Origin of the sequence: Microbulbifer agarilyticus, assembly GCF_019800665.1 — a bacterium.
In the GTDB taxonomy this organism is placed as follows: Bacteria; Pseudomonadota; Gammaproteobacteria; order Pseudomonadales; family Cellvibrionaceae; genus Microbulbifer; species Microbulbifer agarilyticus_C.
In genome coordinates, this window is the sequence record NZ_JAHVKO010000003.1 from 115,343 (window position 1) to 173,013 (window position 57,671).

Annotated in this window: 44 protein-coding genes and 1 tRNA gene (2 of these 45 running past the window's edge); 32 read left to right on the forward strand and 13 right to left on the reverse strand. The window is 58.0% G+C overall.

Annotated features, from left to right (window positions below; all coding sequences use genetic code 11):
* On the forward strand, positions 1–640 hold the end of the coding sequence (gene ppc / locus KUV22_RS06190; protein WP_222229422.1) for a phosphoenolpyruvate carboxylase. It extends 2,018 nt beyond the left edge of the window; 640 of the gene's 2,658 nt are visible here — the last part of the coding sequence; its start codon lies off the left edge, out of view; the stop codon is at positions 638–640.
* A gap of 131 nt (positions 641–771) precedes the next feature.
* Here ppc and KUV22_RS06195 read toward each other — a convergent pair.
* Positions 772–858: transfer RNA gene (locus KUV22_RS06195), tRNA-Leu, on the reverse strand.
* Positions 859–1,251: 393 nt separating this feature from the next.
* Here KUV22_RS06195 and rnr point away from each other — a divergent pair.
* The 4 genes from rnr to KUV22_RS06215 all read left to right on the forward strand — a co-directional run bounded on the left by rnr (position 1,252) and on the right by KUV22_RS06215 (position 7,239).
* Positions 1,252–4,176 carry a ribonuclease R gene (rnr, locus tag KUV22_RS06200; protein WP_261319236.1) on the forward strand — a complete coding sequence of 975 codons (2,925 nt, stop codon included), beginning with the start codon at positions 1,252–1,254 and terminating at the stop codon, positions 4,174–4,176.
* Positions 4,177–4,179: 3 nt separating this feature from the next.
* The gene (gene rlmB / locus KUV22_RS06205) at positions 4,180–4,938 is read left to right on the forward strand and encodes a 23S rRNA (guanosine(2251)-2'-O)-methyltransferase RlmB (RefSeq protein WP_222229424.1); all 759 of its coding nucleotides are present in this window, start codon (positions 4,180–4,182) and stop codon (positions 4,936–4,938) included.
* A gap of 247 nt (positions 4,939–5,185) precedes the next feature.
* Positions 5,186–5,878: a hypothetical protein gene (locus tag KUV22_RS06210; RefSeq protein ID WP_222229426.1), complete on the forward strand. Its 693-nt coding sequence runs from the start codon at positions 5,186–5,188 to the stop codon at positions 5,876–5,878.
* Positions 5,879–5,925: 47 nt separating this feature from the next.
* Complete coding sequence (locus tag KUV22_RS06215) at positions 5,926–7,239, forward strand: tetratricopeptide repeat protein (protein WP_222229428.1); 1,314 nt, start codon at positions 5,926–5,928, stop codon at positions 7,237–7,239.
* Positions 7,240–7,355: 116 nt separating this feature from the next.
* On the opposite strand, the gene KUV22_RS06220 is transcribed toward KUV22_RS06215, so the two are convergent.
* Positions 7,356–8,213, reverse strand: a complete 858-nt coding sequence (locus KUV22_RS06220; RefSeq protein ID WP_222229430.1) for an alpha/beta fold hydrolase — start codon at positions 8,211–8,213, stop codon at positions 7,356–7,358.
* Between the two features lie 364 nt (positions 8,214–8,577).
* Between KUV22_RS06220 and rpsF the strand changes: the two genes are divergently transcribed.
* From rpsF to dnaB, 5 genes are all read left to right on the forward strand, one after another.
* On the forward strand, positions 8,578–9,027 hold the full coding sequence (gene rpsF, locus KUV22_RS06225) for a 30S ribosomal protein S6 (protein ID WP_222229432.1): 450 nt from the start codon (positions 8,578–8,580) through the stop codon (positions 9,025–9,027).
* 12 nt (positions 9,028–9,039) lie between these two features.
* Complete coding sequence (gene rpsR, locus KUV22_RS06230) at positions 9,040–9,270, forward strand: 30S ribosomal protein S18 (protein ID WP_010133305.1); 231 nt, start codon at positions 9,040–9,042, stop codon at positions 9,268–9,270.
* A 67-nt stretch (positions 9,271–9,337) separates the two neighbouring features.
* Complete coding sequence (locus tag KUV22_RS06235) at positions 9,338–10,162, forward strand: hypothetical protein (RefSeq protein ID WP_261319238.1); 825 nt, start codon at positions 9,338–9,340, stop codon at positions 10,160–10,162.
* Between the two features lie 34 nt (positions 10,163–10,196).
* A complete protein-coding gene (gene rplI, locus KUV22_RS06240) occupies positions 10,197–10,643 on the forward strand; it encodes a 50S ribosomal protein L9 (RefSeq protein WP_222229435.1) in 447 nt (148 codons plus the stop codon).
* Between the two features lie 264 nt (positions 10,644–10,907).
* Positions 10,908–12,353: a replicative DNA helicase gene (gene dnaB, locus KUV22_RS06245; RefSeq protein ID WP_222229436.1), complete on the forward strand. Its 1,446-nt coding sequence runs from the start codon at positions 10,908–10,910 to the stop codon at positions 12,351–12,353.
* Between the two features lie 194 nt (positions 12,354–12,547).
* Here the strand turns inward: dnaB and KUV22_RS06250 are convergent, their stop codons facing one another.
* Positions 12,548–13,039 (reverse strand): L,D-transpeptidase family protein, encoded by a 492-nt coding sequence (locus KUV22_RS06250; protein WP_222229437.1) that lies wholly within the window; start codon positions 13,037–13,039, stop codon positions 12,548–12,550.
* Positions 13,040–13,403: 364 nt separating this feature from the next.
* Here KUV22_RS06250 and bioD point away from each other — a divergent pair, with 364 nt between their 5' ends.
* The 4 genes from bioD to KUV22_RS06270 all read left to right on the forward strand — a co-directional run bounded on the left by bioD (position 13,404) and on the right by KUV22_RS06270 (position 17,115).
* Positions 13,404–14,105 carry a dethiobiotin synthase gene (gene bioD, locus KUV22_RS06255; protein WP_077399907.1) on the forward strand — a complete coding sequence of 234 codons (702 nt, stop codon included), beginning with the start codon at positions 13,404–13,406 and terminating at the stop codon, positions 14,103–14,105.
* Positions 14,106–14,274: 169 nt separating this feature from the next.
* On the forward strand, positions 14,275–16,050 hold the full coding sequence (locus KUV22_RS06260) for an acyl-CoA dehydrogenase C-terminal domain-containing protein (protein ID WP_222229438.1): 1,776 nt from the start codon (positions 14,275–14,277) through the stop codon (positions 16,048–16,050).
* 104 nt (positions 16,051–16,154) lie between these two features.
* The gene (locus tag KUV22_RS06265) at positions 16,155–16,382 is read left to right on the forward strand and encodes a DUF3094 family protein (protein ID WP_222229439.1); all 228 of its coding nucleotides are present in this window, start codon (positions 16,155–16,157) and stop codon (positions 16,380–16,382) included.
* Positions 16,383–16,446: 64 nt separating this feature from the next.
* A complete protein-coding gene (locus tag KUV22_RS06270; RefSeq protein WP_222229440.1) occupies positions 16,447–17,115 on the forward strand; it encodes a nitroreductase family protein in 669 nt (222 codons plus the stop codon).
* A gap of 38 nt (positions 17,116–17,153) precedes the next feature.
* Here the strand turns inward: KUV22_RS06270 and KUV22_RS06275 are convergent, their stop codons facing one another.
* Complete coding sequence (locus tag KUV22_RS06275) at positions 17,154–17,618, reverse strand: EVE domain-containing protein (RefSeq protein WP_222229441.1); 465 nt, start codon at positions 17,616–17,618, stop codon at positions 17,154–17,156.
* Positions 17,619–17,752: 134 nt separating this feature from the next.
* Here KUV22_RS06275 and KUV22_RS06280 point away from each other — a divergent pair, with 134 nt between their 5' ends.
* From KUV22_RS06280 to KUV22_RS06305, 6 genes are all read left to right on the forward strand, one after another.
* Positions 17,753–18,841 (forward strand): sensor histidine kinase, encoded by a 1,089-nt coding sequence (locus KUV22_RS06280; RefSeq protein ID WP_222229442.1) that lies wholly within the window; start codon positions 17,753–17,755, stop codon positions 18,839–18,841.
* 26 nt (positions 18,842–18,867) lie between these two features.
* Complete coding sequence (locus KUV22_RS06285; protein ID WP_222229444.1) at positions 18,868–19,680, forward strand: LytR/AlgR family response regulator transcription factor; 813 nt, start codon at positions 18,868–18,870, stop codon at positions 19,678–19,680.
* A gap of 223 nt (positions 19,681–19,903) precedes the next feature.
* Positions 19,904–23,008: an efflux RND transporter permease subunit gene (locus KUV22_RS06290; RefSeq protein ID WP_222229446.1), complete on the forward strand. Its 3,105-nt coding sequence runs from the start codon at positions 19,904–19,906 to the stop codon at positions 23,006–23,008.
* Positions 23,005–24,165, forward strand: a complete 1,161-nt coding sequence (locus KUV22_RS06295; RefSeq protein ID WP_222229447.1) for an efflux RND transporter periplasmic adaptor subunit — start codon at positions 23,005–23,007, stop codon at positions 24,163–24,165. Before KUV22_RS06290 ends, KUV22_RS06295 begins: the two co-directional genes overlap by 4 nt.
* 274 nt (positions 24,166–24,439) lie before the next feature.
* Positions 24,440–25,057, forward strand: a complete 618-nt coding sequence (locus tag KUV22_RS06300) for an HdeD family acid-resistance protein (RefSeq protein WP_224867642.1) — start codon at positions 24,440–24,442, stop codon at positions 25,055–25,057.
* 163 nt (positions 25,058–25,220) lie between these two features.
* Positions 25,221–27,020 (forward strand): aminotransferase-like domain-containing protein, encoded by a 1,800-nt coding sequence (locus tag KUV22_RS06305; protein ID WP_222229448.1) that lies wholly within the window; start codon positions 25,221–25,223, stop codon positions 27,018–27,020.
* Between the two features lie 48 nt (positions 27,021–27,068).
* Here KUV22_RS06305 and KUV22_RS06310 read toward each other — a convergent pair whose 3' ends face one another.
* A complete protein-coding gene (locus KUV22_RS06310) occupies positions 27,069–28,349 on the reverse strand; it encodes an MFS transporter (protein WP_222229450.1) in 1,281 nt (426 codons plus the stop codon).
* Between the two features lie 269 nt (positions 28,350–28,618).
* Between KUV22_RS06310 and KUV22_RS06315 the strand changes: the two genes are divergently transcribed.
* The 3 genes from KUV22_RS06315 (at position 28,619) to KUV22_RS06325 (ending at position 33,872) form a co-directional block, all read left to right on the forward strand.
* Positions 28,619–29,473: a carbon-nitrogen hydrolase family protein gene (locus KUV22_RS06315; protein WP_222229452.1), complete on the forward strand. Its 855-nt coding sequence runs from the start codon at positions 28,619–28,621 to the stop codon at positions 29,471–29,473.
* A gap of 206 nt (positions 29,474–29,679) precedes the next feature.
* Complete coding sequence (locus KUV22_RS06320; RefSeq protein WP_222229454.1) at positions 29,680–32,130, forward strand: TonB-dependent receptor; 2,451 nt, start codon at positions 29,680–29,682, stop codon at positions 32,128–32,130.
* A gap of 110 nt (positions 32,131–32,240) precedes the next feature.
* Positions 32,241–33,872 (forward strand): tetratricopeptide repeat-containing sulfotransferase family protein, encoded by a 1,632-nt coding sequence (locus KUV22_RS06325; protein WP_222229456.1) that lies wholly within the window; start codon positions 32,241–32,243, stop codon positions 33,870–33,872.
* A 46-nt stretch (positions 33,873–33,918) separates the two neighbouring features.
* On the opposite strand, the gene KUV22_RS06330 is transcribed toward KUV22_RS06325, so the two are convergent.
* Together KUV22_RS06330 and KUV22_RS06335 are read right to left on the reverse strand one after the other, a co-directional pair.
* Complete coding sequence (locus tag KUV22_RS06330; protein WP_222229458.1) at positions 33,919–36,714, reverse strand: M1 family metallopeptidase; 2,796 nt, start codon at positions 36,712–36,714, stop codon at positions 33,919–33,921.
* A 267-nt stretch (positions 36,715–36,981) separates the two neighbouring features.
* On the reverse strand, positions 36,982–38,541 hold the full coding sequence (locus KUV22_RS06335) for an alpha/beta fold hydrolase (RefSeq protein ID WP_222229460.1): 1,560 nt from the start codon (positions 38,539–38,541) through the stop codon (positions 36,982–36,984).
* A gap of 422 nt (positions 38,542–38,963) precedes the next feature.
* Between KUV22_RS06335 and KUV22_RS06340 the strand changes: the two genes are divergently transcribed.
* Positions 38,964–40,505 (forward strand): hypothetical protein, encoded by a 1,542-nt coding sequence (locus KUV22_RS06340; protein ID WP_261319239.1) that lies wholly within the window; start codon positions 38,964–38,966, stop codon positions 40,503–40,505.
* Positions 40,506–40,656: 151 nt separating this feature from the next.
* Positions 40,657–41,580 (forward strand): glycosyltransferase family 2 protein, encoded by a 924-nt coding sequence (locus KUV22_RS06345; RefSeq protein WP_222229462.1) that lies wholly within the window; start codon positions 40,657–40,659, stop codon positions 41,578–41,580.
* A 14-nt stretch (positions 41,581–41,594) separates the two neighbouring features.
* On the opposite strand, the gene gloA2 is transcribed toward KUV22_RS06345, so the two are convergent.
* The 5 genes from gloA2 to KUV22_RS06370 all read right to left on the reverse strand — a co-directional run bounded on the left by gloA2 (position 41,595) and on the right by KUV22_RS06370 (position 44,678).
* A complete protein-coding gene (gloA2, locus tag KUV22_RS06350) occupies positions 41,595–41,978 on the reverse strand; it encodes an SMU1112c/YaeR family gloxylase I-like metalloprotein (RefSeq protein WP_222229464.1) in 384 nt (127 codons plus the stop codon).
* 24 nt (positions 41,979–42,002) lie between these two features.
* The gene (locus KUV22_RS06355) at positions 42,003–42,494 is read right to left on the reverse strand and encodes a GNAT family N-acetyltransferase (protein WP_315856882.1); all 492 of its coding nucleotides are present in this window, start codon (positions 42,492–42,494) and stop codon (positions 42,003–42,005) included.
* 41 nt (positions 42,495–42,535) lie between these two features.
* Positions 42,536–42,835 (reverse strand): hypothetical protein, encoded by a 300-nt coding sequence (locus KUV22_RS06360; protein ID WP_222229466.1) that lies wholly within the window; start codon positions 42,833–42,835, stop codon positions 42,536–42,538.
* Position 42,836: 1 nt separating this feature from the next.
* A complete protein-coding gene (locus tag KUV22_RS06365; RefSeq protein ID WP_222229468.1) occupies positions 42,837–43,652 on the reverse strand; it encodes a class I SAM-dependent methyltransferase in 816 nt (271 codons plus the stop codon).
* A gap of 78 nt (positions 43,653–43,730) precedes the next feature.
* Complete coding sequence (locus KUV22_RS06370; protein WP_222229470.1) at positions 43,731–44,678, reverse strand: LysR family transcriptional regulator; 948 nt, start codon at positions 44,676–44,678, stop codon at positions 43,731–43,733.
* 176 nt (positions 44,679–44,854) lie between these two features.
* Here KUV22_RS06370 and KUV22_RS06375 point away from each other — a divergent pair, with 176 nt between their 5' ends.
* The 6 genes from KUV22_RS06375 (at position 44,855) to KUV22_RS06400 (ending at position 55,289) form a co-directional block, all read left to right on the forward strand.
* Positions 44,855–46,300 carry an NAD-dependent succinate-semialdehyde dehydrogenase gene (locus KUV22_RS06375; protein ID WP_222229472.1) on the forward strand — a complete coding sequence of 482 codons (1,446 nt, stop codon included), beginning with the start codon at positions 44,855–44,857 and terminating at the stop codon, positions 46,298–46,300.
* A 215-nt stretch (positions 46,301–46,515) separates the two neighbouring features.
* Positions 46,516–47,829 carry an aspartate aminotransferase family protein gene (locus tag KUV22_RS06380; RefSeq protein ID WP_222229474.1) on the forward strand — a complete coding sequence of 438 codons (1,314 nt, stop codon included), beginning with the start codon at positions 46,516–46,518 and terminating at the stop codon, positions 47,827–47,829.
* 297 nt (positions 47,830–48,126) lie between these two features.
* The gene (locus tag KUV22_RS06385; protein ID WP_222229476.1) at positions 48,127–50,130 is read left to right on the forward strand and encodes a DUF4382 domain-containing protein; all 2,004 of its coding nucleotides are present in this window, start codon (positions 48,127–48,129) and stop codon (positions 50,128–50,130) included.
* Between the two features lie 302 nt (positions 50,131–50,432).
* Entirely contained in the window at positions 50,433–51,263 is an 831-nt protein-coding gene (locus KUV22_RS06390; protein ID WP_222229478.1) for a DUF6515 family protein, read from the forward strand.
* A gap of 247 nt (positions 51,264–51,510) precedes the next feature.
* Positions 51,511–53,703, forward strand: coding sequence for a mechanosensitive ion channel domain-containing protein (locus KUV22_RS06395; protein ID WP_224917273.1), 2,193 nt, complete (start codon positions 51,511–51,513; stop codon positions 53,701–53,703).
* A 173-nt stretch (positions 53,704–53,876) separates the two neighbouring features.
* The gene (locus KUV22_RS06400) at positions 53,877–55,289 is read left to right on the forward strand and encodes a rhomboid family intramembrane serine protease (RefSeq protein WP_222229482.1); all 1,413 of its coding nucleotides are present in this window, start codon (positions 53,877–53,879) and stop codon (positions 55,287–55,289) included.
* On the opposite strand, the gene KUV22_RS06405 is transcribed toward KUV22_RS06400, so the two are convergent.
* Positions 55,286–56,731: a hypothetical protein gene (locus tag KUV22_RS06405; protein ID WP_222229484.1), complete on the reverse strand. Its 1,446-nt coding sequence runs from the start codon at positions 56,729–56,731 to the stop codon at positions 55,286–55,288. The two genes, KUV22_RS06400 and KUV22_RS06405, sit on opposite strands and share 4 nt — an antisense overlap.
* A gap of 192 nt (positions 56,732–56,923) precedes the next feature.
* On the opposite strand from KUV22_RS06405, the gene pepB reads away from it, so the two are divergent.
* Positions 56,924–57,671, forward strand: the 5' portion of a protein-coding gene (gene pepB, locus KUV22_RS06410; RefSeq protein WP_222229486.1) for an aminopeptidase PepB. It continues 542 nt past the right edge of the window; only the first 748 of its 1,290 coding nucleotides appear in the window; the start codon lies at positions 56,924–56,926; its stop codon lies off the right edge, out of view.

Genomic DNA, 57,671 nt, shown 5'->3' on the forward strand with positions numbered 1-57,671 from the left:
GGCGTATCGCGAAGTGGTGCGCGACGATCCGGCACTGGTGTCCTATCTGCGTACCGTTACTCCGGAAACCGAGCTCAGCCGTCTGGCGCTGGGCAGTCGCCCGGCGCGCCGCAAGCCCGGGGGTGGGGTGGAAACCCTGCGCGCAATTCCGTGGGTATTTGCCTGGACCCAGATGCGCCTGATGCTGCCGGCCTGGCTGGGTACTGGCGCGGCACTGGAAACCGGCCTGGAAAATGCACCGGATACGCTGCGTACCATGAGCGAGCAGTGGCCCTTCTTCCAGACCGTGGTGGATATGCTGGAAATGGTACTGGCCAAGTCCGACACCCGCGTGGCCCTGTGGTACGAAGAGCGCCTTACCGACGACCCTGAGCTGCAGCGCCTCGGTGTCGAGCTGCGCAGCCGTCTGGCGCGCACCGTCGCGGCCCTGAGTGAATTAACTGGCCGCGAAAGTTTGCTGGATAACAACCCGGTGATGCGCTGGTCCATCCGCGTGCGCGACCCTTATACCGATCCGCTGCACTTGCTGCAGGCAGAATTGATGGCGCGTCTGCGTACCCGTGAGGAAGATCCGGTGTTGGAAAGCGCACTGATGGTGACGATTGCGGGTATTGCGGCAGGTATGCGTAATACCGGTTAATTGTGTGGCTGTTGTGGAGTTGCTGCCGCTAGCGGCAACTCCACTGGTCTTCGAGTCGACAGTGATGTGATTTCGAAGTGGCGGAAAACAAAAAGGGGCCAACTCTTGCGAGTTGGCCCCTTTTTTAAAGATGGTGCCCAGGAGAAGACTTGAACTTCCACGACCTTGCGGTCACTAGCACCTGAAGCTAGCGCGTCTACCAATTCCGCCACCTGGGCAATTCAACGGTGTGCTCCGTTGAGGACGCGCACTATAGTGATTTGCCTTGGGGGTGTCAACGCTTTTTGCGGCGCGGTTTGTGCCCTTTTTTGTCCACTCAGTCTCTCTCGGTACACACATCCGGACGGATATTCCAAATCAACGGGGGAATTGGTCCGCAAATCGCTTATAATCGCGGCAATGTGCAACGATTTCAGTGGCCCTGTGCCGCTTCCGGCATTCGCCACTCCAAATGCTCACCTTGGACTCTTGCCCGTGAACCTCATGCCTGGGAGTAAATCCCCGGCAGGCCTCCACCGAGACCTGGCAGTTGCACCCACTTACCTTCCTGCGCCGGACGATTCCGGGGCCGCGCAGAGCGCGTGCTTAAATGCAGAACATTGGAAGCAGATTTGAATCAAGACAAAACCAACCCCTCTGCCATCTCGGATGATCCTTATGCCGAGCGCGAGGCGGAGAAATACGAAAAACCCGTTCCCAGCCGCGAGTTTCTTCTCGATGTGCTGGAGCAGCAGCCGGGCCCGGTAGCCTGGGAAACGGTAGCGGACCTGCTCTCGATCGACGATGAAGATCGCCGCGAGGGTGTGCGTCGTCGTTTGATTGCCATGAGTCGCGACGGACAGATCGCCAGCAACCGCGCTGGGGACTTCGGCGTGCTCGATAAAATGAGCTTGGTGCGCGGTCGCGTAATCGGTCACCGCGACGGTTTCGGCTTTGTGTCCGCGGGCGACGGCAGCGACGACCTGTTCCTGTCCCACCGTCAGATGCGCAAAGTTTTTGATGGCGACGAAGTGCTGGCACGAGAAACCCCCGGAGGTTTCCGTGGCAAGCGCGAAGGCGCGGTGGTGCGGGTAATCAAGCACAACACCCAGCAGCTGGCCGGACGCCTGTACCGCGAAGACGGCGTTTGCTTTGTGCGCCCGGATAACCCGCGCATGACCCTCGACGTACTTGTAGCGGAAGGCAAGTGTGCCGATGCGCAAAGTGGTCAGTATGTGGTGGTGAATATCACCACCCAGCCGGGCCGCAATAATTTGCCGCAGGGTGAGGTTGCGGAAATCCTCGGCGACCATCTTGCCCCGGGGATGGAAATCGACGTTGCCATTCGTAACTACGGTATTCCCCATAGCTGGCCCGCGGCGGTGCTGACGCAAACCGACACCATCGCCGACGAGGTACGGGAAGAAGACAAGGCGGCGCGCATCGATCTGCGCCAGCTGCCGCTGGTCACCATCGACGGTGAAGACGCGCGGGATTTTGACGATGCCGTCTACTGTGAATTGTTGCCAGATGGCAATTGGAAACTGCTGGTTGCCATTGCCGATGTATCCCATTACGTGCAGATCAATACTGCGCTGGACCAGGAAGCCCATCAGCGCGGCAACTCGGTGTATTTCCCCGACTTTGTTGTGCCGATGTTGCCGGAGAAACTCTCCAACGGTTTGTGCTCACTGAATCCGCATGTGGATCGCCTGTGTATGGTGTGCGAAATGCACATCGATCCGTCGGGCAATATCCTCAACTTCCAGTTCTTCGAAGGCCTGATGCGCAGCCACGCGCGCTTTACCTATACCCAGGTTGGAGAAATGGTTGAGGAGCGGGATAACCGCGACAGTGGTATTCGCAAGCAGTTTGCCGCGCTTACGCCACACATCGACAACCTGCACGACCTGTACGGCGCGCTGCGCGGTGCGCGCGATCGCCGCGGTGCCATCGATTTCGAAACCACAGAAACGCGGATTATTTTCGACCCAGCGCGCAAGATCGAGCGCATTGTGCCGGTGCAGCGCAACGACGCACACAAGATGATCGAAGAGTGCATGCTCGCCGCCAACGTGTGTGCGGCCGAGCTGATGGAGCTGGCGGAGTTGCCCGCGCTGTACCGCGTGCACGACATTCCCAAACAGGAGCGGCTGGAAAACCTGCGCGAATACCTGGGCGAGCTGGGCTTGCGTCTTGAAGGAGGGAGCGAGCCCCAGCCAAGCCACTATCAGGAATTGCTTTCGCAGGCAGATGGTCGCCCGGATTTCCACATTATCCAGACCATGTTGCTGCGCTCGATGAACCAGGCGGTGTATCAGCCGGAGAATCGCGGTCACTTCGGGCTCGATTATCGCGCTTACGCACATTTCACCTCGCCGATTCGTCGTTACCCGGATCTGCTGCTGCACCGCGGGCTGCGCTGGCTGGTGCGCAATGGCAGCGCCAATCCGGCAGCGGTGGCAAAGAAAGTGCGCCAGGCACCCGGTGCCCAGGTAATGGAGCGCGAGCAGATTTTGCCGTATACCGCCGTTGCCATGGTGGAATTGGGTGAGCACTGCTCGATGACCGAGCGCCGTGCCGACGACGCAACTCGCGACGTGGTCAGCTGGCTCAAGTGTGAATATTTACAGGATCATGTGGGTGAGGTGTATCGCGGTGTAATCAGTGCGGTAACCGGCTTTGGCCTGTTCGTGGAACTGGAAGACCTGTATGTGGAAGGTCTGATCCATGTCACCGCACTGCCAAAGGACTACTACCACTTCGAACAAGCGCAACAGCGCCTTGTTGGTGAGCGTAGCGGAACCCGTTTCCACCTGGGTGATGGGGTCACGGTGCAGGTGGCGCGTGTGGATCTTGAGGAGCGCAAGGTCGATTTTACCTTTGTCGAATTGCACCCGCGTCCCAGCTACCAGACCCCCAAGTATCGCAAGCCTAAAGCCGATAAAAAGGCCGATAAGAAGGCGGGCAAAATGTCCGACAAAAAATCCCGCAAGCAAGATGACAGTAAGGTTGATAAGCAGTCCGTGAAGTACAGTGTTACCGATGAGCCGACATCGGCGCCAAGTGTGAAAAGCAAGGCGAAGAAAGCGGTGAAAAAGTCCCGTTTCGGAGAGGAGTCCACCCAGGTCAGTGGCCGCGCCATGGAAATGGCCGTGGAGTTTCAGGCCGAGCGCCAACGTCGTGGTAAACACGACTTCAGCAAAGAGGCGGAAAAGGCGAGCCCCTGGGGCGGTGGGCTGAAATCCAAGCGTACCGAAAACGTTGAAGATGAGCCGCGCCCGATTCGCAAGCGCAAGGTGGGCAGCGACGACGCCGAGGTAGTGCCGCCATCAAAAGAAATCGCTACCGAAACGGAAGCCGGCGAAGAGGCTGCGCCGAAGAAGCGTCGCCCGAAGAAAACACCACCCCGTAAAGGTGGCAAGCGTCCGGCGGTAGCGGCGCGTAAAGCCGCGCAGAAGGCGGAAAAGGCCGAGTCGGCACAGCGTGCGGCCAAGAAGGCAGCGAAAAAGAAGCTGAAGAAAAAACTGGCGAAGAAATCAGGCGGGAAGAAATAAGTCGTGGCTCAGCAATTGGTTTATGGCCTGCACGCGGTGCAGGCTCTGTTAAAAAGCTCGCCCCAGCAGGTGCAGGAGCTACTGCTGTTGCGCGGCCGTCGCGATCAAAAACTGCAGAAAATTATTCGTCAGGCGGAACAGAACGAAATCGTAATTCGCTTCGTGGATCGCCGTGCGCTGGATGAAAAAGTTGCCGATGAAGGTAATCACCAGGGCGCGGTGGCCATCTGTGTGGGTGATACCAAGATTTATGATGAGCAGTTCCTGAAGTCTTTGCTGAAAGACCTGGACACCAATGGCGAAGCGCCTTTCCTGTTGATCCTCGATGGGGTTACCGACCCGCACAATCTGGGCGCCTGCCTGCGCTCCGCGGATGCGGCCGGCGTGCATGCCGTCATTGCGCCCAAGGATAAAGCCGCGGGACTCACGCCGACGGCGCGCAAGGTGGCCTGCGGTGCCGCCGAAGTGTTGCCGTTTGTTACCGTTACCAACCTGGCGCGCACACTGCAAATGTTGCAGCAAGCCGGTGTGTGGATCTACGGCGCTGCCGGTGAGGCAGAGCAGGATGTGTACCAGTCTTCTCTGACCGGGCCGTTAGCGCTGGTGATGGGTGCCGAAGGCCCTGGCTTGCGTCGTTTGACGCGGGAAAACTGCGATCACCTGATCAAAATCCCCATGGCGGGTGAGGTCAGCAGCCTGAACGTTTCCGTTGCCACAGGTGTTTGCCTGTTTGAGGCCGTTCGACAGCGTCGGGCAAATTAAGGTTGTCACCGATATTTTCATTGGCGGGGAGGTTGTTGCTTTGGTCTCCTCGCTATTCCCTGCTTCTGATCACTTCTGATGCGTACTCTCGCGCCTGTGGGTAGAAACCTGTCGCTTCTTCGCGCATCGCCCTGAGGTTTTGAGACCTGCTTTGCGCAGTTTTTCCGCTCTTTGCGCAAATAGCCTGCTTTAATTTCCTTGTCTTTCCGCTCCATTGATTGCTTTTGATGACGCGAGGTAAAGGATTATGTCAGCAAAACAAACACGCCGTTTTTCTCAAAGCAGCCCCTCTGTATTTACACGTCATGTCGTTTCTGCCGGCTTGGCTGGCTTGGCGATAGCCGCTCTGTCTGTGTCTAATTTTGCCATTGCGCAGCAAGAGGTGGCCGTACCTGATGATGGTCCAATGCTCGATGTGCAGACTGATGTGATTGACCCGGATGTGACCCTGCAGGTGGTCGAAGAGGCGCAAAGCGTCGAAGACCTGCTCAACAGCATTGAATTGCCCGAAGAGGTGCGAGAGCTCGCGGAGCAGCGGCTCGCTGCGGCGCTTGCGGCGATTAAGGCTGCGCGCGAAGCATCCCCATCTAATTCGGACGAGATGCCCAGCGATGTTGCCGAGCGCAGGGAAGCCATGCTGGCCGAGATGGCCGAACGGCGCGGTGAAATGATGGCAGATGCGCAGAATGCTGCGCTCGCCGCAAATGAACAGGCGCAGCAGGCGGTGGAGTCTGCCCGTGAGGCGGTCGAAGAAGCATTGAAAAATGGCCTCACCAGCGACGAGATGCAGGGCATGATCGAGCAGATGGTGCAGGACATTCTCGGCAGTCTGCCCGCCGGCGCGGGTGTAGACATGAGTGAAGTGGATGCACTGCTGGAATCCTTGCGAGGGGATGTGGCGACTGAGCCGGTTGATGTGAGCGACGCTACCGGTAGCTGAGTCCTTAGTTCCTTCGAATAAAACCCCGCAGGTTCACGAGGCAAGGAATGCGCGAGTTTATTAAGTTGTTTGTGCTGATCACTATGTTGGTGCTGGTGTCGGTGTTTGGTCCCGCGCGGCTGGCCGCGGCGGAGTCATCCAGCGCTGCAGGTGCGTTTAAACGTGGTGACTACCCTCGTGCGCTGGCCCTGTTCCAGCAAATGGAGCAGACCGGCGATAAAAGTGCACGGCTGAAGTTCAATCTCGGGGTCACCCTCTACAAACTGGGTCGCTACGCTGAGGCCTCCGAATATTTTTGGTTATTGGTGTCTGAGCCCAAGTGGCGTGATCTGGCGGAATATAATCTTGGCCTGGTGGCGAGCAGGCAGGGCGATCCAGCGCTTGCTGCACGCTACTTTCGCCGGGTGAGTGAACACGCGGATTCGCCCAAGCTGCAACGCCTTGCGGCGCTCCAGCTGGGGGCAAGTACGGAGCGCACATCAGTGCCGCGTCCCTGGCTTGCCATGGCCAGTGCCAACGGCGGCTTCGACAACAACCCTTACGCGGTGAAGACCGAATTACTGGGCGAAGACGCGGTCGGGGATGATAACTTTCTCGAGCTGTTTGCCTGGGGGCAGTACCGCCTTGCCGGAAATGACATCGATGGCTGGCGATTACAGGGTTACGGTTTTACCCGGCGCTACAGTGAGCTGGATAGCCTGAACCTGGGAAGTCTAAGTGCTTCGTTGATTCGCGACAGCCGTTGGCGAGGATGGCAGCTGGAGACCGGCGGTGGCGCCGAGCAGGTTTCCCTCGGCGGTGAGCAGGTGAGCCGGCAGTTGCAGCTGACCGCGCGGGCAGCGCGGGAATTCGGCGCAGTGCGGGTACAGTTGTCTTATATTCCTGCCTACTACTCAGGTGGCGAGAGTTACGCCTATCTCGATGGCTGGCGGCAGCGCTTCTCGGCGCGCGCGCGTCGCAATACGTTCGGCGCGGACCTCGGTATCTACTACCTGTATGACACCAATGATCGCGAGGATTTACAGCAGACGGCCGGGGACTATTACAGTTACTCGCCCGCGCGCCACGCTTTTGGCAGCGATGTACGCTGGCGCTTTCTCAGCCGCTGGGAGTTGCGCGCTGGCCTGGAGTATCGCTACAGCGTGTATGGCGGAACCAATCGGGTCAGTGACAGCAGCGGTGAGTTGCTCGAATACGAACGCGAGTCGGATCGTGTGAAATCCTGGGTGTCGACCCGCTATCGGCTGACGCCGCGTTTGAGCCTCGATGGCAAGCTACTGCGCATCGACAATCGGGAGAATCGTGAGATTTACGACTACGACAAGACGGAACTGAGCCTTGGTGTCAGTTACGTGTTCTGAGGGGGCATAAAGGGGTAAAAAATGAAGGGGCACAAGTGCCCCCCTACGGTGTTGTCCCGCTTGTTATTCTTCGGTCCTTGCTCGTTATTGTTATTGTTTAGAATTATTTTCGCGACCTATGCCTGTATGACGTCTGGCGCGCCAACCCCCTCAATCCATTGTTCAATTATTTCTACCACCGGCTCCGGGTTCTTGATCCAGCTCAGGTGCGGGTTGCCGTGCGGGAAGGTGGGGGCGACTTCGCGGACTTCCCCTTGAACCAGGGCCGCTAGCCGGCGAGTGGCGCCAACCGGGGCGAAGGGATCTCCTTTTATGCACAGGTGCAGCGGCTGGTGGGTTAGCGCAGCCTGCTTGGGGATACGTGCCTCCGGGGCAAAGCGGCCCCGCAGGATGCCGCTGCCCCAGTCGCGCATCAGTGTTGCCGCCTCACGGCCGCCAAAGCGCATCTGTCGCCCAGGAAAATAGCCGAGCAGGCGAGTGCTGGTGTGTGCTGCCAGTGCCGCGCCCATAATCGCCAGACGGGTAGGGCCGCGCCAGCTGCGACAGTCCAGATGACCCGCCGCCACGCTCACCACCCGCGCATCCCCGGTCAACCCGGCCCGGGCGGCCAGGGTCATGGTCTGCCCGCCGATGCTGTGGCCCAGCATCAGTGCCGGCCCGTGGCCGAGCGTGCTCTTCAGTGCCTGCAAAACCTCGGGGATCAGCTCGAAAACCAGATCGCTGTAGCCGTAATCGTTGCCCCGTCTGGGGTGCGGGGTACTTTTGCCGGTGCCCGGCATCTCGTAGATCGCGGTCTGGTACCCGCGCTCACCCAGAGTGGCGAGCAGTTGCTGGTACTTGATCGCCGGCACGCCGAGTGCCGGGGCCACCAGTACCAGTGGCCGGGCGTATGACTGGTCGGGCGGACTACTTAGTGTCAGCGGCACATTGAACCCGTGGAAGGGCAGGTTGATGGTATGGGGCTGCACCGACACAAATACCTCCGGTATAGACATGGAAAGCTGGGACCAGGAGTCAAACTATAGTCACGTTTTCTCCCGTTCCCCTTGACCGAACCACCCCACTTGCTGGGCTATTTTTCTGTCGCTAGTGACGCTTGCAGGGTGGTTGCCGCGCAGTAAGTGAGTGCTCGCAAATACCTGACTCCCGATTTGCGGCGGCCGCCGCATTGTTCAACTTGCAACCACTCCGGCAGGGGCATAGAATACGCCGCCCGCAATAGCCCCATCCCGGTGCTGTTGCGTACTCCTTGCCTCACTGGGCGGTTGCTGCACTTTTCTACTTATTAGACAGGGCGGCGGCAAGCCGGGAGGCTGTGTTAACCCGTAAGGAGCGAAAATGCGTCATTACGAAATTGTATTCCTGGTTCACCCGGACCAGAGCGAGCAGGTACCCGGCATGGTCGAGCGTTACACTGCGACCATCAAAGAAAGCGGTGGCGACGTTCACCGTCTGGAAGACTGGGGCCGCCGTCGTCTGGCTTACCCGATCAACAAGATCCACAAGGCTCACTACATTCTGATGAATGTTGAGTGTACTGAAGAAGCGCTGGCCGAACTGACCACCAACTTCAAGTACAACGACGCCGTGCTGCGCAACCTGGTAATCCGCGAAGATGAAGCGGTTACCGAAGAAAGCCCGATCATGAAGGCTGAAAAAGAGTCCCGCGAGCGCAAAGCTGCGCGCGCAGAACGCTCTGAGCGTCGCGAGCGCGCCGAACGTGAAGAATCTTCTTCCGAAGGCGCCCAGGAAGCTAAGTCTTCCGACACCACTGAAGACGAAGAGTAAGGGGATAGTCAGATGGCACGTTTTTTCCGTCGTCGTAAGTTCTGCCGTTTCACCGCTGAAGGCGTAAAGCGTATCGACTACAAAGATCTCGATACCCTGAAAGCCTACGTTTCTGAAACTGGCAAAATCGTACCGAGCCGTATCACTGGCACCAAAGCCAAGTATCAGCGTCAGCTGGCCACCGCGGTCAAGCGCGCGCGTTACATTGCGCTGCTGCCGTACACGGACAGCCACGAAGCCTAAGCATCGCTTTGCTTCGTATTGATTGTTATAGAGAAGCTATCTAGTGCGCGCTATCGCTGAATTTGCCATGCGATCGCGCGTGCGCGCGGTGATCCTCACCATGGTGGGCATCCCGCTGATCAGCCCCGCAGTGCTTGCACTGGCGGGGTTACGCCGCGGCAGTGGCGACGGCCTGTTTGTACTGGCCTGGGGTCTACTGCCGATTGTTGCCGCAGCCGGCGCGGGCTATATGTCCCCGCTGATGGCTGGCATGGCGATCACGCACTTTGTGGCTGTGTTGGCGAGTGCCCTGGTCCTGCGCGAAACCCGCGCCTGGAGCTGGACACTGGTGACGCTGACCGCAGTGACCGCCGCGGGCATCTTGGTGACCTCGCAGGTGACTGGCGGTGTACTGGGCAACCTGCTCGAGGCGGTCAATGAGGCCGCGGGCGGTGCCAGCACACCAGAAGCGCAACAGCTGGGTAAGGCATTTACCAGCGAAGCGCAGGCTACCGGTTACCTGACCTGGGTCTCGGTAATTAGCGCCATGTTGGCTCTGTTACTGGGGCGCTGGTGGCAGGCCCTGTTGTACAACCCAGGTGGTTTACAGCAGGAAATGCACAACCTGCGTATGCCGTTGCCGCTCGCAGCTGCCGGCATGCTGTTGTGGATTTACTGCCTGGTCAGTGAACACTTTGTGTTCTGGGGTGCGGTTGCCGCTTTCCCGATCATGGTGGCAGGTATCTGCTTGATCCACTGGCTGGTAGCCCAGAGGGGCTGGGGACGCGGTCCGCTGGTTGCCCTGTATGTGATGCTGGTAATTGCGGCACTGCCGCTGGCTGGTTTCCTGTGCGGACTGGCACTGATCGATAGCTGGATTGATATTCGCGCACGCGCAAGCGACAAACGCTGAGCGGCGCACAAGAACTGAAACTGAGGGTTCCGAGATGGAAGTTATTCTGCTCGACAAAGTAGGCAAACTGGGCAACGTGGGCGACCGCGTTGAAGTAAAAGCCGGTTACGGCCGCAACTTCCTGCTGCCTACCGGTAAAGCCGTACTGGCCAACGCAGCAAACGTTGCTGAGTTCGAAGCCAAGCGCGCTGAACTGGAAGCAGCTGCTGCTGCGAAAGTAGGCGAAGCTGAAGGCCGCGCTGCCCAGCTGGTTGAACTGGTTGTTACCATCGCCGCTAACGCTGGCGACGAAGGCAAGCTGTTCGGCTCCATCGGCACTCGCGATATCGCGGAAGCGATTACCGCTGCCGGTGTTGCAGTAAGCAAGGCTGAAGTGAAGCTGCCGGAAGGCGCTCTGCGTGAACTGGGCGAGTACGACGTAGACGTACAGCTGCACGCCGACGTAATCAGCAGCGTGAAGGTTGTTGTAGAAGCCGAATAAGGCTCTGCAGTTACCGAATCGCCATAGCGAGGCCTGTGGGGAACGGAATTGCCCGTTCTCCGTCTAGCCGCGCTACAATCAGGCGCTGGATTCTCCCAGCCGGTTTTCTGCCGGTGATGGAGGGTGCAGCGCCTGACTTGTTTGTGAGTCCGGCAAATGGTTTCAGCCCCCGGCGCACTTGGCTTGTGAGCCCGTGGTGGGGTAGGCCTGAAACCAATGGCCGCAACGACCGGTAGTAACACAGAGCAGCGAACAGCAGCGAACATGAACGAATACGCTCCGCAAGAAGAAGAGGCCCAGGAAGCCACCGCCAGCTCCCCGCTGCCACACTCGGTCGAGGCCGAGCAGTCGGTACTGGGTGGACTGATGCTCGACGCCAGCCGCCTGGATGCGGTTGCCGAGCAGCTGAGTGCGGAAGATTTCTTCGTCGCCAGCCACCGGGTTATTTTCGGTGTCATGCTCGAGTTGTCCGGTGGCGAGCAGCCGCTGGATATCGTTACCCTCGCGGAAGGGTTGGCCAATCGCGACCTGCTGGCCGACATTGGCGGCCCGGCGTACCTGGCCGAACTCGCGGAAAACACCCCGTCTGCCGCCAACATCGTCGCCTACGCGAAAATCGTGCGCGAGCGCTCCATGTTGCGTCAGCTGATTGCCGCCGCCGGCGAAATCAGCCGTACCAGTTTCAATCCCGGCGGACTCGGCTCCATCGATCTGCTACAGATGGCCGAGCGCCGCGTGGCCGAGATTGCCGAAGGCCGCGCCAAAGAGGGCGGCTTTGTCGGTGTCGACTCGCTGCTCAAGAAAACCGTCGAGCGTATCGACGAACTATTCAAGTCCGAGGGTGACCTCACCGGCCTCAGTACCGGCCTCACCGAACTCGATGAGCGCACCTCCGGCTGGCAGCCCGGTGAACTCATCATCCTTGCCGCCCGTCCTTCCATGGGTAAGACCGCACTGGCGCTGAACTTCGTCGAAGCCGCCATGCTCAGCCAGGAAAAGCCGACCCTGGTGTTCAGTATGGAGATGCCGTCGGACAGCCTGGTCATGCGTATGCTGTCTTCCATCGGCAAGATCGACCAGGGGCGTATCCGTAACGGCAAGCTGCAGGAAGAGGATTGGCCCAAGCTCTCCAGTGCCGTGCAGAAGATGAAGGGCAAGGGGCTCTATATCGATGATACCCCGGGCCTGTCGCCGTCAGAGGTGCGCGCGCGCGTGAAGCGCACGGTGCGCGACCACACCAACAAGCTGATGCAGGCAGACCCCAAGCTGAGCCGTGAAGATGCGGAACAGCGCGCGCTGCCGGCGATGGTGATGGTGGACTACCTGCAGCTGATGCAGGTTAAGGGCAGCACCGAAGGGCGTACTCAGGAGATCTCGGAAATCTCCCGCTCCTTGAAGGCGCTGGCCAAAGAATACGAATGCCCGGTGATTGCGCTGTCGCAGTTGAACCGGGGAGTGGAACAGCGCCCGAACAAGCGCCCGATGAACTCGGACCTGCGGGAATCCGGTGCGATCGAGCAGGATGCGGACGTGATCCTGTTTATCTACCGCGATGAGTATTACAACGAGGACAGCCCGGACAAGGGGTTGGCGGAGTTGATCATCGGTAAGCAACGTAACGGTGAGATCGGTACCTGCCGCGCGGCGTTTGTGGGTAAATTCACCCGCTTTGATGATCTGGCGCCAGAGTACTACCAAGAAGAGCACTAAAGGTTTTCGCGATCTTTATTGGTTCTTAGCACAGAAGCACAAATTGAAGGCGAAGTGCTGGGGGCGGGTTTTCAGGATCGTCGCAAACAGGATGTTTGCGCCGAAGCGCCCAGGGATGGGTTCACAGCGGTCCTGAAAACCCGCCCCCAGTGCTTTGCCGCCACGGCCCTCAATTCGGGCCTGGCGTACGGGTCTTAGGGGAAAATCTCAATCGGCGTACCGGTATCCACCATCGCCCAGATCTCGTCCATCTCCGGGTTGGTTACCGCAATACAGCCGTCGGTCCAGTTCATGCGGGTCAGGTACTGTTCAATACCTTTCCAGTGCGGTTTCTGACCGTGGATCATGATGGCGCCACCTGGGCTGCGGCCCATTTTTTTCGCCCGTGCACGGTCCGTCGCATTGGGGTAGGAAACCTGGATAGCGCGATAGTAGGTGCTGTTTTTCTTTTTCCAGTTCAGGGTATAGCGGCCTTCCGGCGTACGGGAGTCGCCCTCGTACTGCTTGTGCCCAATTGGGTTTTTACCAAATACCACCTTGTAGCTTTTAACAACCTTGCCGTTGCGTTTCAGCTGCATCAGGTGCTTGGATTTGTATACGACCACCTCATCTACGGTTTTAATCTTGGCCATAGCCAGGGTGGGGATCATTAACAGGGCAATCAGACTCAGTTTCAGGTATCGCATGGCTCTCGTCGGTAGTAATGGCATTGTTGGTGTCATTCCGGGGCTGAACAATCAGCTTCCGTGCTCTCGCACTTCCACATCCCTGACTTATGCGGGGAGTCTCTGCGGGTTGGCAGAATCGAGCTGCCGGGCGGAGAAATGTGGTTGCGCGGTGCGACTTGGTGACGCAATAGCGTTATGACAGCGCTGTCCCTGACTGTCACCCCAGACCAGGTCCGGGAACTTTTTTAGGCAATTATCCTAACCCGGGCCTCGATTGGCGAAATGGGTTGTATGAATACCGCTCTAAGTGATCAATTTATCAGCAAGTAGATCACGTTTAAAGAGCCGTCAAACAAAAAAACCAAAGAATGAGGAAGAATTTGTGACCGAGACTTTGTTTGTGACCGGAACGAATACAGAGGTCGGTAAAACCTATGCCACTGCCGCGCTATTGCACGCAGCAGGCGAGCAGGGCCTGAAAACCGCGGCGGTGAAACCGATAGCGTCTGGCTGCGAGCAGACCGCCGAAGGCTTGCGCAACAGCGATGCGCTGACCCTGATAGAGGCGATGAACCAGGACATGCCCTACGAGCAGGTCAACCCGGTGGCGCTGGAGCCGGCCATCGCCCCGCATATCGCGGCGATGGAAGCAGGGCGCAGGCTGGATGTTTCCCGTCTTGAGGGCATCTGCCGCGGCGTCATGAGTAGTGGCGCCGATCTGGTACTGATCGAGGGCGCCGGTGGCTGGCGGGTGCCCCTGGCCCCCCGTCAGTTCCTGTCGGATCTGCCACGTGCGCTGGAATTGCCGGTCATTCTGGTGGTGAGTATCGAACTGGGCTGCATCAATCACGCATTGCTGACCGCTGAAGCTATTCGCCGCGACGGCCTGCCGCTGGCCGGCTGGGTGGCAAACTTTGTGCGCGGCCCGCAGGAAGATATGGCCCGCGCTGAGGAAAACCTGATGACCCTGCGGGCAATTCTTCCCGCGCCATGCCTCGGTACCCTGCCGCACGACGAATCTGGCGACTACCGCAATGGCGCCGCCCACCTCGACCTCTCCCCGCTGCTATCTTCTTCCAACTGACCAAATTTGGTTGATTCCCCAGGCCGGACCATGGGTCCGGCTTGACTTGGGAGGCCCTTCGGCCTAGATTTCAAACATGCGTTTGAAACAAACGATTGAGTGACTCCGGCTTGCACATCGCAGAGCCACCTCCAGACACACCAAAAAATCGATTCTAAGAGGCGACACCATGGCCGATTACAAGGCGCCACTGCGCGAGATGAACTTCCTGCTGCACGAAGTATTCGAGGCAGACAAACTGTGGGCGCGCCTGCCCGCACTGGCGGAAACCGCGGACCGCGAGACTGCCGACGCCATTCTAGAAGAGATGGGCAAGCTGGCCGCAAACACCCTCGACCCGATTAACCGCAGCGGCGACGAAGAAGGCTGCTCCTGGAACGATGGCGTAGTAACCACGCCGAAAGGTTTCCCTGAAGCCTACGCCACCTTCTGTGAGGGCGGCTGGGGCGCGCTGGTGGGTAACCCGGAATTTGGTGGCATGGGCATGCCCAAGATGCTGGGTGCCCAAGTCGAGGAAATGCTGAACGCGTCGAATATCTCCTTCGCCCTGTACCCGGTACTGACCAACGGTGCCTGCCTGGCGATCGATGCCCACGGCAGCCAAGAGCTGAAAGAAAAGTACCTGCCGAACATGTACGCCGGCACCTGGTCCGGAGCCATGGACCTCACGGAGCCGCATGCCGGTACCGACCTCGGCATTATCCGCACCAAGGCGGAACCGCAGGAAGACGGCAGCTACTCCATTACCGGCAGCAAGATCTTTATTACCGGCGGCGACCAGGACCTGTCCGAAAACGTGATTCACCTGGTACTGGCCAAGCTGCCGGATGCGCCGAAAGGGCCCAAGGGTATCTCCCTGTTCCTGGTGCCCAAGATTCTGGTGAACGAAGACGGCAGCCTGGGCGAGCGCAATGCGGTCAACTGTGGCTCCATCGAACACAAGATGGGTATCAAGGCCTCTTCCACCTGTGCGATGAACTTTGACGGTGCCAAGGGTTGGCTGGTTGGTGAGCTGAACAAGGGCCTCGCGGCCATGTTCACCATGATGAACTACGAGCGCCTGGGTGTGGGTATCCAGGGCCTGGGTGCTTCCGAGCGCTCCTACCAGAATGCGATTGAATACGCCCGTGACCGCGTGCAGAGCCGCTCCCCGTCCGGTGCCAAGCAGCCGGAAAAGGCCGCTGACCCGATCATCGTGCACCCGGACGTGCGCCGCATGCTGCTCACCCAGAAAGCCTACATTGGTGGCGCCCGCGCACTGTCTACCTATGTCGCCAAGTGGCTGGACCTGGCCAAGTACGGCGAGGGTGAGGAAAAGCAGCAGGCGGAAGCCATGGTTGCACTGCTCACCCCGGTGGCCAAAGCCTTCTTTACCGACCGTGGCCTCGACTGCACCGTAATTGGCCAGCAGGTATTTGGTGGCCACGGCTATATCCGCGAGTGGGGTCAGGAGCAGCTGGTGCGCGATGTGCGTATTACCCAGATTTACGAAGGCACCAACGGTATTCAGGCGCTCGACCTGATCGGCCGTAAGACCGTCGCCAACGGTGGCGCCCTGTTTGAGCTGTTTGCCGCCGACGTGCAGCAGTTTATCGACGACAATGCCGGCAATGCCGAGCTGGCCGAATTTATCCAGCCGCTGACCGTTGAGTTGCAGCGTTTGAAAGACGCGACCGCAGCGGTTATCGAGGCCACCAAAACCGATCCGAATGCACCGGGCGCAGCCTCCGTCGACTACCTGGATCTGTTTGGCTATGTGGCTTACGCCTATATGTGGGCCAAGATCGCCAGCGTTGCCAACGGTAAAGACGAGGACTTCTACCGTTCGCAGATCAAGACCGCGCGTTTCTACTTCGCGCGTCTGCTGCCCAAGTCTCAGGCCCTGGCAGCCAGTGTTGTGGCCGGCAGCGACACCCTGATGGACCTGGAAGAAGAACTGTTCTGATCTTCTGTTCCCGGTTCACAAAAAAGCCCCGCACTCGCGGGGCTTTTTTCATTGCGGCGAATCTCCTACACTCGGGGCATCACAATAAAAATACCGGGTTGCTTATGTCCAAATTTGAGTCCAATCCAGAACAGGGCGAGGATCTCTCGGTTCCGCCGAAAAAACTCTCCGACGAAGACCAGGCAAAGGTCGACCGCTATCTGGCCCGCGGCTACAACCGGGTCGAACGCAAGCCATTCCGACCACTTCTGTTACTCGGCATTATTCTGATTGTGCTGACCCTGCTGTCCCTGCTCAGCCTGTTTATCGCGGGCACTAAAGGCGTTGTGTAACGTGGCATTGTATAAAGCGGGTTTTGTGCAACAAGCGCCAGATTCGAAATAGGAATTGACTGTCATGGCTGAAGCCGAAGAATTTATCCCGCTGCAATTTGAGCAGCTTGACGATGCGACCAAGGCCGCGCGGGCCAAAGCATTTTATGAGCAGATGAAGCAGCGACGCTCGGTGCGCAATTTTTCCAGTGCACCGGTGCCGCGCGCGGTGATTGAAGACGCGGTGCGTACCGCTGGCAGTGCACCCAGCGGGGCCAATATGCAGCCCTGGCACTTCTGTGTGGTGGAGTCAGAAGCGGTAAAGAAAGAAATTCGTATCGCTGCTGAAGCGGAAGAGCGCGAGTTTTACGAACGGCGCGCCTCGGAAGAGTGGCTGGACGCGCTGGCGCCGCTGGGGACCGATGCACACAAGCCATTTCTGGAAACGGCACCCTACCTGATCGTGATCTTCCTGAAGAAGTTTTCCCAAGGTGAGGCGGGTGAGCAGCTGAAGAATTACTACACCTCGGAATCCGTGGGCATCGCCACCGGTATGCTGCTGGCAGCATTGCACAACGCCGGTGTTGCCACTTTGACCCATACCCCGAGCCCAATGAAGTTTCTCAACCAGATCCTCGTTCGCCCCAGCGATGAGCGCCCCTATATGATCGTGGTAGCAGGGCTGCCGGAAGACGGCGCCGAAGTGCCGGCGATCCAGAAGAAGCCGCTTGAAGAAATCGCCGAATTTATCTAATGCACCGCTAGTGCAACTTAGAGGGTCGGCGCGATATTTTAGCCGGCCTCTCCTAGTTTCTCGATGAGACGCCACTCCGTCGCTTTTACCGGCTGAATAGAAAGCCGCCCCTGCTTCACCAGCACCATCTCTTCCAGGGCCGGGTTCTGCTTGACGTCTTTTAGCGGCACTGGCCGCGCAAAGGCGCTCTGCCAGCGGATATCCACGCAGTACCAGCGGGGCTGCTCTGCGGTCGCCTTGGGGTCGAAGTATTTGCTCTCCGGGTCGAACTGGGCCGGGTCCGGGTAGGCACCGCGCACCACACTGGCGGTACCGACAATTGCCGGGACCTTGCAGGCGCTGTGGTAGAACAGCACGCCGTCGCCCTCCTGTACCGAGTCGCGCAGGAAGTTGCGCGCCTGGTAGTTGCGGATGCCATCCCAGCGGCCTGTATGACCGGGCTCTCGCTTCAGGTCATCCAGGCTGTATTCATCCGGTTCCGACTTAAACAGCCAGTAATTCATCGTTATCCCCCAAATCTGCGCGATTTCTGCGGCAACCTGTCAGATTGCTGCGGTTGGTGGTATTTCGTTCACCGCGTTCCTCATTTAGGCTATTTTCCCAGATTGGCGCAATACGTGCGCACTTTTGGAGAAATATGGGTACTTCTGTTTTTAATTGGCTTTCCGACAAGTTGGCAAGTGAGCGCCACCAGTACTGGGCGCTGCAGTGCAGCGGCTGGGCGGGCTATACGCTGCTGACGTTTATCGGCGGCTTCTTCTGGGTGGAGAATCACCTGCTGTACTGCGGCTACCTCGCCGTGGCCACGGCATCGGGTATTGCTCTGTCGGAAGGCATGCGCCGTGGATTCCAGCGTCTGTGGGACAAGCCGCCGGCTACGCGCCTGATCGGTTCCCTCGGAGTCATCATCCTGGCGGCAGCGTTGTGGGCGGCGATAAAGTTTGGGGGCAACCTGTGGCTGTACGGTAAGGAGAGCGACGAGCACCCGCTGGTGATGTCGGTCTACTGGTTCTCCTACTCGTTCCTGATCTACATGACCTGGACCGCGCTCTACTACGGCATCAAGTACTACCAGACATCTCAGCAGCAGCAGGAAAAGGCACTGAAAGCGGAGTCCATCGCGCACCAGTCACAGCTCAAGATGCTGCGCTATCAGCTGAACCCGCACTTCCTGTTCAATACCCTGAATGCGATTTCTACCCTGATCCTGGATCAGGATGGCAAGACCGCCAACAGCATGGTTACCCGCCTGTCGCAGTTTTTGCGCCACTCGCTGGATAACGACCCCATGCAAAAGGTGACGCTAGCGAAGGAAGTCGAGGCGCTGATGCTTTATCTCGACATTGAAAAGGTGCGCTTCGCCGACCGCCTGCAGATCAATATCGACCTCGAAGGTGATGCACCCCGCGCACTGGTGCCGAGCCTGCTGTTGCAACCGATTGTGGAAAACGCGATTAAATACGGTATTTCCCAGCGCGAGTGGGGCGGGGAGATAACCATCAAGGCGCGGGTGTTTGCCGGCGAGCTGCTGATCGAAGTCAGCGACAATGGCCCGGGCGTGTCCGAGAAAGAGCTGGCAGGTTTGGGGCAGGGTAGCGGTGTTGGTATTCGCAATACCTGTGAGCGCTTGCGTGCGCTCTATGGTGACGAGCAGAAGACCCGCTTCTGCAACCGCCCGGAAGGCGGGCTGAGTGTGCATCTGCGCATTCCGTTTGAACAGGAATAACAGGATTATCTGGAGAGGGCGTACTGGTGAGTAGTGATATTCTGAAAGTCATCATTGTGGACGATGAACCCCTGGCCCGGCGCGGTTTGCGCCTGCGCCTGGAAAACCTCGGCGGTATAGAAGTGGTGGCCGAGTGCGGCAATGGCCGCGAGGCGCGCGAACAAATCCTGGCATTAAAACCGGATGTCGCCTTCCTGGATATCCAGATGCCTGGGGTTAGCGGTCTGGACCTGGTACAGCTGCTTCCTGCCGATGGCATGCCGCAGATTGTATTTGTTACGGCATACGATCAATACGCGGTGGAAGCGTTTGAAGTGAACGCGGTCGACTACGTGCTGAAACCCATCGAAGAAGATCGCCTGGCGATGGCGTTGCAGCGGGTACGGGAGAAGCGCGGTAGCGAAAATCTCGTGGCCCAGCGTGAGCAATTGCTGGAGGCGGTCGCGGACCTGACCCACGAATCGCCGGAAGCGCTGGAAGAAAAACTGGCGGCGGGCGAGCTGGGTGGCAGCCGCTACCCGGAAAAAATTGCCATTAAAGATTCCGGGAAAATTTCACTGGTACCGGCGCGGGATATCGACTGGATCGATGCTGCCGGTGATTACATGTGTGTGCATGCCAACGGTGAGACACACGTTATGCGCATCACCATGAAAGAGTTGGAGCAGCAGCTGGACCCCAAAGTGTTCCAGCGTATTCACCGCTCAACCATCGTCAACCTGAAACGGGTGCGCGAGATCTGCGCGCATATCAACGGCGAGTATCACCTGGTGCTGAACAACGGTGAACGATTGAAGATGAGCCGCAGTTATAAGAACAAGGTTCAACATTTTATCTAGTTTTCGACAGCGTTTTTTCTAGTGTTATTTGAAAGCGGAGCAGTGTGCTCCGCTTTCTCATTGCACGCTTCAACTTCGTAAACCGATCGTCTTATTTTTTCTCCGGCTCGCCCGCAAAATCCTTCCCTCTATCGCAACCGCGTTGCCTTGCTGCCCTCAGCAGATATTCTCAACCTCAAAAGTATTTTGATAAAAACAATCAAACGTTGATGGGGTCGCGAGCATGTCGCTCACCAATACCGCGCTAAAGAATCCTGCCGCCACGGCGGTCGCCGTAGTGCTTGCCGTGCTGCTGGGCGCGTTTCTCGCCAGCAAACTGCCGGTGCAATTATTTCCCGATATCGAAAACCCCCAGATCACCATCCAGGCCGGATGGCGAGCGGCTTCGCCCAAGGAAGTAGAGGCGGAAATTGTTGAGCCGATCGAGTCGGTGCTGCAGGGAGTGACCGGGCTGAAGATGATGCAGGTAAACGCCGGTCGCGGTGGCGCCTGGGTGAATCTCGAGTTTGCCATGGGCACGGATATGGACAAGGTGCTCATCGATGTGATCAGCCGTATGAGCAGTCTGCCGCCGTTGCCGCGGGATGCAGAGCCGCCGCGGGTGATGCTGGGCGGCTGGGGTGGCAATACGTCGCCGCTGACGTATTTCTTCCTGCAGTTGTTGCCGGGCAACCCGAACACCATGCGCGACTACACAGGTCTGATTGAGGATGTGTTGCGCCCGGAGCTGGAGGCGGTGCCCGGGGTGGCCAGTGTAGAGGCGCAGAATGGTGTGGCTGCGCGGGAAGAGCTGCAGGTGGTGTTCGATCCGTGGAAGGCGGCGGAGCTGGGGATTCAGTTACCGCTGGTTACGCAGCAGTTGGCGTCGGCACGGGATGTGTCCGGCGGCTTTACCGATGTGGGGCGCCGTCGCTATACCTTGCGTTTTGCCGGTGAGTACCGTCCGGATGAGCTTGCGCAACTGGTTCTGGAGTGGCGTGATGGCCGCGCGGTGCGACTGGGTGATATCGCCAGTGTGCAAGTGGCGCCGTCGGAATCCAATGGCACTGCTACACAAAATGGCAACCCGGCGGTTTCTATCCGTATTAATCGCGCCAACGGCGCCAATATGCTGGCGACGCTGGAGCGGGTTAAAGCGCGGGTTGCGGAGTTGAATGACACCATGCTGGCGGATCAGAAACTGGTGCTGGTGCAGTCCTTTGATGCTTCGATTTTTGTTTACCGTGCGTTGAATTTACTCGGTGGAAACCTGCTGCTTGGCATGCTGCTGGCGGTGGGGGTGTTGTGGTGGTTTATGCGGCGTATGCGCGCCACCCTGATCGTAGCCGCGGCGATTCCAATTTCCCTGCTTGCCACCTTTGTGGTGCTGTCTGCCGCGGGGCGCAGTGTGAATGTAATTTCGCTGGCGGGGCTCGCGTTCGCTACCGGTATGGTGTTGGACGCCGCCATTGTGGTGCTGGAAAACATTATTCGCCTGCGGGAAAAGGGTAAGAGTCCCGACGAGGCTTCCGCGCAGGGCGCCGGGCAGGTGTGGGGTGCATTGCTGGCGAGCACGGCAACCACGGTAGCCATTTTCCTGCCGGTATTTTTTCTCAACAGCGTGGAAGGACAGATTTTCGGTGACCTGGCACTCACCATTGCCGTGGCGGTGGTGTTCTCGCTGCTGGTTGCGGTGGCGGTAGTGCCAGTCGCGGCAAAGCTGTGGTTGCCGGAAGTTTCTGCTCGCGACCGACTGGCGCCGCTGTGGGACAAAATCAGCAGCCGGGTGATGCGGCTTACTGCGACCACCACGCGACGCTGGCGAGTCATTGCTGTGTTTCTGGTGCTGCCGCTGGCCGCGACCTGGTTGCTGTTGCCCAAGCTCGATTATCTGCCGCCGGTAAAGCGGGACGCTGTGGATGTGTGGCTGAATTTCCCCGCAGCCACCAACAATAAAACCATTGCGAAAGAAGTGGTGGCAGAACTCGATCGGCGTATGGGCCCATATATGCGCGGCGAAAAAGAGCCGGCGTTAAAAAACTATTACATCCTCACCTGGCCGAATGGCGGCACCATGGGTGTGCGGGTGAAGGACATGAGTAAGGCCGCAGATATGGAACGCATCCTGCGGCAGGAAGTGCTCAAGGATATTCCAGATTTTCAGGGCTTTGCTGCGCGGGGCAACTTGTTCGGCCAGTTCGGCGGCGACCGGCAGATCGAGCTGCATCTGCAATCCAAAGACGCAGAGGGGCTGATGAAAGCCGCCGCGGCCGGCGTGGAAATTATCGGCGAACAGATGCCGGGTGTACCCGTGCAGCCTAACCCGGGCCTGTCACTGGCAGAGCCGGAACTCACCGTGCATCCGGACGACCGCGCCATCTACGAGCAGGGCTGGAACCGCCAGGATATGGGCAGCCTGATTCGCGCGCTCGGCAATGGCCTCTACGTGGGTGAGTACTTTAACGGTGAAAAACGCCTGGATGTGATCTTCAAGGCGCAGGAGTGGGGTACGCCGGAGCAGTTGGAAAACACCCCGCTGGTTACCCCCCGCGGCCAGATTACTTCGCTCTCGCAGTTGGCCAGTGTGGAGCGCACGGTGGGGCCGGGCAGCCTGCGTCGAGTGGACGGGCGCCGCACAATCAGCTTGCGTATCGTGCCGCCGGACAATGTTTCCCTGGAGGAAGTGCGTGCGCAAATTGAGGCGGATATTTTGCCGAAAATTCAGGCCGCGATGCCTGCCGACGGCAGCATTCTGGTGGGCGGTAATGCCAGTGATCTGGATAACGCGATCCAATCCCTGTCGCAGAATTTCGTCCTGGCACTGGTGATCCTGTTCCTGCTGATGAGTGCGCTGTTCCGCTCTCTGAAAGACGCAGCTCTGGTTTTACTGACTGTGCCGCTTGCGACGGTGGGCGGGGTGCTGGCACTTCGCTTGATTAATCTATTTGGTTTCCAGCCGCTGGACCTTCTGACCATGATCGGTTTTGTGATCCTGCTCGGTCTGGTAGTTAACAATGCAATCCTGCTAGTGCATCAGACCCGCGCCGCGGAGCTGGAAGGCCTCGAGCGTTCTGCTGCCGTAGAGCAGGCACTGAAGCTGCGGCTGCGGCCGATCTTTATGAGCACCCTCACCAGCGTGTTTGGCATGTTGCCGCTGCTGGTGGCGCCCGGTGAAGGCAGTGTGATTTATCGCGGCCTGGCCGCGGTAATTGTTGGCGGCATGGCGGTAAGCACCCTGTTTACGCTGGTTCTGCTGCCCGCGCTGCTGCAAACCGGCAAACTGCCCTTACCGGGTCTAAACAAAATTCAACACAAACTCCACGCCGACCACGCAGGGAGCGAGTCATGATGCAGACGAAAAATATTTCTCGAAATCGAATTTCCCATTGGATCAACGCACTGCTGATCGCAGGCAGTATTTTTTCCCTACCTGTTTTCGGTCAGGGAGCGCAGGATGGCGTGGCGGTCTCCACCAGCCGCGCACAACTGCGCGATCTTTCCCCAAGTCAGTGGGCTGCGGGGCGCGTGGTGAGTCGGCGCGATATTCGCGTGTCATCGCAGCTGGATGGCCTGCTGGAATATGTTGCAGAGCCGGGTACACAGGTGAAGCAAGGCCAGCGCCTCGCCGAGCTGGATGCAACCCCGTGGAAGTTGCAGTTGAGCGACGCGGAAAGTCAGATCAAACAACTGCAGGCTCGCCTGACCTATATGGACGCGCAACTGAATCGCCTGCAATCCCTCGCCGAGCGCAACAGCACATCGCGCGCAGTACTGGAAGAGCAGCAGGCAGAGCGGGAGGCATTGGCCCAGCAATTGGCCGCGGCAAAAATTGCCCGTGATCGCAGCCAGTACGAACTGGGTAAAACCCGCATCAATGCGCCCTTTGATACCCTGGTGGTCAGCCGTGAACTACAGGCCGGCGAATACGTGCGCACCGGTGATGAGCTGGTGCGCGCGCTGGATATGGGGCAGCTGGAAGTGGAAGCAGATATTCCCCTGGGGGCATTGCCCTTATTACAACAGGGCGACGCCCTGACCTTGCGCAGCGATGTACTGGGCAACCGCGCCCAGCGCGAGTCCGCCGCGACAGTTGTGCAGGGACAGGTACGGCAATTAGTACCGGTGGCCGATGCCGGTTCCCGCCGGGTGAAAATGCTGGTCAGTTTGCCCACCGAAGTTGCTGCCGGATGGATCGCCGGGCTTCCGGTACAGGTAGCAGTGCCATTGCGTGCGGCGGAACAGACCATAGCCATTCCCCGCGATGCCTTGATCCTGCGTGATGGCAATGCCTACGTATTCCGGGTGGATGGCGAAGGCAAGGCGCAGCGCCTCGCCGTTACCGCCGGCAGTGGCGACGGCGACTGGATAGCCGTGGAAGGCGATGTGCGCGATGGTGATCAGGTCATCGTGCGCGGCGCCGAGCGCCTGCAGCCGGGGCAGGCAGTCAAGGTCCTGCGTGAAATCGCGGTGGGCGAGGCAGTTAATACCAAGTTGCGCGACTCATAACGGGGCTTCGTCACGTATACATTTAATGTCCATACCTGCGGTACATTGCGAGGCGTGATCCTGAGGTAGCGCCTGCCTGGATCGTGTCGGGTTCAATTTTCACGGAGTAGGACTCCAGCGGTCGGTGAGGAATTTCGAGGTGGGTTGTTATGCCCGGGCCATATTGGCTGGATCGGGTGTTGTCCTGTCTCGCGGGTTAGTAGGAAAAGTGGTGAGTTCATTACCTCCACCTTATAACGCACTGACTCAATATCCTTGCTTAGGGAGTCTTACCGTGTCCTCAGAAACTCCAATTCGCAAAAATGATTCCGCTAGCGGGGGCGACCTCGCCAACAGCCCGCTGTTGCGCGCCATGGTCGACAACTGGTGGGTGGCGCTGGTGCGCGGGTTGCTCGCCATACTGTTTGGTGTACTCACCTTTGTCTGGCCGGGTATATCCCTTCTTAGCCTGGTCCTCCTGTTCGGTGCCTACACCCTGGTGGACGGCGTCATTGCCCTGTACGGAGCCATCAAGGGCCGCGGTTCTGCCGAGCGCTCTTCACTCTGGTGGCTGCTGTTTGTCGGGATCACCGGTATTGCGGCCGGTATCATCACCTTTGTATATCCGCAGGTGACTGCATTGGTACTGGTGATTTTTATCGGTGCCTGGGCGCTGGTGCGCGGTATCTTTGAGATCATCGGCGCGATCCGCCTGCGCAAGGAAATAGACCACGAGTGGCTGCTGATACTGGCCGGTATCCTGTCGGTCATTGTTGGATTATTTCTCCTGATCAAACCCGGAGCCGGCGCGCTGGCGTTGCTGTGGTTGATCGGCGGCTATGCAATCGCATTCGGCATTATTCTGGTGTGGTTGGCCTTCCGTCTGAAGAAGGTTGGCACGCAATCCGCATGAAATTAACCGGGCCCCAATCGCCGGGGCCGGCAATAACCCCGGGGGCCCGTGCTTGAAACTGCGCGGGCCCCCGTGCACACTGTGGATGACTTTTGACTCGTGGTAGTCATGCTTAAGTCGTGTGCGGTGTGCATCAGGCCAGAACAAATATAACGAGCCGAACATGAGCGAAGCGCTGATCATTCTCGATCCTGCGGCAGAAAAAAGCCTGCAGCAGCAAATCCGTGAAAAGCTAATCCAGGGCATTTTGTCCGGGAGCATTCCCGCCAGTCATAAAATGCCTTCCTCGCGGCGTATGGCCGAGCAGCTGGGGGTGGCACGTAATACCGTGGTGCTCGCCTACCAGCAACTGGTGGATGACGGCTTTCTGGTAACCCGTGAGCGCAGTGGTTTCTATGTCAGCGATACCGTTTCCCAGCAGGGCGTAATCAGCCATAGTGCCGGCGAACCGCAGCGGGATGAGGATGATCGCAGCTTCTGGCGCACGCATTGCAATGCGGTCTCGGTCAATCGTCGTGCGCTACAGGCACGCCCTGCCAATTGGTTGCAATACCCCTTTCCCTTTGTCAGTAACGAATACGACCCGCGCTTGTACCCGGGAGCCGAATGGCGAGAGTGCACACGGGATATTTTTACCGCGCGGGAAGTTGCGCAGTGGGCGACACTTGGCAGCAATGAAGACGATCGCCATCTGGTGGAGCAGATCTGTACCCGGTTGCTGCCCCGTCGCGGTATCTACGTAGAGCCGGGGCAAATCCTGCTCACCTGCGGCGTGGAGCAGGCCTGCCATTTGCTTGGTGAGCTATTGCTGGGGGATCAGCGCAAACTTGCACTCGTGCAACCGGCCGCCGGTGAGACCGGCGAGATCTTCCGCCGTACCGGTGCGCAGATATTGCCGTTAAAGCAAGATGCAGACGGCCCATTGCTGGATGAGAATCTCCAACAAGCCGACTGTATTTATCTGCAGCCCAATGTGCACAATCCCACTGCGGTTACCTGCAGTCTTGAGCGCCGTCGCTTGCTGCTGAAGCAGGCGCGCGAGCAGAAAACGGTGATTATCGAGAACGACTGCGATCACGATTTCTGTTACCACGGCAATCCATTGCCGCCGCTGAAAGGTATGGATGGCGGCGGCTCGGTTATCTACCTCTATCAGTTCCCCAAAATCATCGACCCCGGTATGCAGCTGGCATTTGTGGTTGCCCCCAAGCCGGTGATCCAGCGTTTGCGTGCGCTGCGTTATACCCTGCGAGAGCGCGTGCCCGCACTCAACCAGCGCCTGCTGGCAAAGTTTGTCGCCGCCGGCTATCTCGATGCGGCACTGTTTAAAATTACCCAGCAGTTGAAAGAGCGCTGGACGGCGCTGGGTGAAGCGCTGATGTATCACCTGCCGAAATTAAACGTCCGGCGCGCAAGCTGCGGTACCGCCTGTTGGCTGGAACTGCCACAGCATATGGACGGTGCACAGTTACAAATTAGCGCTGAGAAAAATGGCCTGCTACTGGAAGCCGTCAGCGATGGCAGTGCGGTGCGCCTGGGCTTTTCCGCAATCGATGCGGATAAAATTGAAGGCGGCGTGCGGGTACTCGCGCAGCTGATTAATGGCGAATTGCAGGCGGAAGAAGAATCGCTGGCCAATACGGCAGGTAGACGCCTGAGTGCCCAGGATCTGCAGAAGGAAATGCCGGGAGCGGTTTTCCTTGGCACCAACACCCTGGGCGAATCCTATCGTATCGAGTTGAAACCCGACGGCACCATGTTGGGCTATTCGCGCAATGATGTGGAAATGGATGAGACGGATACCGGGCGCTGGTGGCTTGATGGCGGCCAGTGGGTGCGCCAGTGGCGCACATGGTCATACGGCCGCAAGGCCAGCTTTCACGTGGTAACCGATGGCCACCGTATCAAATGGTTTAACGAGAGCGGAAAACTGATTGATACGGCAGTTGTTGCCAACGAGTAGCCAGGTCGAGATTAGCTATATCGAGAGTAACCAGGTCGATTAATACGGTTAGCCCTGCTGGTTTGAGTGATCCAGCCGGCTTGCCGCTGGAATGGCAATCAAACAGATACCAAGAATCACCGTGGCCAGAATGATCAGCTGCGCATAGCTGCCGCCACCGGTAATGAAGTACCCTGCAAATAGTGGCCCACAGGCCAATCCCAGCTTGGAGGCAAACCCCGCAAAGGCGCCCATCTGGCCCGCGCTATCAAAACGCGAGGCGATGGTCAGGAAATAGGGCACACAGAATGCCCAGGTAATACCCGTTACCACATTGGCCATAATAAACATCGCGCGTACATCGCTGAGCAAGAAAAGCAGCAACCCAACCAGCGTAATGACCAATGCCGCAGCAAGCGGTTTCGCAAGCGGATATTTCTGCCCGGTCACTGCCGCGAGCATGGCCCCACTGATGGCAATCAGGTTTGCCCAGAACAACGTCTGGCTGATAAATCCGAGCGGTAGCGTATAGGTTTTCCCCAGATCAAAAATAAACGCGAACAGGGCCATGTTGGCAAACTGAAAGCAGAACAGCGCGAACAGTGTAATTGCAATTGGAAGGAGAGAGCGCGATGCCTTTGTCTGTTCGTGAGCGGCACTCGGTGATTGGGTGGGCGATTCGGACGACGGTTTACTCGGCAAAGGATAGTCCGCGATCAACGGAAGCATCACCAAGGTAATTGCGCTAAAGGTAATCAGGGCATAGAAAGGTACGTAGGTGCCATGCTCAACCACCAAGGCCGGCAGGAATCCCATACCGATAGCGCCGCCGGTGTATTGCACCAGCAGCACCATGCTGTAGCTGCGACCCGCGATACCACTGCGTGCGATGACCGCAAATCCCAGCCCTACCAGTGCACCGCCGAGAATACCGTGCACCAGGCGCAGCGGGATCAACAAATCCAGGTTGGCCAGTTGGATGGTCAATACATCCATGCCGATCGAGCAGCACAGCAGAATCGCCGCCGCACGTTTCCAGCGCGGGATATGGCGAATCAGCCAGGAAACCCCGAAGGCGCCGATAACCGCGCCGATGGTGTTGGCAAAGGTAATCTGCCCGGCCTGTTCGGCACTCAGCCCAGCGCCGGCCATCAATGCATCCACAATGACCGGAAAGATATTGACGTAATAGAGCCCCGCCGAAGAGAGAAACGCGAGGAATACGCTCGCGGCCCAGCCATTACTCGCAAACCGGCCACTGGCCAGCGGCCGTTGCGCTGAACTGCTATCGGGCAGCACGCCGCCGCCATTGGAAACGTCTGTCGCTGCGCTGTTTACTGGATTTTGCATGGCTGCTCCGGTGCATCGTTTTTGCTGTGGCTGTTTTTACATCTACCTGCCCCGCGGTAGTCGGCCAGGCTCCGGATCAAAACTAACTTATTACATCATCATCCATAGTGCCAGATTGGTCCTGTCGTTGGAGCCAAAAGTCCGTTTTCGCTGAGAAATGGGGTTTGGACTCATGTCATGCGGTCATCTGGCCCTATAGCGGTGCTTTCACATGGGCCAGTATGGTCCCAGGCAATATGAACAAGACTGCACAATCAGGAACCGGTGTAATGAGTAGCAAACCCAATACGTTCGGGATAGCCGCGCTGCAACTGAAGCTTGAGGAAGTGGATAATCTCGAGCTACTGCTGCAGAAAATCCAGCGAACCAAGCTGCGTTACCCCTGGGTGAAAATGATTGTGTTGAGCGAGCTGGCACTGCGTGGCGTCGGTGCGCAGCACGCCCGTGAGCTGCCCTCCGCAGAAGAAGAAGCCTTTTGTCGCGCCGCTCGTGAGCTGGGTATCTGGTTGATCCCTGGCTCCATGTACGAGAAATGCGGCACTGCTGTATTCAATACCACACCGGTGATCAATCCCGCGGGTGAAGTGATTGCCCGCTACCGCAAAATGTACCCCTTCCTCCCCTATGAAAAGGGCGTGACCGCTGGCGACCAGTTTGTCGTGTTCGATATACCGGATGTGGGCTGTTTCGGTGTGTCGATTTGCTACGACATGTGGTTTCCAGAGACCACCCGCGCCATGGTGTGGCTGGGCGCCGAGGTCATTATCCACCCTACCAAAACCGACACCATTGATCGTCAGGATGAATTGTCCATCGTCCGCGCCAGCGCCACCATGAACCAGTGCTATATCGTCGATGTGAATTCGGCCGGCGCCCAGGGGGTAGGGCGGTCCATCATTGTTGGGCCGGAAGGTGAGACTATTCACGAGGCTTCTGTAGAGGAAGAGGTTGTCGCATTTGAAGTTAATCTAGACAAAGTTACTCAAGTGCGTGAGCGCGGCATGAAAGGGCTGGGCCAGACGCTGAAGAGTTTCCGCGATGGTCGGGTGCAGTACCCTCAGTATGAAGCGGGCGCAGTATCGCCCACGTTGCAACGCCTTGGTGAACTGAAAGTACCTGAGTGATTACTTGCGTAACAAATGTCGGGGTGAGCCCCGAATAAACCGAACCCATTCTCACAGGATGAGTAAAAACTGGACCAGTCGTTATAGACTAACTGGCCCTAGGTTAGGGTCAGGGTCCGGATATAAAAAATAACCACAACAATAGCCGGCGCTGTTTGGCCAGCAAAGACAATTCAAAGAGAGTTTCAAACCTAGCAGAGGGCACCATGAAACAAGCAAACAAGCAGAGGTTTACCCAATCCACACTGGCCAGTGCGGTCGCGGCCGTATCTGCGGGTACGTTATTCGCGGTTCCGCAAATCTCCCTGGCGCAAGGTGCTGAAACGGTTGAAGAAATCATCGTTACCGCAACCCGTCGCGCGCAGAGCGTACAGGACATTCCCTACAATATTTCTGCGGTTTCCGGTGACGAGCTGGAAGCGAGCCAGATTACCGATGCTGCAGAAATGATGCGCAGTGTTCCCGGGTTGACCGTTGTGGATCGCGGATACCGCAACTCCGGCACCGTGAACGGGGTAATGATTCGTGGTGTGAACGTCGATAGCGGCTCCAATGGTGATGTGCCGCTCTCCGCCGTACCGACCGTAGCAACCTACGTAGACGACACGCCGCTGTATGCCAACTTCGTACTGAAAGACATTGAGCGCGTGGAAGTATTGCGTGGCCCACAGGGTACCCTGTATGGCTCCGGCTCCTTGGCGGGCACCGTGCGCTACATTATGAACAAGCCGAAGCTCGGCGAGTATGAAGCGACTGTGGGTAGCAGTTTCAGTCAGACAGAAGGTTCCGACGGCTTTAACATGAACAGCGATGTGCTGATCAATGTCCCGCTCGGTGACACGATGGCACTGCGTGCGAACGTGGGCATGATTGATAACGACGGCATAGTCGATTACACCAATGTGTATGAGCTTGATGCTCAGGGTGCCCCCGTGGCAGCCGGCGGCGACATCGCCAATGGTGCGCCGGTATTCCGCAGCGTGGAAGACGCAGACACGGTGGAAATTAGCTACGCACGCGCTGCACTGCTGATCGAGCCCAATGACCAGCTGAGCGTACAGCTGTCGCATCAGATGCAGAGTGATGAAATTGGCGGGCGTCGTCAGGTTACCCGCGGCACCAACTGGGTCAGCGGCGAAGAAGAATTCTACGATGACTATGAAAACGGTGCGGTAACCCTGGAACCCTCCGAGCGCGACGTCTCCCTGACCTCACTGGAAATTTCTCTGGATATGGGCTTCGCCACCTTTACCTCCAGTACCTCCAGTTACTCCCACGATGGCATTGCCATCAGTGACAACTCTGGCTTCTACGCGCAGAACAACTGGTTCGCAAACTACTACGGCGGTTCACCTCGTCCTCTGGCTCAGGCCGAACGCTTCTACGATGACAGTGCGCTGGTGCAGGAAATTCGTCTGGTTTCCAATGGCGATAACTTCGTGGACTGGGTTGCCGGCTTCTTCTATATGGACCAGGACAGTAAGGCGGGGCAAAACAGCTATATGCCGGGTTGGGCGGCGTGGACGGCGGTTGCGCCGGCTGTATGGACCCCGGGCATTTCGTTTGCTGAAGAGTTCACCGGTTGGGGTGCTAATGTTCAGGATCAGGACTTCTACTTCCGCCGTAATCAGAACTTTACCGATGCGGCTATTTTCGGCGAAACCACATTTAACTTCTCCGATACCCTGCGCATGACTCTGGGTCTCCGTCATTTCGATAACAAGCTGACCAACGATTCGGTGCTGCAGCTGCCGATCTGGCCGGCACCGGAAGAGGATACCCGAGCGAGCTTTACCACCAAGGATGACGATACGTTGCTGAAAGCAAATGTATCCTGGGATATGAGCGAAAGCACCATGCTCTATGCGACTATCTCCGAAGGTTATCGCCGCGGAGGCGCCAACGCGGTGCCGCTGATGGGCGGCTTCGCAGAAAGTCCGGAATACCTGCAGTACGGCGCCGACCAGGTGTTGAACTACGAGTTGGGTGTTAAGGGCACGACCGATGCAATGCGTTACACCGTGTCCCTGTTCCGCATGGATTGGACCGATCCCCAGCTCAACACGGCCACTTCCAACTGGGGCTTCTTCGCGGCGGTTAACGGCGATGAAGCGCGTACCCAGGGACTCGAAGTCGAGTTGAATGGCGACCTGAGCGAAAGCATCAGCTATAACTTCGGTTATGCCTTTGTCGATGCGGAACTGACCAAGGATTTCTACCAGCCCAGTGGTAACTGGCAGGGTAGCGGTGTCTTGGGTGAGTTTATGGTTGCCGAGTCTGGCACCACTCTGCCCGGTACTGCCGAGCACACCATGTCACTCTCTCTGGATCACACCACCACGGTTGCGACGGATCTTACGCTGGTATCGCGTCTGAGTGGTTACTATCAATCTGAAACCACCAACGCGATCGGCAGCGGTAGAACCTTTACCGAGTTCGATGGCTTCCAGCTGTGGAATGCGAGTAGCACACTGGTGGCGGACGATTGGGATGTCACACTGTTTGCGAAGAACCTCTTCAATGAAGATGGTGTAACGGGTGCCCTGACCGAAGCGCACATGGGTACCGATCCGGCGGAAAACTTCTATGGCAATGCGTCAAAAGACTATATCAGTCTGCCGCGCACCCTGGGTGTTTCCGGACGCTACCACTTCTAAGACTCATCGTTGTCTCACCGTGTGACAGTTTAGCCGGCCTTCGAGGCCGGCTTTTTTATGGCGCAAAAGCGGGTACACTGGGTAGATAACGTTAAAAATCTTCAAAGACTATGCAGACAGCGGTTGAACCCAACAGCGAAGCCAAGCAGGCGTATATCCGCGCCCGCCAGTATTTTCGTTCTGGTAACCTGAGTGCAGCGCAGAGCGCGGCTGACGAGGTGATCCGTCATTCCCCCGGGTTTGCCAGTGGCCGCCGCTTATACGCGGACATATTAATCGGGTGTAATCAATTTGCGGCCGCGCGCGATCAGCTCGATAGTGCACTAAAGCTGTTTCCCGATCAGGTTGATCGTCGGCGCCCCATCCTGCTGCACAAAGCGACCTGCTTTATACGCGAGGGTGATCTGGCCGGTGCACTCGGCGTCGCCACATCTGCCGACCTGAAGCCGGTGGAAGCCTTGGATGCCGCCATGCTCTCCCAGCTCGGTTATCTGCTGACCCTGTGTGAGTCTCATGAGGCCGCACTACGGGTATTTGAACATACACTGACTCTGCAACCGGACGATCCGTTATTCTTATTCAACTGCGCTGCGGCAAACCGCGCTATGGGTAACCTTGAACGTGCGGAACAACTCTACGATCGCGTATTGGCGTTAAACCCGCAAGACTGGGAGGCGTACAAGAATCGCTCCGATTTGCGCAAACAGAACGCCCGGCGCAACCACATTCTGGAATTGCAGCAGCAACTTGCCCAGCGCGATTTGCCTGAAGTGGCCAAGGTGCAACTGCAATTTGCCCTGGCCAAAGAATATGAAGATCAGGACCGCTACACGGACAGTTTCGCGGCACTGCAACAGGGCTGCGAGGTAAGAAGGAAATCGATGGACTACCAGATTGATGGTGATCTATCGGTTATGTCGGATATCGCCGCGCACTTTACTTCCGAGTTTCTGGCCGGTTGTGATATCCCATCGGATTTCGGTAAAGAAATTATTTTTGTGCTCGGTATGCCGCGTACCGGATCCACGCTGCTGGATCGGATACTGTGTGCATCGGGCGATGTGGTTTCTGCCGGTGAACCGGATACCTTTGCGCGACTACTGGTGCGCGAGGCTGCGAAAGTGCAAGGCACTGAAGGCGGAAGTAATCGGAATATCATTTTGCAGGCCGGTGAAGCCCTCGATGTAACTGCGGTGGGCAAAGCATATCTCCAGCAGCTGTATGCGCGTGCTCAGCTTGCTGGAGGAAAGCGGATTGTTGATAAGAATCCCATGAACTTTCTCTACCTTGGCTGGATTGCCCGCGCACTGCCGGGCGCCAAGATTGTCCACCTGTGTCGAAACCCTATGGATACCTGCTATGCGGTGTACAAGACGCTGTTTAAAACCGCGTATCCGTTTTCCTACAGCCAGTCGGAGATGGCGCAGTACTACGGCGCCTACCATCGATTGATGCAGCACTGGCGCGCTGTGTTTGCCGATCGGGTGATCGATGTGGATTACGAGAGCCTGGTGATGGATTTGCTAAATACCGGGCAGGAACTTTATCGTCGCTGTGAGCTGCCTTGGGATGACGCTGTTGCGACCGGCTACTATAAATCGAATAAAGGCACCGCAACTGCGAGTGCAGCGCAGGTGCATCAGCCGGTATACCAGACGTCACTTAATAAGTGGCGTAATTACGCGGAGCAGCTGCAGCCCATGCAGGATATCCTCATGCGCGAGGGCATAGAGTTCGCCTGATACCAAATAAAAATGGCAGCCGAGGCTGCCATTTTTATTTGCTTGTTTATCTAAGGCTATCGACCATCTCGGTACCCTTATCCTTCAAGGCGATACACAATTGTATGCTCTCCTCGGTCTGTGCCAGGGCGCGCTCGAAGCCGGGTATGATCTCGTGGTGATCGGCGAACAAGATTTTCACCTCACGCAATTCCTGCGGGTCACAGAATTTAGTTGAAAAACGCGGTGTGTTACGTCGCCACTGCCCTGGAATCTTTTCTACTATGGCGGCAAGGTTTTCTTGCAGCCATAGCCAGTTGAGTGCCTGAACTTTAGAACTGCCCATGGAATTCATAACCAGCCCGAAAGCTTCCCGTGGACCCAGGTCATCGCTCAGTGCAAGGTCGTGAATAATATGCAGCTGTGATGGGTCTGTAACACGGCCCATGGCGTTGGCGCTGGCGTTTTCGAATAGCGGATCGTCGATTTGTTTGCGTACTTGGATCAGGTGCTCGAGGAAGCTCTTGTCCGAGTCTTGAATTGCAACAGTCAGTGCGCTTTCGTAGAGATCAGAATCCAGTGCCTTGGGGTCTCGCGCTACGCCAAAGCCGGTGAATCGCTCGGCCTTTTCTTGCAGCTGCTTGCGTACTTCTTTGTCTTTTGCCTCCAGCGCCAGGAAACCGAGCAGGCGGCTATTCAACAATTTGCTTTCCGCATCATCCTTACCCGACAGTTCCTTTACTTTTTCACTGTACAATTTTCTCAGGAACGCGTGCCAGCTGTCCGCATGATTGCGATCAACATAATGGTCGCTGTATTTGCTGAGGTATGCCAGCGGGGCTTCCACTACCTGGCGCTTATCGGAGGTGGCGGACAGGCGCACCACTTCAAACAGAGTGGCGGGTGTTAGTTGCCCCGCTTCGAATGCGGCAAATGCGCTATCGATCAGAGACAAGCGTTCGGTTGCGTTAAGGGAGTTAAAGGCACCAAGTAACTGCTCCCACTGTTTTTCATCCATGTTGAAGCGGTAGTAACCACTGCCGTTGGCATTCGGCATGACCCATTTCGGGCAGGCGCCACCGGAAAGCGCGAGCGTCTGCTTGCTATCTGTGAGGAATTCGCACTGTGCAACGCCAGAGCTGCCGCGCATACAGAATGGAATGCTCCACTGCTGCCCTGCGTCGGTAATGGGGGAACCGAGCGGCTTGTAGCGCTCCTGAGTAATATGCACCTGCGCGTTGCCTTCGGTGTTGCAATCTACGGTCAGCGTGAGCAGCGGCACACCTTTCTGTTCGACAAAGGTGCGGAAAGTTTCGGTGAGCTGCGGGCTGTCGGTCTCGTCGCCGATTACCCGGTAGAAATCCGGCGAGTCGGCGACGCCGTCGGCAAACTTTTCCACATAGCGGCCCAGTGCGGGACGGAAGACATCGGCACCGAAGTACTCATCCACCATGTGGATAACCCCGAGACTCTTCAAATAGGTAATCGCATCGTAGGCGTTGCGAATGTTGTTGTTGTCGGTAATGGGTTCACGGATGGCTCGGGTGCTGGCGAGCGAATCCATCTTCATCGCGCTGATTGCACGAGCGGCTGCGTTCAGATCGTGGCCACCGTCTGGTTCCATGATGGTCAGTGCCAGTGGTGTGCCCCAGGTGGCGAAGCCCTCTTTCAGCCACAGGTCGTCCCACCAGGGGGGCGTAACCAGGTTGCCGAACCACATGTGTGCAATTTCATGGGCGTGAATCCCCAGCAGCGCCAGGCGCTGACCCGGTGCCGGCTCGTCGCCATCGACCAGAATGCGCTGCTCCCGGTAGGTGATCGCCGCGGAAAGTTCGGTGGCGCCGCTGGGCCACTGGGGTGCGGCAATGATGTCGAGTTTGCGGAAGGGGTAGGGGCGTCGGATCTGCTCTTCAAACACACGCAGCATTTGCGGGGTGATATCGAGTACGTATTGCAGGTCTTTGCCGCGGCCCTTGCGCGCAAAGCCGCGCAGTGGCAATGGCTCTTTGCGGTACTGGTTGGCGGGGATGGCCGGGCGCTCCACTACATCGAACGGACCTACCGCAAGGGAGAGCAGGTAAGTGGGCATGGGCGGAGACTGGGCGAAGGTAACTTTCTGCATCCCGTTGCCGGCGTCGTTGCGCGCGGTTTCCGGTTCATTGCTGATGGCCTCGTATCCCTCGGGCACGGTCAGGCTGATGTCATAGGTTGCCTTGAGGCCGGGCTCGTCGAAGCCGGGGAGGAAGCGGCGTGCCTGGATGGATTCCGACTTTGCCAGGGCGTAGGCGTCGCCCTTTTCCTCGACCTTGAACAGGCCGGCGAGGTTTTTGTCGAACGGTGCGCTGTATTGAATGCGCAGGGTGATTTTGCCGGCGGGTATCTCTTCGCCAAAGTCGACACGGACGACGCCACTGTCGAGCACCTGTTTGTATTCTGCCGGTACAACCTTTTCGCCTTCGGCATTGGCCGCTGCGTTTTCATTTACGGCGTATACCACGGCATTGATATCGGACACATTAATGTTGTTGCCGTGTATCCAGATATGGTCGGAGGCCTTATCCAGCTCGATGTCGATATCCACCTGACCGTAGAAGGTATCTTGGCGCGGGTCGAGGGTAAGGTCGAGCCGGTAAGCGGTTGGGCGCACGTCGTCGGGCAGCCGGCCCGCGGGCGCCTGCTCGCGTGGATTTGTGCTGGCCTGGGGCTGGCTGGCGGACTTTTCTGATGCCTCGGGCGCAGCGCCTTGTTCACTCTTGGCTGCAGGCTCCGTTGATGGAGTGTCTTCGGTGTTCTTTTTGTCGGATCCGCATGCGGTAAGCAGGATCAGCCCGGCCAACAGGGCGGGTAAGGCAAATTTTTGCATTGGAAATCTTTGCGTAAATTTTTGGATTGGAAAATAGGGGAAAGGTTTTCCCTATTGTAGTGGGCTCTATTGTAGCGGGTCGCGCGCTTTGCTTTACAGGGGAAGGGTGCTGATTTTGGTGTCAGCTAACAGGAGGGCGTTGTGGACTAGGTAGCGTCCAGGTGTCAGATATCCAGGTGCCAGGTATTGGATTCAAAAATGTTTCTGAAAACCAATACCCGGCACCTGACCTTTATATAAGACTTCTGAATTTGTCCTTTTTCGGTATTACAGGTGCGGAATCGTCAGCACCGACTGCTGGCTCCTGCGATAGGGCACGGTAATTTCGTAACGGGTATCGGCAGGCTTCTGATAAATCAGTCCCTCGGTGTCGATGGCGAGGGTTACTACATGCCCGGCGGGTACATCGTAGGAGGTGGTGAACAGGTCCAGGGAGATCTTCTGGCTCTGGCCCACTGCAGCATTACGCACGGTGATGGGTGCGTGGGTGATCAGGCGGCCGAGGCCCAAGGGGCCGGTGTCGTAGAGGTGGACGTGCAGCTGCACTTCCGGCTTGCTGGGTTTTATCCACATTTCCAGGCTGGGGGTACCGCGAATCTTGAACGTACTGCCGAATACCGGCGAGTTGTATTCGATGGCGTGGTAGCCGTTGATACCGGTCATGTTTGTATACACCGGGATACCGAACCCTTCGAGCGCGTCGGAGATCACCGGGATGCCGGTGCCCGCTTTGGTGTCGGCGCCACCGTGGAAGTCGTTGCTCCAGCCCCAGCCGTTGTAGCTGCTGGTTTTCATGCTGGCGTTATTGAAGTAGCTGAAGCGCGGGTGTAGGTAGTAGCGGGTGGACTTGTCGGTGACCGGAAAATCGTCGAACTGCTCCAGCTTGTTGCTGATGCGCACAGTCATGTCGACCTTGGGCTCGGTGTCGATGCCGTTGGCTTCCTCTTTCAGGTAGCGGTCGAACCAGCGGAAGGTGGTTGCCCAGATATGCCCGTTGTTACCGCCAAGGGTCTCGGTCACCGCGTGAGTGCCGGGGTTCAGCAGCAGTTTCTTGGGGCCGTCCAGCAGGGTGTACAGCTGGGTCATGCTGTTGGGTTTGAACAGGTAGTCGGCGAAGTTGTTCGACATCAATACCGCGGTGCCATTGCTGTTGAGTTCCGGCACATAGGAGAGGGCGGAGCGCGGTGCGGCGAAGGTTTCGACGCCGGCAATGTCTTCGGTGGCGCGCAGGTTGGCCCAGATGGTGTCTACTTCCGGATCCAGGTTGAGCGCGGTGGTAGTGAGGATGGTGCCCCACACCAGGTTAACGGTGTTGTTCGGGTACAGGCCCTCGATCACATCCGACCAACCCGAAAGCGCCGCTACGGCGGTAACCCGCGGGTCCTGGGCGGCGGTGACCAGGGAAATACCGGCTCCGTAAGAAATACCGGCCATGCCGAGTTTGCCCACCGGGTAATTTGCCTGCAGCCAGTCGATCAGCACGCTGGCGTCGTTGATGGAGTTATCCCCAGCCACGTCGACCAGGCCCTCAGAGATACCAAAGCCACGGGTGGAATAGCTCATCACCAGATAGCCGTTTTCGGCGAGCTCTTTGGCCTGCAGCAGGTACTGATGCTTGTCGAGCATCCAGCTGTTGGTAAAGAGCACCGTGGGGTAGCCGCCGGCAGGGGCTGCGGTTTCCGGTACATAGAGGTTGGCGTCCAGCTCGGTGCCGTCGAAGGTGGTGATGTCGAGGTCTGGAATAAAGGTGGGGGCGGCCTGGCTGCTTGCGGTAAATCCGGCGCACAGGGCACCGGCCAGCAGCGCCGGCAGGGCAAATGTCTTCATGGTTTTCTCTCGGAAATTATTATCGTTTTACTGCTTCATCGCTCCGCCCGCGGTACGGGACCGGGGCGGATCCAAGAAGTCTATGGAGCCCAGTGAAAATGGGGAGAGGGTAAGTTTTGTGACTGTGAACCAATTATCAGTCAGTGGCGCGCGGCTAAACCCAGAACTTTTCGGTCATTTTGTGACTGAATAGTTCGTACCGTTCGTGACCGCCTTTATGCCAAAGATGAATTATGGGTTCTCGTTTAAGATTGTTCTTTTTTTAACCAATGAAAACGGTTATTGTGGCTTTTCACGCAGCGCTGTTCAAAAAACGGACAGCTGCACCATTGGCGAAAAACCCGGATGGTCAGAATATGTTTTCACGAATGCTCGCGTATTTAGTTGTTTTTTCCGGCGCTTGGCTGTCGACCAGTGATGTCATGGCAGAAAGTCTCGCGGAAGACACTTGGTACGAAATTGACAGCGCTAACTTTCACATCGTCACCAACGGTGAACCCAGCTCCGTACGCCGTCTGGCGGAGGATTTGGAACGTTATCGCGCGGTGGCTTTGAGCCTGCTGGGTGCCAAAGATGATGGTGCCAAGCTGACCATCTATGCTGCCGCTGACCGTGAGAGCTATGCCGGTCTGGTAGGTGATGACCTCTCCGAGCTGACCAATGGTCTGTTTGATACCACTGCTGAGGGCAGCTACGCGCTGGTGAACCTCGACGGCCGTACCGGTGAGCGTCAGTTGGAGGCTCGTGAGTTCCTGTTCCACGAGTACACCCACTTCCTGAGCTACAACGGCACCACTACCCACTACCCGTACTGGTACAGTGAAGGCTTCGCCGAGTTCATGTCCACCATGACCTTTGGCCCGGGCAATACCTACGACATCGGTGCTATCCCCGGTGAGCGTGCCATGACCCTGCTGTACACCAGCCCGGTACCGCTGCAGGAACTGTTGCGCGCGACCGTGCACAACACTCCGGATGAGGAAAAAGGCCGCGTGTATGCCAGTGGCTGGATGCTGGCCCACTGGATCATCATGAAGAGTGGCAAGGCCGAGGAATTCAAGCAGTTCGTTAAGGACTACAACAACGGTGCCGACCCGGTACGTGCGCTGAGCAAGAACCTGGGTATGTCCATCGCTGAGATCGAAGAAGCGTATAACGCGCAGTTCCTGGAAGGTCGCTTCCAGTTGGCTCGCGGCAAGGTGCCGGCGAACTTCAAGTCTGAGCGTCCGAAGCTGCGCGTAATGACTGGTCAGGAGACCGTGGTTGAACTGGCGCGCTTCCTGGTGAAGTCTGGCTATAACCAGCAGGGTATCCGCGATCTGGCTGCCTATGCAGAAAGTGCCGACGTTTACTCTGCGGAGTTGACTGCGGTGCGTGCAGACGCTGCGACGCGCGAAGGTGACTTTGACCGTGCTGCCCGCTTGCTGGCACAGGTTGCCCCTTCCGACCGGGATGAGTTCTGGTACCAGAAAGCCCAGGCCTGGTTGTGGCTGAACCGTGAGATCGGCAGCATGGGTAACGAGCGCAGCAAGGAGAACCTGAAAGGTGCCCGCGACAAGTTCGTAAAGCTGGTTAACAACCAGTCTGGCCAGGCGATGAACTGGTACGGCCTGGCGATCACCATGCAGATGCTGGGTTACCCGAAGAAGCAGTATGTGGAGATGCTTGAGCAGGCTTACCTGCGTGCTCCGCGCGAACTGCACATCGCTCAGTGGATGGCTCAGGAGCTGTACGATCGCAAAGACGCGGCGTACTTCACCGAAGTTGCGCAGCCGCTGATGCTGGAGCTCACCAATGAGCACGAGTACAACCAGATGAAGATGATGTTGGCTGAGATGAAGCCGGAAGCAGGTCGTTCTACCGCCCATGCTCACGCGCACAGCCATAACCATAACCACGGCAAGGCATCGGCGAAAAACAAAAATGCGATGGCCGCAGGCGGCAGCAACAAAGCTACCCCCTGATCCCATAACAACATCTTTCCCTTCCTTTACTGGGTATCCGATAGAAGCGGCAGGCATTAGCCGCTACTATCGGACCCAGTTTTTCGTTTCAGTGGCCTGCTTTTTACTGGCGGGAAGATAACAATAAATCCTGAATCGGCTGGAGGGAGCCTTGAGCCTTCTGATATCTATCGTGTGCCCGATGTACAACGAAAGTGCGGGACTCGATCATTACTTCAAAGAAATTACCCGGCATTTGGACCAGCTCGAGTATCCCTATGAGCTGATTTGCATCAATGACGGCAGCACCGACGACACGCTGGAAGCGCTGTATGCCAAACAGCAGGAAGTTAAGGCACTGCGGGTGGTCAACCTGTCGCGCAACTTCGGCAAGGAACGCGCCCTGTCCGCAGGCTTGAGCGTCGCCGCTGGCGATGTGGTGATCCCGATAGATGCGGACCTGCAAGATCCGCCGGAACTGATTCCGAAGATGCTCGAGCAGTACCACCAGGGCTTCGATGTGGTGCTTGCACGGCGCACCTCGCGTAAAACCGATTCGCTGGCCAAGCGCTGGACTGCCGGCATGTTCTACCGCCTGCTGAAGCGCCTGTCCAAGGTGCAGATACCGGAGAACGTCGGCGACTACCGCCTGATGTCGCGCCGGGTGGTGACCGTGCTCAACAACTTGCCGGAATCCCAGCGCTTTATGAAAGGCCTGTTTGCCTGGTGCGGGTTCCCCACCACCTATGTGGATTACGAGCGCCCCGAGCGGGTGGCCGGCGAGAGCAGTTTCAGTGGCTGGAAGCTGTGGAATCTGGCGTGGGAGGGAATTACCAGCTTCAGTACCGTGCCGCTGCGGGTGTGGACTTATATTGGCGGGATGGTCTCTTTCGTGTCCTTCCTCTACGGGGCCTGGATTATTTTGCGCACGCTGGTGTTTGGCGTGGACACCCCGGGTTACGCTTCCACCATTGTGGTGGTGTTGTTTCTCGGCGGCATCCAGCTGGTTGGCATCGGTGTGGTGGGCGAGTACGTGGGGCGCATTTATATGGAATCCAAGCGGCGCCCGGTGTTTGTCATTGAAAGTGTCAAATAGCGCCTTGCGTCGCGCTAGCTTTCATACAGCTCGAGCGGCAGTCCGTCGGGATCGCTGAAAAAGGTGAAGCGCTTGCCGGTGTACTCATCCACGCGCACCGGTTCCACTTCTACTCCGCGGGCTTCCAGCTGCGCCTTGGCCGCCTCCACCGAATCCACACAAAACGCCAGGTGACGTAACCCCTGTGCTTCCGGATAACTTGGCCGCGGTGGCGCATCCGGAAAAGAAAACAGTTCCACTTGGGCGCCATCCGGCAGTTGCAAATCCAGCTTCCAAGAATCCCGTGCCTCGCGGTAATTCTCCGCGCGAATTTTGAGCCCCAGTATGTTTACGTAGAAATCTTTCGCACGCGGGTAATCGGAACAAATGATCGCCGCGTGATGGATGGACTTCAACATGGTTTTTTAGTCTTACTCTTCGAGTCAGTCTTCGGTTTCGGTGCGGTAAATCTGCATGCCGCGCGACTGATAGTTGGCCAGCGCGCTCTCGTGATCGAGAGTGCAGGTGTGCACCCACACGCGTTTGCATGGGGCCCAGTTCCACGCCTCTTCCAGTGCCCGGCTCAGCAGGTGTCCGCCAAAGCCACGGCCGATAAAGCGCGGTGCCAGGCCGAAATAGGCGATCTGTACCGTATCGTCCGCCTGTTTCTCCAGTTCGAAGTAGCCGGCAATGGTACCGCGGTAGTAGGCCGCCCAGGTGCGCAACGTGTCGCGCTCCGCATAGTCCTGCCATTGCGCATCTGATTGCTTGAGTTTGTCCGTCCACTCCCAGGGTTCTCCCACCAGCTGGTAGAGGTAGCGGTTAAAGCGGAATTCTTTCTCTTCCGCCTCCACAATCGACAGCCCGTCCGGGCATGGTTTGCTGTTCAGTTGCCCTGGATTGGTCATTTCCAGGTAGTAGGTGGTTACGCTCACGGTTTGCTCCAAAGTTTGATCGCGCGTTGGCGGCCGCAATATTACTGATTGCGCACATAGGCTGGAGTTTCGTAGGGACTGTAGTCGATCTCTTCAAATACCCAGGCGTGTGGCGCCTCTGCCTTGTGTTCGGCGATGGTCTTGCCGAATACTTCGATGTGAATCTCTTCCATCAAATTGGCCAGTTCGGCCTTGCTGTTAAGACCGAGATAGATACCGGCCTGCATAAAGCCTTCCAGGCGGTGGCGCTCGACCACGGGGATCTGCATGCCGAGTTTGGAATTGGCAAACAACTGGCGCAGTCGGCGCGCAACTTCCTGGGTGAATTTCTCCTGCTGCATCTCAGGCTTTCCTCCAGCTCGCGGTCAGGGCAAGGGGTGGATTGTGCGGGCTTTCGGCGAGGTCACCACAGTAGTTGCCTACGTCTTCGGCAATTTCTTCAAAGGTCTCCAGTGCCAGGTTGCTGGCGATAGCCGCAGTGAGGATGTCCCCCAGGGTATGCTGGAAGTTGTAATTCGGCTCAGACGCATACTTTTCGCCAGAGAAGTAATCCAAGCCGCTGTTGTCGACTTGGGGCGCGCGGTCGAAGTAGGAGTAGGCGATATGTGACGGCGTGCCTTCGGCGTACATATTCAGTACCGGGTGTAGTTCTTCCATCAACAGGCGGCCACCGGGTTTTAATAGCTTGCTGCAGATGTCGAAAAAAGCACGTAGGTCCGGCATCCAGTTGAGCACACCGATGGTAATGACGGCGAAGTCGAAGCGCCCGTAATGGTGCTGAGGAATTTCGTACACGTTGTGGGTTTCGAATGCCACATCCGAGAAGTTGCCGCTCTGGGCCAGGGTGTTCGCCTGCTCGACAAACTTGCTGGAACCGTCGATGCCCAGGCAGTAACCCGCCCCCTTGTTTTTGATCGACAGCAGGTCTTTGCCATTATTGCAGCACACCTGAACCACTGAAGCGCCGGTAAGTTCCTGTGCATCCACCAGCCGATTGAAATCCGCTTCCAGTGCGTTGAAGCCTGGTTCGGCAACGCGCTCGGCCAGGTCCGGGTTGCGCTGGTGGTGAATGGCGGCCGCCTCGTCCCAGGATTTCAGGGTTTGTTCGGTATATTTTTTTGTGGTGTTTTCGGACTTATCTTTGATATCGGAAGCCATGGTTACATCCCGAGTTGTCTCTACATTTCCGCATTGTTAGGCGTGCTATTTTTCTGGGTTTGCTCGTGCATCGGCTAGCTAAACTTCACTCGCCGGCATCTGTAGCGACTCGATAAACAACTGTACCGCAGGTTGCTCCAATGCACTGCTTTTGCAGGTAATCGCATTCTGGATCTGGTAGCAGAAGCGCTCCGGGCGCAGCGCATTCAGGGAGCCATTTCTAACATATTCATCCGCCAGGTAGGCGGGTAAAAAGCCGATAAATTTTCCAGACAGGATCATCGCCAAACGCGCGGCCATATGGTTGGCGATGCTTTTGTGCGGAAACAGTCGATACAAATGCGCGGCGCCGGACAAAACAGCGTGGTCCGGGGCGGCGAGTTCCTGCTGGGTGATCAGCTCCTCGTCAATACCGACATCCGCTTGCTCGGCGCAAGGGTGGTTGGCGGCACAGTACAGCAGCGACTGGTGGCTGAACAGTGGCTGGTAGCTGAGGCCGGGGCGGCGGGAGTGCAGCGGGTTGATGCCCACATCGGCGCGCCCGGCGAGAATTTCTAGCTCGAGCTCGTGGGGGGCGGCCAGCTGGATATCCAGCTGCAGCTGCGGCGCGCGCTCGCGCAGTTGCGCAATGGTGCCTGGCAGGTCCAGCTGCGGCATGGCAAGGGCATCGTCCGGCAGAATTAATCGCAGCTTGCCAGTCAGTTGCGATTGGATGGCGTTGACCTGGCTTTTGAAGGTGGCAAGGTGACCATCCAGTTCCAAAATCGCCTGGTACAGGGATTCCCCCTCCGGGGTGAGCTTGAAGTCGGCGCGGCCGCGCGAGCGCAGACACAGCTGCATACCCAAGCGGGTCTCCAGATCGGACAGGTGCACGCTGATGGTGGAGCGGCTGATATTGAGGGTCACCTCGGCAGGTGCCAGACCACCGGCCTGCACCACTTCGCGGAATACCCGCAGCAGGCGCAGGTCCATATCGCTGAGGCGGCCGGAAAGCGCAGTTTTCGCCGATTTTTGGCTGCTTTTCATGGTTTTTGGCCTCCATTTGCCTGTCTGGATTGCGTGCAGGCGTCGCGTCTCTGGCACAGCCTAATCTAAAGTTAGATAAACATAAATTTTAGTTTTAAATTTCTTACTTTTCGCCACCAGACTTCCCCGCCACTATTGCTCCAATACTGATAAATAAAGGGATCAGGGAGTATTCGATGAATTTGAACAATAGCCAGTTGCTGCAGACCAAGAACTATATCGACGGTCAGTGGTGCGAGGGCGCCGGTAAGTTGGCGGTCACTGACCCGGCCACAGGCGAGCTGTTGGCGGAAATTGCCGATGGCAGCGTTGCCGATGCCGAACGCGCGGTTGCCGCGGCGCACCGTGTTTTCCCTGAGTGGCGCAGCAAAACCGCAGCCGAGCGCGCGGCGGTGTTGAAGCGCTGGTATCAGCTGATTGTGGAAAATCGCGAAGACCTGGCGCGCATGCTGACCCTGGAGCAGGGCAAGCCGCTGGCAGAGGCCCTGGGTGAGATCGACTACGGTGCCTCTTATATCGAGTGGTATGCGGAAGAGTGTCGTCGCGCGTACGGCCAGACGATCCCGACCCACAACCCGGCCATGCGTCTGCACACCATTCGCCAGCCGGTGGGTGTGGTGACCTGTATTACGCCGTGGAACTTCCCCAACGCGATGATTACCCGCAAGGCGGCACCGGCGCTGGCGGCGGGCTGCACTGTGGTCATCAAGCCGGCGAGCGAAACGCCGCTGTCGGCACTGGCGCTGTGTGCGCTGGCCGAGGAAGCGGGTATTCCAGCGGGCGCACTGAATGTGGTGGCGAGCAAGGATTCCCGCGGCGTTGGCAAGGTGCTGACCCAGGATGCGCGGGTGGCCAAGTTCACCTTTACCGGTTCCACGCCGGTGGGCAAGTTGCTGATGGAGCAATGCGCGAGCACCGTGAAGAAGATGTCTATGGAGCTCGGTGGCAATGCGCCGTTTATCGTGTTTGACGATGCGGACATCGATGTGGCGGTCACTGCGTGTATGGCTACCAAGATGCGTAACGCGGGCCAGACCTGTGTGTCGACCAACCGCATTTATGTGCACGAGTCGGTACACGATGAGTTTGTATCCAAGCTGCAAGCGCAGATGGAAACCTTGCAGCCAGGTCACGGCCTGGAAGAGGGCACTAATTTTGGCCCGCTGATTTACCGCCGCGCGGTGGATCAGGTGCACGGTCTGGTGGAAGAGGCGGTTGCCAATGGTGCGCGTCTGTTGCTGGGCGGTGATTTCCTGCCGCACGGTGAAAATTACTATGCGCCGACTTTGCTGGTGGATGTGCACGATGAGATGCGCGTTGCGCGGGAAGAGATTTTTGGGCCGCTGGCGGTGGTGCAGAAGTTCCGCGATGAAGACGATGTGATTCGTCGTGCGAACGATACGCCTTATGGTCTGGCGGCGTATGTGATGAGTGAAAACATTCACCGCGCGAACCGTGTGGTGGAGGCACTGGAGTACGGCATGGTGGCGTGTAACGCAGGTGTTTTCTCCACCACTGTGGCGCCGTTCGGTGGCTGTAAAGAATCCGGCATCGGTCGCGAAGGCGGCGTTGAAGGCATGGCCGAATTCTATGAGACCAAATATTGCTGTTACGGGGCTTGATCTCCGTAGCCGTCACTGAAGTTTTTCTGTGGCGGCAGAACACCGGGTACAGGTTTTCAGGACCGCTGTGAATACGTCCCTGTACGCTGCGTCGGCAACATCCTTGTTGCCGACGCTCCTGAAAACCTGTACCCGGTGCTCTGCCTTCGCATCGAAGTTGTTTACTACGTTTTTAATGCGTTTGCAAAACGCACGAAATTACCTCGGAGAACATCATGTCCGAATTGAATACCGACGCATTTTGGATGCCGTTTACCCCCAACCGCAGCTACAAGGCAGCGCCGCGTATTGTCGAGCGTGCGGAAGGCATTTACCTGTTTGAAAAATCTGGCCGCAAAATTATCGATGCGACCGCAGGCCTGTGGTGTTCCAACGCCGGTCACTGCCGCAGTGAGATTGCCCAGGCGATTCAGCAGCAGGCGATGAAGCTGGATTACAGCTCCATTTTTAACTTCGGCCACGAGCTGGGTTTTGAATACTCCGAGCGTCTGGTTAAGCACACGCCAGAAGGTATTAACCGTGTGTTCTTCGGTAACTCCGGTTCCGAGGCGGTGGAATCCGCACTGAAGATTGCATTGCAGTACCAGCGTGCCCGCGGTAAGGGTTCGCGCACCATGTTTATCGGCCGTGAGAAGGGTTACCACGGGGTGAACTTCGGTGGTATTTCTGTGGGCGGTATTGCGCCGAACTACCAGAGCTTTGGCCAGCCGGTGAAGGCGAACCATATGCGCCATACGCTGGATATCGAGCGCAATGCGTTCAGCAAGGGCCTGCCGGAGCACGGTGTGGAGCTGGCGGAAGACCTGGAGCGTCTGGTGGCGTTCCACGGTGCGGATCAGATTGCGGCGGTGATTGTAGAGCCGTTCTCTGGTGCCGGTGGTGTGGTGCTGCCGCCGAAGGGTTACCTGCAGCGCCTGCGCGAAATCTGCGATAAGCACGATCTGCTGCTGATCTTTGATGAAGTGATTTCCGGTTGGGGCCGTACCGGTTCGCCGTTCGCTTCTCAGGAATTTGGTGTCACCCCAGACATGATCACTTCCGCCAAGGGTATTACCAACGCGGCGGTACCGCTGGGTGCGGTGTTTGTCAGCGACAAGATTTACAACACCGTGATGGATGCGGCGGCCGAAGGTATGGTGGAATTCTTCCACGGCTATACCTACTCCGCTCACCCGGTAGCCTGTGCTGCGGGTATGGCGACGCTGGATATTTACGAGCGCGAAGGCCTGCTCACCCGTGCTGCTGGTGATATCGGCAAGCACTGGGAAAATGCCCTGCACAGCCTGGCGGACCTGGATAACGTCATCGACGTGCGTAACTACGGTTTGGTCGGCGCGATCGAGCTGCGTGCGCCGGAGCAGCTGAAAGGTAAGTTTGGTGCCAAGGCTTCCGCACTGGCCTGGGAAGCAGGTGTGATGGCGCGTGGTATTGGCGATGCACTGTGCATGTCGCCGCCGCTGATCATTGAGGCCCATGAAATTGATGAGATCGTGGGCAAGTTGCGTGAGGTGATCACCACCCTGGCCTGATCTTTCATCGGGTTATGGCGCTCATCAAGGTAGTAAACACTATCGTAAGAGCGCCGCGAGAAGGCGTGAATCCTGGGGTTCACGCCTTTTTTGTGTTTGTTACTTTCAACGCGTCATTTTCTGTGTGTCATTTTGTGCCGATTTGACCTGCGCAAAATTTCTTTCGATTTCCTGTCAACCTTTATGCCCACTCCCCGTTTTATACAGGCGACCTGGTCAGTTACCTGATTTTCCGTGAGCAGGCTCCCGAGTTGTTTCCCGGGGCCTGCTTGCAAAATAAATAACGAGGAACCAAGGATGTGGGCAATACCCAATTCAATGCGCCTGCAAGGGCGATCTAATCTGCATTCCGCACGCTGGTTAAGCGGCGTGCTGTTGAGTGCGCTATTGGCTGGTTGCGGTGGCGGCAGTGAGACAACCGAAGTAATCCCGGACCCGATTAACCCGATCCCGCCGAGCAGCAGTAATTGCGAAACCTCCGATAGCGGCAGTAACTCTGATTCTTGCGGCACGGTGCTGATCGGCATGACCGATGCCGACGGCGACTTCTTGCAGTACGAAGTGGCAGTGGTGTCACTGTCGCTGGAGCGGGCAAACGGCGCGCGCGTGGATGTATTACCGTCCAGCAACATCGTGGACTTCGCCCAGTATGTGGATGTGACCGAGCTGGTTACCGCGGCAACGGTGCCCGTGGGTACTTATGTGCGCGGGGAAATCACGCTCGATTACACCGAGGCAAATATTTACATCGAAAAAGATGGTGAAGCGCACCTGGCCACGGTGGTGGACGAGTCTGGCGAGGCCGTGGAAGAGGTTACCCTGGCGCTCACCATCGATAACCGCAATCAGCTGGTAATCGCGCCGGGTGTGCCGGCCATGCTTACCGCCGACTTTGATCTCGCGGCCTCGCATACGGTGAACCTGGAAGGGGATGCGCCTGTCGCCGAGCTGTATCCAGTGCTGGTCGCCGAGGTGAATGCATACGAGCAAAAAGACTTCCGCATGCGCGGCCCGCTGATCGAGGTGGACGAGACCGAAGGCGATTACCGTATTGCCCTGCGTCCGTTCCAGCACAAGCAAGGACGCTTGGGTGGAATTGATATCGTTACCGACAGTGAAACCTCCTGGGAAATCGATGGTGAGGCCTATGTCGGCGCTACCGGTCTGACCGCGCTGGCAGAGCTCGAAGCCGGCACCGCGACCTTGGCTATGGGAGTGTTCAACCGCTCATCCCGCGAATTTACTGCGGATTCGGTACTGGCGGGCTCCAGTGTGCCCGGTGCTGATCTGGATGCGGTTTCCGGGCATGTGATTGCGCGCGATGGCGATCGCCTTACCGTGCGCGGCGCGAACCTGGTGCGGGTGGATGGTGAAGTTCAGTTCAACCAGACCATGGACGTGCAGCTGGGCGAAATGACCCAGGTGAGCAAGCCTCGCCGACAGCACGAGATGCTCGGCCTGCAGGATATATCCGTCGGCCAGCGCATTCGTTTACTGGGTAGCTGGGATGCCGAGAGCGCATTGTTTGATGCGCGGGAAGGTCATGCCCACCTGCTGCTGACGCGCCTGTCGGCAACCGCTTCTGCGCAGACCGACAACACTTTGGAAACGGTGGCGCTGAGCTTCGGTGGACGTGAGGTTGCCATGTTTGATTTTGCTGGCACCGGTGTATCGGTGGAACAGGATGCGAATCCCGCGGCTTACGAGGTCGATATTGCCGGTCTGGGGCTGGGCACTCTTGGTATGGGTTCTCCGCTGCAGTTGCGCGGTTATGTGGCGCCTTTCGGCACCGCACCCGCTGACTTCAACGCCCTCTCGATCACCGATTTCAGTGATGCCCGCGCGCGTCTGCTGGTGGGTTGGGCACATGGGAATGAAGAGGAAACAGAAGCGGGAGAGGTCGGAGAGGCAGTGGTGGTAGGAGAAGTAAGTGCAATCGCGAGTCTTTCCGCCACCGGCCTCACCCTGTCCGCTGACAGCACCTTTGGCGCCAAACACCATATCCTGCGCGGCTCGCACCGCACCGACCTGCTGGAGCTGGACGGGCTGCCCGCCATTGAGCCTGCCGACTCTATGTTCTTCGGCCGCGGCATCTACACCATCGCCCAGCGCGGTAGTGACTCCGGTGATCTGGTTTTCTTCTCCGACTTTGAAAGCTTTGCCACCGAACTCGATAGTCGACTGATGGCCGGTGCCATGGTCAAGCGGCTGCATGCCCGCGGTCACTACGATGACGCCGAGAACCGCTTCGGTGCGGTGGCCCTGAGCGTGGTGCTGCGCGAAGCAGTGTCTGTGGAGTAAGACGCAAGCTACCTCCTTTGCGGGTACCTTTTTTGAAGGATTCTTTGAAGCACTCTTTGAAGCACTTTTTGGGGGTTGCCCCAAGCGAAACTACACTGAATATGTAGTCGGCCGTACGGCAGAAAGTGCGGAGCTGAAAAGTTCGAGCGCCCTGCCGCTACCGCCGGTCTCTAGTAGAGCGGCGCCTCCGGCTACTATGCGCGCGCGGCCTCTCGTTGCCTTGCCTTTTGCGGCGTCGGGAGACCGTGCGTTGCTGTGTGTGGTTGTCATGGTCAAGGCCATGTAAAGCGCGAGGTAGTTGTGTGAAGTTGCTTCCCCCACAGTTAAATCGGTTGCGCAGCTGTGCAGTAGTTTGTGCCATGGCGTGTGCGGCCAGCCTTCCCTCTACGGCGGGGGCGCAAACCACCCTGCCGCCGCCGGACACCGCGAGCGGCGAATCCACAGAAGATTACCAGCGTGACCCCAACCGCCAGCGGCAGCTCTCCTCCGATGCCGTCCAGCTTACCTTGAGCGGCAATATCTATTACTACCAGGGCGGTTACTTCTATCGGCGTGAGGACGATGGCTTCCTGCGCGTGGAACCGCCACTGGGGGCCGAGCTCAAGTTTGTGCCCTATGGCAGTCGCGGTTTCGAGATTGACGGCCGCCAGTTTTTCCTGAGCGGCACCGGCACCTTTTATCGTTTTGACCCCCGTCGCGATCGCTACGTGGTAACCCAGCCGCCGTATGCCTGGCGGCGCTACTACAACGGCGATTTTGCCGGCAAGTATGAAGAGCGCCTGTACGGCTATCCCGATAAGGACCTCGGGACCCTGCGCGACCGCTCGGGCATTCCCCAGGCCTATCCACCGGATGCGCTGGACCCGGACGGGGTCGATGACGAGGGCATGACCCTGTTTGAGGCGGAAGGTTACCGCGACCCGCGTCGCCGCCAGCCTCGCCCCTACGCCAATATTCGCCCCCCCTATGACGCCAGTGGCGAGCGCTACGACAACCGGGTCATTGCCGAGTCCCTGTGTCGCCAGGATGCCTCTACCGCCGCGCAGCGCGGCAGTACCTTGGATCGCCAGCGTATGCGTATTTATCAACGGGTATATCGCGACTGTATTCAACGCTACGACCGGCGCCGCTGAGCAGGGATATAGCGCGAAAATTTACCTGACACTGCTCATCTACACTGAAACAGACGCGCTGTGTATAAGGGGTATATGCCATCGGTGATAGCCGACGAGTACTCGCGGTCAGAACAGGGAATGTAGTTGGGGAGTGTGGTATAGGGATGGTTTCGGCATGTTAGCCAGCAACGCCCACCCAAAGGGCTTCCCGCCACCGCGGCCATACCCATGGCGGCGGTCTCTGCTTCTCTGTGTTTGCACGTTTTTGCTGCTGTTCTCTACCCTGGCCAGTGCACAACTTCCCTCCGTTAAACCCAAAGAATTTTCCCCGGTTATTCCCGATTTCACCGCGCTGTCCGCGGACTGGTGGACGCTGTGGCCGGATGTTACCCGCGAGCAAAAAGAGCAGTGGCTAGCCGATGTCGAAAAGGCCTGGTTGGACTGGAAAAAAACATTGCCGGAAGAGGCTGAGCTGGACGAGCGGGTCCTGCAAATTGATAAGCGTCTTGAGGGTATTCGCAAGACCTGGCAGAAAAGTGAGAACCTAAAATCTGTCAAGATTTTGCCGGAGGTGACCTTTCCGGAATCTCCCACGGTGTTGGAGTGGGCGGCATCCGACGCGGCAGTAGCGCGAGGCCAGCAACGCTATCAGGGAGTGCAATTAGAAAAAAGCCAGATGGACGACGGCGTCGCACACTCGCTTAGCCGGCTGCGGGAAAAGGTGGCGGTACTGCGGGATACTAATCGCAACGACCCGAAACATTTGAGTGCGATGCTGGATGTGTTTTTTGGCCAGATAAATCATTTGCAGGTGCTGGAAGAGCAGCAACTGCTGAGGGATCAGCTTGCGCTGTGGGATGAAGAGTTGACCTACGGCCGTGCGCAACTGCAGAGGATGCTGACCGAGCTGCGCTTTAGTCAGGAGGTTGCAGATGAATTGGCCTCGGCGCGCACCGAAGAGAAAACCGGCCTGGAGGAGCTGGCGCGGGAGCGCAGCGATTCCCGCCACCAGGTTTTTGAGAGCGCCGACAGCGAGGTCACGCTGGAGCAACAGATCAGCCTGATGAATTACAGTGTGGAAACACTGCAAAATCGCCTGCAGCTGCGCAAGCAGGAACTGCTGCTGGCGATGAACAGCGTGCTGGATCCAGACGGTGAGGCGGAGAAACTCACCATCAGTAAAACGCTGGTGGAAAACGCGGAAAAAGCCCAGGCGGATCTGGTGCGCCAGCTGAATGTGCGCCAGCGGCAGGTGGTGGCCTGGATCGGTGAAGACCCGAAGGCAATGCAGCGCTGGTGGCAGCGCTTCGAGAAGATCAACAGCGCTCTCGGCCATGCCGGCGACCTGATTGACGACGTAAAGCGTTACGAAGTCGCCCAGTTGTTTGTGTATCAGCGGCAGCAGGGGTGGTGGCGCACACTTGGCGACCGGATTGTCCTGCAGCTGCAGCAATTGCGCAGCGGCTGGCGCAACCTGGCAAATTACGAACTGTTCGCCATCAGCCAGCAGCCCATCACCCTCAGAGATATTGCCCAGATGATCCTGGTGATCATCGGCGCCTGGGGTTGTTCGCGGCTGTTGAGTTTGATCCTGCGTCGCATGGAGCGCAGAAAACGCACCAGCGAGCAGGCCGCGTACGCATTGTGGCGGGTGCTGAATTACTGCATCGTTTTCATCACGATCATTATCCTGCTGACCATGGTGGGGCTGGATACCTCGAAACTTACCCTGATCGCCGGTGCCCTGTCGGTGGGTATCGGTTTTGGTATGCAGGCGATTTTTTCCAACTTCATCTCCGGGATTATTCTGCTGTTCGAGCAGCCGCTGCGGGTCGGTGACCTGGTGGAACTGGAGTCCGGGGTATTTGGGCGCATCCGCGATATCAACGTGCGCTCTACCCGCATCACCACTCGCGACAATGTGGATATCCTGGTACCGAATTCCGAGTTCGTGACCGGGCGCGTCACCAACCACACCCTGGAAGACCCGGTGCGACGTATTCACGTGCTGTTTGGTGTGGCCTACGGCACTGACCCGGAAGAAGTGCGCGAGGCGGCAATGGCCGCGGCGGAGCGGGTGCCGGTGACCTTTTCCAACTGGCAGCGCAAAACGGAATTGTGGCTGACGTCCTTCGGCGACAGTTCTCTCGACTTCAAACTGGTGGTGTGGGTAAACAGCAATGCGGTGTCGTCGCTGGGTGACCTGCACGCACTGTATAACCTCGAGCTGCTGCGGGAGTTCAATCAGCGCGGCATCGAGATTCCCTTCCCCCAGCGCGACCTGCATGTGCGCAGCTGGGGTGAAACCGCTCCGCCCGCGCCGCAGGCATCGGATAGTGAGCCGCCCAAGCCCATCGAGCGGCGCGGCTCCAGCGGTTCCGAAGATTGGCCCGGTGCCGGCGACACCGATGGTGGTGCAGAGGGTGGCGACAGTGGTGACGGCGGCGATGGCCCGTGACGTCTAAGTCAGCCTGAGCACCCGCGTTTCGCCGCAATTCGCCGCAGCTGGCCGCAAAGGCGGTAAAAAGCTGCCGAAAAGGCCCGCATTGGGACTGGTCTTATTTTGTCACCTCTGTATTCTGGGTGACCTGAACATTTTCCAATCAATGCCAAACCTGTAGCGGACCCACCTTGCTGATCATCCCCATCCAGAACAAACCCGACTGGCGCCGGCCACCACTGGTGTGTTTTGCGCTGATCTTGGCGAACCTGCTGGTGTATGTGCTCTACCAGAGCGGCGACGAGGCCCGTTGGCAGGCGGCCGAGGAGTACTACTTCTCCAGCACCCTGCCGGAACTGGATGAGGCGCGCTTCTACGAGTTTGTGGATACCGAGAAGCCCGAGTGGCGCACCCTGGCTCAGGGCGCCGGGGAAGACTTCATGTATGAGCAGCTGTTGTGGAGCCGCGAGTTCCACGACTGGCTGGTGCCGCAGCTGCAGCAGGAAGGCGGGGAGGCCCAGCAGTGGCTGTCCCAGCGGCAGGAGTTCGCCCAGCTGCGCGACAGCCTGTCCAGCTTTGCCTACGGCCTGACCCCGGCAGATCCCACCCTGAAAGGCCTGTTCGGGCATATGTTCCTGCACGGTGGCTGGGACCACCTGCTGGGGAATATGGTGTTCCTGTTGCTGTTTGGCCTGTCGGTTGAATTGGCCCTGGGCGCTGCCTGGTTCCTGGGCTTGTACCTGCTTGGTGGCCTGGCTGCCGCCGGTCTGCATATGGGGGTGGAAGCGGGCAGCCTGATGCCGATGATCGGCGCATCCGGTGCCGTGTCTGCGGTGATGGGGATGTTTGTCGCCGTATACGGGATCCGGCGGCTGCGCTTCTTCTATACCCTCGGTTTTGCCTTCGGAGAATTTTCCGCGCCGGCCCTGATGGTGTTGCCGCTGTGGTTGGGCAAAGAGGTATTCGGCTACTTCTTCGGTAGCGAAAACATTGCCTACTGGGCGCACTTTGGCGGTCTGGTGGCGGGCTTTGTCTGCACCATGGTGCTGATCCGGGTGCGCCCCAGTCGCGATATTCACGTGGAGGAGGATCTGCCACCCACGCCGGAACAGCTGGCACTGGCGCGCATCGAATCTCTGCAAAATCACGGTAAGTTACTGGAGGCGGGGCAGGCGGCCAGCAGTGCGCTAAAGCAGCACCCGGAGTCACTGCCGCTGATTGAAAAATCCATCGAACTCACCGGTCTCGCGCCGAAGAGTGAGGCCCATCACCGGGCCTGGCTCGCGCTGTTTGCCCTCGCCAAGCTCCCGCAACAGGACTTTGCGCAAATAGCCGCAGGCGTCGAAACCTATCGGAACAAAGTGCAGGAACCGCGCGCACTGACACCGCGGGTGTGTCTGGTTCTGGCGCAACGCGCCGCGCGGGAGAAACAGTGGGCACTGGTGGAGGTTTTATTGCAGCGCTTGCAGCAAAAGCAGCAGCGCCATCCACTGATGGCGCGCCTGGCTAATGGCGTTGTCGAACACTACCGCCGCTGTGGCGACGAAGAGCGGGCGCGCCAGGCGCTCGACTTTGCGCGCGCCCTGCAACCCAGCGCGTTTTAGGCCGGCTGCGAGCTTTTTTTGTTCTGCTGTTCGGCAGCCAGAATGGATTCGAGCTGTTCTACCTCACCAAGCACCGCGCTCTTCGGAAACTTACTGCGTACAAACGCCAGCAGCTTGCGGCTGTTGTCGGTGCGGTTAAACCCATCCATATAAATTTTCGCCAGCAGTAGATAGGCACTGTCCAGACGGGTGTAGTGCGGGTCTTCCTTGTGCAGGTTGTTGACTAGTGCCAGTGCCGGCTTGAACTGACGCTGGCGATACAGTGCCTCGGCAATCTGGTGGCGCAACAGTGACTTGTCGATGGCCGGTGTGCCGTGGGACTGCGCGGTGGCCATATATAGTTCTGCGGCCTTGTGTGGCTGGTTCATGCTGATAAAGCGTTCCAGCAGATGCGGGCCGAGTTCGCGCAGGGCTTTCTTGTCGTCGGTAGCGAGCAGCAGGCGATAGTAACGCTCGTTCAGGGAGACATCATTGGGCTGCTGACGCAACACGCCGACCAAGGTTTTACGGGCTTCTTCGTGGCGCCCTTCACGCAGAAAAATGCTGGAGTCCGCCATGGCTTTGCGCCGTTCGAACTCGCGCTCTTCGAGAAACTCCTCATCGCCCACCTGAGATGCCACGCCCAGCTTCTGCTGCCGCGTCAGGCAGATGTAGCCCATCATGGCACTGGTGACGATGGAGAAATAGCTGGTGACAAAGGCCAGTAGCGGCAACAGCATCCACACCGGCAGCTTGTCAGCGACCACCGGCAGCAGGACGGTAGGTGCAGCGGAAACCGCGCTGGTGGAGAGCCACAGCAGCCAGTAGGGCCAGCCAATAATCAGGGTGAAGTGCAGCAACTTGAGCGGGTTTACCGCCGCACGCATGCTGTGCTCCAGTGCCAGCACGATCATGGCTGCTGGCCCCAGTAGCGAAAGCACAATGGAGTACACTTGCGCAGCGCCCAGACCGAAGGTGGTCGCAATCAATGCGCCACCGCCACCGGCTACCAGAATCATACCGATGACTCGTGCAAACACCGCCGCACTGCGACCGTCCTGGGCGTCGCCAAAGGTGGGCGCCTGCAGATCGCCACTGGCCAGCTTTTCGATCACCAGCAGGTTGTAACGCAATACCACTGCCAGCATGGCCACCAGGATAAAGATCGAGAATATTCCCATCCCGGTGATCGCCAGTGCCGCCACCGCGCAAATCGTGGATACGGTTAACGGCCCAGCGTTAAGCGCATAGCGGAAATAGAAGGGGGCCATTTGCCAGAAGGGCTTGGCCTTGTTGCTCGCCCCGACATGTTGCAGTCGGTTGTTACACAGAATGCATTTGGGGGTGGAGCGGTAATAGTTATCCACCGAGCCGGGAACACAGTCGCCGCAGTAGTCCTTACTGCAACCGCTGCACTGCCATATGGCATCGGCGTTGGAGTGATAGTGGCAAGCATTGCCCATGGTCTACATCCTTGTGGTTATTGTGCTTTGCTGCTGTGCAACTCTGAGTGTGAACTCGTCCAGTGTATCGGCTCCGTCCCGGGCGGCGCAATCCACCCCCCTTGCAGGCTGCTAGACTGACCCAATATTCTAGGAAGTGACGATTTACACTGGCGCAGTAGCGCAGAACAACACCCAATAAATGAGGTTCAGATGAGTAAAGCGATGCAGGTACGGCTGGAATCCTCCGCGGCGGCGGAGCACTGGGGCAAGAATGCCCTGTTAAGTTTCGCCGATACAGAAGCGCGCATTCACGCTACCGACGCCACCGGCGGTCCGCTGGTTGCCACCCAGCGCGCGGCCCGCAGTCTCGATGGTATGGGTATAACCGACACCAGCCTTGTCGGTGACAACTGGGACCTGGAGAGCCGCTGGGCCTTCTGGGCGGGTTTCTACAATCCGAACCGCAGCAGCAATCTGGACTGGGGAAGTGCAGAAGGCAACGAGCTGGCGGAATTGGAAGCGCGCAAGGCCGCCGCTTTATGGGTTCGCCAGATCACCAATGGCTCGCCGGAAGATATTTCCCCACGCGTCCTCGCCGAAAGTGCTGCGGAAATGTTGCAAAAGCTCGCCCCGGATGCGGTGAGCTTCCGCATCGTCGAAGGCGATGCGCTGCGCGATGAGGGCTACATGGGTATCTACAACGTGGGCCGTGGCAGCGTGCGTGGCGGTGCCATGCTACAGCTCGACTATAACCCCACGGGTAGCGACGCTACCGATGTGGATATTTGTCTGGTGGGCAAGGGTATTACCTTCGACTCCGGTGGTTACAGCATTAAACCCTCCGCCGGCATGGCTCATATGAAGTCTGACATGGGTGGTGCGGCGATGGTTGCCGGCGGCCTGGCGCTGGCAATCGCGCGCGGTTTGCAGAAGCGAGTGAAGCTGTATTTATGCTGCG

What these genes read in the sequence shown, in the direction of transcription:
- KUV22_RS06210 (WP_222229426.1), top strand. Translation starts at nt 5,186, where the DNA reads ATGTCAGCAAAACAAACACGCCGTTTTTCTCAAAGCAGCCCCTCTGTA.
- KUV22_RS06215 (WP_222229428.1), top strand. Translation starts at nt 5,926, where the DNA reads ATGCGCGAGTTTATTAAGTTGTTTGTGCTGATCACTATGTTGGTGCTG.
- rpsF (WP_222229432.1), top strand. Translation starts at nt 8,578, where the DNA reads ATGCGTCATTACGAAATTGTATTCCTGGTTCACCCGGACCAGAGCGAG.
- rpsR (WP_010133305.1), top strand. Translation starts at nt 9,040, where the DNA reads ATGGCACGTTTTTTCCGTCGTCGTAAGTTCTGCCGTTTCACCGCTGAA.
- KUV22_RS06235 (WP_261319238.1), top strand. Translation starts at nt 9,338, where the DNA reads ATGCGATCGCGCGTGCGCGCGGTGATCCTCACCATGGTGGGCATCCCG.
- rplI (WP_222229435.1), top strand. Translation starts at nt 10,197, where the DNA reads ATGGAAGTTATTCTGCTCGACAAAGTAGGCAAACTGGGCAACGTGGGC.
- dnaB (WP_222229436.1), top strand. Translation starts at nt 10,908, where the DNA reads ATGAACGAATACGCTCCGCAAGAAGAAGAGGCCCAGGAAGCCACCGCC.
- KUV22_RS06250 (WP_222229437.1), bottom strand. Translation starts at nt 13,039, where the DNA reads ATGCGATACCTGAAACTGAGTCTGATTGCCCTGTTAATGATCCCCACC.
- KUV22_RS06260 (WP_222229438.1), top strand. Translation starts at nt 14,275, where the DNA reads ATGGCCGATTACAAGGCGCCACTGCGCGAGATGAACTTCCTGCTGCAC.
- KUV22_RS06265 (WP_222229439.1), top strand. Translation starts at nt 16,155, where the DNA reads ATGTCCAAATTTGAGTCCAATCCAGAACAGGGCGAGGATCTCTCGGTT.
- KUV22_RS06270 (WP_222229440.1), top strand. Translation starts at nt 16,447, where the DNA reads ATGGCTGAAGCCGAAGAATTTATCCCGCTGCAATTTGAGCAGCTTGAC.
- KUV22_RS06275 (WP_222229441.1), bottom strand. Translation starts at nt 17,618, where the DNA reads ATGAATTACTGGCTGTTTAAGTCGGAACCGGATGAATACAGCCTGGAT.
- KUV22_RS06280 (WP_222229442.1), top strand. Translation starts at nt 17,753, where the DNA reads ATGGGTACTTCTGTTTTTAATTGGCTTTCCGACAAGTTGGCAAGTGAG.
- KUV22_RS06290 (WP_222229446.1), top strand. Translation starts at nt 19,904, where the DNA reads ATGTCGCTCACCAATACCGCGCTAAAGAATCCTGCCGCCACGGCGGTC.
- KUV22_RS06295 (WP_222229447.1), top strand. Translation starts at nt 23,005, where the DNA reads ATGATGCAGACGAAAAATATTTCTCGAAATCGAATTTCCCATTGGATC.
- KUV22_RS06305 (WP_222229448.1), top strand. Translation starts at nt 25,221, where the DNA reads ATGAGCGAAGCGCTGATCATTCTCGATCCTGCGGCAGAAAAAAGCCTG.
- KUV22_RS06310 (WP_222229450.1), bottom strand. Translation starts at nt 28,349, where the DNA reads ATGCAAAATCCAGTAAACAGCGCAGCGACAGACGTTTCCAATGGCGGC.
- KUV22_RS06315 (WP_222229452.1), top strand. Translation starts at nt 28,619, where the DNA reads ATGAGTAGCAAACCCAATACGTTCGGGATAGCCGCGCTGCAACTGAAG.
- KUV22_RS06320 (WP_222229454.1), top strand. Translation starts at nt 29,680, where the DNA reads ATGAAACAAGCAAACAAGCAGAGGTTTACCCAATCCACACTGGCCAGT.
- KUV22_RS06325 (WP_222229456.1), top strand. Translation starts at nt 32,241, where the DNA reads ATGCAGACAGCGGTTGAACCCAACAGCGAAGCCAAGCAGGCGTATATC.
- KUV22_RS06330 (WP_222229458.1), bottom strand. Translation starts at nt 36,714, where the DNA reads ATGCAAAAATTTGCCTTACCCGCCCTGTTGGCCGGGCTGATCCTGCTT.
- KUV22_RS06335 (WP_222229460.1), bottom strand. Translation starts at nt 38,541, where the DNA reads ATGAAGACATTTGCCCTGCCGGCGCTGCTGGCCGGTGCCCTGTGCGCC.
- KUV22_RS06340 (WP_261319239.1), top strand. Translation starts at nt 38,964, where the DNA reads ATGGCAGAAAGTCTCGCGGAAGACACTTGGTACGAAATTGACAGCGCT.
- gloA2 (WP_222229464.1), bottom strand. Translation starts at nt 41,978, where the DNA reads ATGTTGAAGTCCATCCATCACGCGGCGATCATTTGTTCCGATTACCCG.
- KUV22_RS06360 (WP_222229466.1), bottom strand. Translation starts at nt 42,835, where the DNA reads ATGCAGCAGGAGAAATTCACCCAGGAAGTTGCGCGCCGACTGCGCCAG.
- KUV22_RS06365 (WP_222229468.1), bottom strand. Translation starts at nt 43,652, where the DNA reads ATGGCTTCCGATATCAAAGATAAGTCCGAAAACACCACAAAAAAATAT.
- KUV22_RS06370 (WP_222229470.1), bottom strand. Translation starts at nt 44,678, where the DNA reads ATGAAAAGCAGCCAAAAATCGGCGAAAACTGCGCTTTCCGGCCGCCTC.
- KUV22_RS06375 (WP_222229472.1), top strand. Translation starts at nt 44,855, where the DNA reads ATGAATTTGAACAATAGCCAGTTGCTGCAGACCAAGAACTATATCGAC.
- KUV22_RS06380 (WP_222229474.1), top strand. Translation starts at nt 46,516, where the DNA reads ATGTCCGAATTGAATACCGACGCATTTTGGATGCCGTTTACCCCCAAC.
- KUV22_RS06385 (WP_222229476.1), top strand. Translation starts at nt 48,127, where the DNA reads ATGTGGGCAATACCCAATTCAATGCGCCTGCAAGGGCGATCTAATCTG.
- KUV22_RS06405 (WP_222229484.1), bottom strand. Translation starts at nt 56,731, where the DNA reads ATGGGCAATGCTTGCCACTATCACTCCAACGCCGATGCCATATGGCAG.